This window comes from Saccharibacillus sp. O23, from assembly GCF_002205895.1.
Lineage (GTDB): Bacteria > Bacillota > Bacilli > Paenibacillales > Paenibacillaceae > Saccharibacillus.
Genome location: NZ_NJDE01000008.1, coordinates 1 through 57,222 on the forward strand (window position 1 = coordinate 1; position 57,222 = coordinate 57,222).

55 protein-coding genes (1 of these 55 only partly in view) are annotated in these 57,222 nt (G+C 57.7%); 10 read left to right on the forward strand and 45 right to left on the reverse strand.

Annotated elements, in window-relative coordinates; genetic code table 11:
* From CDO73_RS10405 to CDO73_RS10440, 8 genes are all read right to left on the reverse strand, one after another.
* Positions 1-746: response regulator (locus tag CDO73_RS10405; RefSeq protein ID WP_143536112.1), on the reverse strand; the 746-nt coding region annotated here is incomplete at its 3' end.
* Positions 747-1,051: 305 nt separating this feature from the next.
* Positions 1,052-1,792 (reverse strand): hypothetical protein, encoded by a 741-nt coding sequence (locus CDO73_RS10410; protein ID WP_088488476.1) that lies wholly within the window; start codon positions 1,790-1,792, stop codon positions 1,052-1,054.
* 37 nt (positions 1,793-1,829) lie between these two features.
* Positions 1,830-2,438 carry a hypothetical protein gene (locus CDO73_RS10415; protein WP_088488477.1) on the reverse strand — a complete coding sequence of 203 codons (609 nt, stop codon included), beginning with the start codon at positions 2,436-2,438 and terminating at the stop codon, positions 1,830-1,832.
* Positions 2,439-2,470: 32 nt separating this feature from the next.
* Complete coding sequence (locus tag CDO73_RS10420; protein ID WP_179218662.1) at positions 2,471-3,103, reverse strand: class I SAM-dependent methyltransferase; 633 nt, start codon at positions 3,101-3,103, stop codon at positions 2,471-2,473.
* The gene (locus CDO73_RS10425; protein ID WP_088488479.1) at positions 3,096-4,007 is read right to left on the reverse strand and encodes a class I SAM-dependent methyltransferase; all 912 of its coding nucleotides are present in this window, start codon (positions 4,005-4,007) and stop codon (positions 3,096-3,098) included. Before CDO73_RS10425 ends, CDO73_RS10420 begins: the two co-directional genes overlap by 8 nt.
* Before the next feature lie 44 nt (positions 4,008-4,051).
* Positions 4,052-4,456: a hypothetical protein gene (locus CDO73_RS10430; RefSeq protein ID WP_088488480.1), complete on the reverse strand. Its 405-nt coding sequence runs from the start codon at positions 4,454-4,456 to the stop codon at positions 4,052-4,054.
* A gap of 93 nt (positions 4,457-4,549) precedes the next feature.
* Positions 4,550-5,161 (reverse strand): AAA family ATPase, encoded by a 612-nt coding sequence (locus CDO73_RS10435; protein WP_088488481.1) that lies wholly within the window; start codon positions 5,159-5,161, stop codon positions 4,550-4,552.
* 21 nt (positions 5,162-5,182) lie between these two features.
* Positions 5,183-5,767, reverse strand: coding sequence for a hypothetical protein (locus tag CDO73_RS10440; RefSeq protein WP_088488482.1), 585 nt, complete (start codon positions 5,765-5,767; stop codon positions 5,183-5,185).
* A 111-nt stretch (positions 5,768-5,878) separates the two neighbouring features.
* Here CDO73_RS10440 and CDO73_RS10445 point away from each other — a divergent pair, with 111 nt between their 5' ends.
* Positions 5,879-6,697, forward strand: coding sequence for a class I SAM-dependent methyltransferase (locus CDO73_RS10445; RefSeq protein WP_088488483.1), 819 nt, complete (start codon positions 5,879-5,881; stop codon positions 6,695-6,697).
* A 265-nt stretch (positions 6,698-6,962) separates the two neighbouring features.
* Here the strand turns inward: CDO73_RS10445 and CDO73_RS10450 are convergent, their stop codons facing one another.
* Together CDO73_RS10450 and CDO73_RS10455 are read right to left on the reverse strand one after the other, a co-directional pair.
* Positions 6,963-8,738, reverse strand: a complete 1,776-nt coding sequence (locus CDO73_RS10450) for an oleate hydratase (RefSeq protein ID WP_088488484.1) — start codon at positions 8,736-8,738, stop codon at positions 6,963-6,965.
* Between the two features lie 171 nt (positions 8,739-8,909).
* Positions 8,910-9,482, reverse strand: a complete 573-nt coding sequence (locus CDO73_RS10455) for a TetR/AcrR family transcriptional regulator (protein WP_088488485.1) — start codon at positions 9,480-9,482, stop codon at positions 8,910-8,912.
* A gap of 138 nt (positions 9,483-9,620) precedes the next feature.
* Between CDO73_RS10455 and CDO73_RS27345 the strand changes: the two genes are divergently transcribed.
* Positions 9,621-9,920, forward strand: a complete 300-nt coding sequence (locus CDO73_RS27345) for an ABC transporter permease (RefSeq protein ID WP_088488486.1) — start codon at positions 9,621-9,623, stop codon at positions 9,918-9,920.
* A 174-nt stretch (positions 9,921-10,094) separates the two neighbouring features.
* Entirely contained in the window at positions 10,095-11,345 is a 1,251-nt protein-coding gene (locus tag CDO73_RS10465) for a cation:proton antiporter (protein WP_088488487.1), read from the forward strand.
* Positions 11,346-11,380: 35 nt separating this feature from the next.
* Here the strand turns inward: CDO73_RS10465 and CDO73_RS10470 are convergent, their stop codons facing one another.
* On the reverse strand, positions 11,381-12,121 hold the full coding sequence (locus CDO73_RS10470) for a sulfite exporter TauE/SafE family protein (protein ID WP_088488488.1): 741 nt from the start codon (positions 12,119-12,121) through the stop codon (positions 11,381-11,383).
* A 68-nt stretch (positions 12,122-12,189) separates the two neighbouring features.
* Between CDO73_RS10470 and CDO73_RS10475 the strand changes: the two genes are divergently transcribed.
* Entirely contained in the window at positions 12,190-12,489 is a 300-nt protein-coding gene (locus tag CDO73_RS10475; RefSeq protein WP_088488489.1) for a hypothetical protein, read from the forward strand.
* A gap of 493 nt (positions 12,490-12,982) precedes the next feature.
* Here CDO73_RS10475 and CDO73_RS10480 read toward each other — a convergent pair whose 3' ends face one another.
* The 10 genes from CDO73_RS10480 to CDO73_RS10525 form a co-directional block, all read right to left on the reverse strand.
* Positions 12,983-14,137 (reverse strand): DUF4340 domain-containing protein, encoded by a 1,155-nt coding sequence (locus tag CDO73_RS10480; RefSeq protein ID WP_088488490.1) that lies wholly within the window; start codon positions 14,135-14,137, stop codon positions 12,983-12,985.
* A complete protein-coding gene (locus tag CDO73_RS10485) occupies positions 14,134-15,537 on the reverse strand; it encodes a GldG family protein (protein ID WP_088488491.1) in 1,404 nt (467 codons plus the stop codon). Before CDO73_RS10485 ends, CDO73_RS10480 begins: the two co-directional genes overlap by 4 nt.
* A 4-nt stretch (positions 15,538-15,541) precedes the next feature.
* On the reverse strand, positions 15,542-16,255 hold the full coding sequence (locus tag CDO73_RS10490) for an ABC transporter permease subunit (protein WP_088488492.1): 714 nt from the start codon (positions 16,253-16,255) through the stop codon (positions 15,542-15,544).
* A complete protein-coding gene (locus CDO73_RS10495) occupies positions 16,252-17,601 on the reverse strand; it encodes an ATP-binding cassette domain-containing protein (protein ID WP_088488493.1) in 1,350 nt (449 codons plus the stop codon). Before CDO73_RS10495 ends, CDO73_RS10490 begins: the two co-directional genes overlap by 4 nt.
* 493 nt (positions 17,602-18,094) lie before the next feature.
* Positions 18,095-18,694 carry a restriction endonuclease gene (locus CDO73_RS10500; protein ID WP_088488494.1) on the reverse strand — a complete coding sequence of 200 codons (600 nt, stop codon included), beginning with the start codon at positions 18,692-18,694 and terminating at the stop codon, positions 18,095-18,097.
* Between the two features lie 69 nt (positions 18,695-18,763).
* The gene (locus tag CDO73_RS10505; protein WP_088488495.1) at positions 18,764-19,426 is read right to left on the reverse strand and encodes a TetR family transcriptional regulator; all 663 of its coding nucleotides are present in this window, start codon (positions 19,424-19,426) and stop codon (positions 18,764-18,766) included.
* A gap of 116 nt (positions 19,427-19,542) precedes the next feature.
* Positions 19,543-20,700, reverse strand: coding sequence for a YhgE/Pip domain-containing protein (locus CDO73_RS10510; protein WP_088488496.1), 1,158 nt, complete (start codon positions 20,698-20,700; stop codon positions 19,543-19,545).
* A gap of 230 nt (positions 20,701-20,930) precedes the next feature.
* Complete coding sequence (locus tag CDO73_RS10515) at positions 20,931-21,386, reverse strand: hypothetical protein (RefSeq protein WP_088488497.1); 456 nt, start codon at positions 21,384-21,386, stop codon at positions 20,931-20,933.
* Between the two features lie 3 nt (positions 21,387-21,389).
* Positions 21,390-21,785, reverse strand: a complete 396-nt coding sequence (locus CDO73_RS10520; protein WP_088488498.1) for a cupin domain-containing protein — start codon at positions 21,783-21,785, stop codon at positions 21,390-21,392.
* 20 nt (positions 21,786-21,805) lie between these two features.
* Positions 21,806-22,684, reverse strand: coding sequence for an S-layer homology domain-containing protein (locus CDO73_RS10525; RefSeq protein ID WP_088488499.1), 879 nt, complete (start codon positions 22,682-22,684; stop codon positions 21,806-21,808).
* Positions 22,685-22,825: 141 nt separating this feature from the next.
* On the opposite strand from CDO73_RS10525, the gene ytxJ reads away from it, so the two are divergent.
* Both ytxJ and CDO73_RS10535 read left to right on the forward strand, forming a co-directional pair.
* Positions 22,826-23,185, forward strand: a complete 360-nt coding sequence (ytxJ, locus tag CDO73_RS10530) for a bacillithiol system redox-active protein YtxJ (RefSeq protein WP_088488500.1) — start codon at positions 22,826-22,828, stop codon at positions 23,183-23,185.
* A gap of 70 nt (positions 23,186-23,255) precedes the next feature.
* Positions 23,256-23,714 carry an MGMT family protein gene (locus CDO73_RS10535; RefSeq protein ID WP_306437525.1) on the forward strand — a complete coding sequence of 153 codons (459 nt, stop codon included), beginning with the start codon at positions 23,256-23,258 and terminating at the stop codon, positions 23,712-23,714.
* A 624-nt stretch (positions 23,715-24,338) separates the two neighbouring features.
* Here the strand turns inward: CDO73_RS10535 and CDO73_RS10540 are convergent.
* Genes CDO73_RS10540 through CDO73_RS10550 form a run of 3 tightly spaced genes read right to left on the reverse strand, consistent with a single transcriptional unit; the run spans position 24,339 to position 26,724 of the window.
* Positions 24,339-24,881, reverse strand: a complete 543-nt coding sequence (locus CDO73_RS10540; RefSeq protein WP_143536113.1) for a hypothetical protein — start codon at positions 24,879-24,881, stop codon at positions 24,339-24,341.
* 44 nt (positions 24,882-24,925) lie between these two features.
* Complete coding sequence (locus tag CDO73_RS10545; protein WP_088488503.1) at positions 24,926-25,675, reverse strand: hypothetical protein; 750 nt, start codon at positions 25,673-25,675, stop codon at positions 24,926-24,928.
* 20 nt (positions 25,676-25,695) lie between these two features.
* Positions 25,696-26,724, reverse strand: a complete 1,029-nt coding sequence (locus CDO73_RS10550) for a leucine-rich repeat domain-containing protein (protein ID WP_088488504.1) — start codon at positions 26,722-26,724, stop codon at positions 25,696-25,698.
* Between the two features lie 97 nt (positions 26,725-26,821).
* Here CDO73_RS10550 and CDO73_RS10555 point away from each other — a divergent pair, with 97 nt between their 5' ends.
* Positions 26,822-27,382, forward strand: coding sequence for a DUF5412 family protein (locus CDO73_RS10555; RefSeq protein WP_088488505.1), 561 nt, complete (start codon positions 26,822-26,824; stop codon positions 27,380-27,382).
* Between the two features lie 15 nt (positions 27,383-27,397).
* On the opposite strand, the gene CDO73_RS10560 is transcribed toward CDO73_RS10555, so the two are convergent.
* Positions 27,398-28,525, reverse strand: a complete 1,128-nt coding sequence (locus CDO73_RS10560) for a leucine-rich repeat domain-containing protein (RefSeq protein WP_143536114.1) — start codon at positions 28,523-28,525, stop codon at positions 27,398-27,400.
* A 246-nt stretch (positions 28,526-28,771) separates the two neighbouring features.
* Between CDO73_RS10560 and CDO73_RS10565 the strand changes: the two genes are divergently transcribed.
* Positions 28,772-29,524, forward strand: a complete 753-nt coding sequence (locus tag CDO73_RS10565) for a DeoR/GlpR family DNA-binding transcription regulator (RefSeq protein WP_088488507.1) — start codon at positions 28,772-28,774, stop codon at positions 29,522-29,524.
* A 201-nt stretch (positions 29,525-29,725) separates the two neighbouring features.
* Here CDO73_RS10565 and fba read toward each other — a convergent pair whose 3' ends face one another.
* The 5 genes from fba to iolA all read right to left on the reverse strand — a co-directional run bounded on the left by fba (position 29,726) and on the right by iolA (position 36,132).
* The gene (fba, locus tag CDO73_RS10570; protein ID WP_088488508.1) at positions 29,726-30,616 is read right to left on the reverse strand and encodes a class II fructose-1,6-bisphosphate aldolase; all 891 of its coding nucleotides are present in this window, start codon (positions 30,614-30,616) and stop codon (positions 29,726-29,728) included.
* Between the two features lie 52 nt (positions 30,617-30,668).
* Entirely contained in the window at positions 30,669-32,582 is a 1,914-nt protein-coding gene (gene iolD / locus CDO73_RS10575; protein WP_088488509.1) for a 3D-(3,5/4)-trihydroxycyclohexane-1,2-dione acylhydrolase (decyclizing), read from the reverse strand.
* Positions 32,583-32,654: 72 nt separating this feature from the next.
* Positions 32,655-33,638 carry a 5-dehydro-2-deoxygluconokinase gene (gene iolC / locus CDO73_RS10580; RefSeq protein WP_088488510.1) on the reverse strand — a complete coding sequence of 328 codons (984 nt, stop codon included), beginning with the start codon at positions 33,636-33,638 and terminating at the stop codon, positions 32,655-32,657.
* Positions 33,639-33,698: 60 nt separating this feature from the next.
* Entirely contained in the window at positions 33,699-34,517 is an 819-nt protein-coding gene (gene iolB, locus CDO73_RS10585) for a 5-deoxy-glucuronate isomerase (RefSeq protein WP_088488511.1), read from the reverse strand.
* A gap of 142 nt (positions 34,518-34,659) precedes the next feature.
* Entirely contained in the window at positions 34,660-36,132 is a 1,473-nt protein-coding gene (gene iolA, locus CDO73_RS10590) for a methylmalonate-semialdehyde dehydrogenase (RefSeq protein ID WP_088488512.1), read from the reverse strand.
* A 279-nt stretch (positions 36,133-36,411) separates the two neighbouring features.
* On the opposite strand from iolA, the gene CDO73_RS10595 reads away from it, so the two are divergent.
* Positions 36,412-37,161, forward strand: coding sequence for a DeoR/GlpR family DNA-binding transcription regulator (locus CDO73_RS10595; RefSeq protein ID WP_088488513.1), 750 nt, complete (start codon positions 36,412-36,414; stop codon positions 37,159-37,161).
* A gap of 165 nt (positions 37,162-37,326) precedes the next feature.
* Here the strand turns inward: CDO73_RS10595 and iolG are convergent, their stop codons facing one another.
* The 3 genes from iolG to CDO73_RS10610 form a co-directional block, all read right to left on the reverse strand.
* Positions 37,327-38,361 carry a bifunctional inositol 2-dehydrogenase/D-chiro-inositol 1-dehydrogenase gene (gene iolG, locus CDO73_RS10600; protein ID WP_088488514.1) on the reverse strand — a complete coding sequence of 345 codons (1,035 nt, stop codon included), beginning with the start codon at positions 38,359-38,361 and terminating at the stop codon, positions 37,327-37,329.
* A gap of 38 nt (positions 38,362-38,399) precedes the next feature.
* Positions 38,400-39,305 carry a myo-inosose-2 dehydratase gene (gene iolE / locus CDO73_RS10605; RefSeq protein WP_088488515.1) on the reverse strand — a complete coding sequence of 302 codons (906 nt, stop codon included), beginning with the start codon at positions 39,303-39,305 and terminating at the stop codon, positions 38,400-38,402.
* A gap of 177 nt (positions 39,306-39,482) precedes the next feature.
* Positions 39,483-40,733 carry an MFS transporter gene (locus tag CDO73_RS10610; protein ID WP_143536115.1) on the reverse strand — a complete coding sequence of 417 codons (1,251 nt, stop codon included), beginning with the start codon at positions 40,731-40,733 and terminating at the stop codon, positions 39,483-39,485.
* 322 nt (positions 40,734-41,055) lie between these two features.
* Here CDO73_RS10610 and CDO73_RS10615 point away from each other — a divergent pair, with 322 nt between their 5' ends.
* The gene (locus CDO73_RS10615) at positions 41,056-43,542 is read left to right on the forward strand and encodes a S8 family serine peptidase (protein WP_088488517.1); all 2,487 of its coding nucleotides are present in this window, start codon (positions 41,056-41,058) and stop codon (positions 43,540-43,542) included.
* 612 nt (positions 43,543-44,154) lie between these two features.
* Here the strand turns inward: CDO73_RS10615 and CDO73_RS10620 are convergent.
* The 12 genes from CDO73_RS10620 to CDO73_RS10680 form a co-directional block, all read right to left on the reverse strand.
* Positions 44,155-44,946, reverse strand: a complete 792-nt coding sequence (locus CDO73_RS10620) for a formate/nitrite transporter family protein (RefSeq protein WP_088488518.1) — start codon at positions 44,944-44,946, stop codon at positions 44,155-44,157.
* Between the two features lie 163 nt (positions 44,947-45,109).
* Positions 45,110-45,697, reverse strand: a complete 588-nt coding sequence (locus tag CDO73_RS10625; protein WP_088488519.1) for an imm11 family protein — start codon at positions 45,695-45,697, stop codon at positions 45,110-45,112.
* A 161-nt stretch (positions 45,698-45,858) separates the two neighbouring features.
* On the reverse strand, positions 45,859-47,139 hold the full coding sequence (locus tag CDO73_RS10630) for an MFS transporter (RefSeq protein ID WP_179218663.1): 1,281 nt from the start codon (positions 47,137-47,139) through the stop codon (positions 45,859-45,861).
* A gap of 374 nt (positions 47,140-47,513) precedes the next feature.
* Positions 47,514-48,299: a type 1 glutamine amidotransferase gene (locus tag CDO73_RS10635; RefSeq protein WP_088488521.1), complete on the reverse strand. Its 786-nt coding sequence runs from the start codon at positions 48,297-48,299 to the stop codon at positions 47,514-47,516.
* 174 nt (positions 48,300-48,473) lie between these two features.
* On the reverse strand, positions 48,474-48,917 hold the full coding sequence (locus CDO73_RS10640; RefSeq protein WP_088488522.1) for a DUF6376 family protein: 444 nt from the start codon (positions 48,915-48,917) through the stop codon (positions 48,474-48,476).
* Between the two features lie 165 nt (positions 48,918-49,082).
* Entirely contained in the window at positions 49,083-50,051 is a 969-nt protein-coding gene (locus CDO73_RS10645) for an AraC family transcriptional regulator (RefSeq protein ID WP_088488523.1), read from the reverse strand.
* A gap of 98 nt (positions 50,052-50,149) precedes the next feature.
* Positions 50,150-50,797 (reverse strand): hypothetical protein, encoded by a 648-nt coding sequence (locus CDO73_RS10650; protein WP_088488524.1) that lies wholly within the window; start codon positions 50,795-50,797, stop codon positions 50,150-50,152.
* A gap of 697 nt (positions 50,798-51,494) precedes the next feature.
* Positions 51,495-52,280 carry a carbohydrate ABC transporter permease gene (locus CDO73_RS10655; protein ID WP_256972665.1) on the reverse strand — a complete coding sequence of 262 codons (786 nt, stop codon included), beginning with the start codon at positions 52,278-52,280 and terminating at the stop codon, positions 51,495-51,497.
* Between the two features lie 132 nt (positions 52,281-52,412).
* Positions 52,413-53,294 carry a carbohydrate ABC transporter permease gene (locus tag CDO73_RS10660; protein ID WP_088488526.1) on the reverse strand — a complete coding sequence of 294 codons (882 nt, stop codon included), beginning with the start codon at positions 53,292-53,294 and terminating at the stop codon, positions 52,413-52,415.
* A gap of 184 nt (positions 53,295-53,478) precedes the next feature.
* Positions 53,479-54,837: an ABC transporter substrate-binding protein gene (locus CDO73_RS10665; protein WP_088488527.1), complete on the reverse strand. Its 1,359-nt coding sequence runs from the start codon at positions 54,835-54,837 to the stop codon at positions 53,479-53,481.
* A gap of 184 nt (positions 54,838-55,021) precedes the next feature.
* Complete coding sequence (locus CDO73_RS27190) at positions 55,022-56,050, reverse strand: response regulator (RefSeq protein WP_256972649.1); 1,029 nt, start codon at positions 56,048-56,050, stop codon at positions 55,022-55,024.
* A protein-coding gene (locus tag CDO73_RS10680) for a cache domain-containing sensor histidine kinase (RefSeq protein WP_256972650.1) crosses the window boundary here: on the reverse strand, positions 56,022-57,222 show its 3' portion. It continues 707 nt past the right edge of the window; only the last 1,201 of its 1,908 coding nucleotides appear in the window; its start codon lies beyond the right edge, outside the window; its stop codon occupies positions 56,022-56,024. Before CDO73_RS10680 ends, CDO73_RS27190 begins: the two co-directional genes overlap by 29 nt.

A 57,222-nucleotide genomic window follows, 5' to 3' on the forward strand; every position in this document is an offset into this window, starting at 1 on the left:
GCGCGCGGGCCGGCTTGGAGGCCGACAAGCGGGGCTGCGCGGCCGGCCGCGGCGCCGGAGGTCGCGAGCGGCAGCCCGTAAGCGCGCGCCGAGCCGAGGGCGGCCGCGCCCGGGGCGTCGGGCGCGAGCGCCCGCTTCAGCCGCTCGATCAGCGGCTGCGGGTCGTCGCCGGCGCGTGCCTCGCCGCCGGAGCCGCCGGCCGGATGCAATCGGCCGATCAGCACGAACTCGTCGTGCGGGAACAGCTCCGCCAGCACTTCGGGCGGAGCGGTATCGTCGGCGTCGTAGCCCGACGCCAGCTTCTCCAGCAGCGCTTCGGCGTCGGGCGCTTCGCCGCTGCCTTCGCCCGTATAGCGGATGCCCGGGATCCGCTTGGCCGTATTCTGGAGCACGCGCAGCAGCTCCTGCGTCTCCAATTTGGGTTTGAGAATATAATCGGCGACGCCGCTCTGGAACGTCGAGCGCACGTAATCGAATTCGCCGTAGCTGCTGAGCACGACGACTTCGATCGCCGGATACCGCTTTTTGATCAAGCGGGTAAATTCTTCGCCTTCCATGATCGGCATGACGATGTCGGTCAGCACGATATGGGGCCGAAGACGTTCGATCGCTTCAAGCCCTTCGCGTCCGTTCGAGGCTTCGCCCACGATCCGAAAACCGTAGCTTTCCCAGTCGAGATAATGTTTGATTCCCTGACGGACAAGGACCTCGTCGTCCACGATCAGTATCTTGCATAGAGTCTCCATGCTCGGTCCCCCTTTATGTCTGCTTGGTAACGTTTCCATCATCGTATCACAAAAATTCTGTCAACCTCCAGCCTCACAAAATCTCGAAACGATTCGAGAAACGAGCGAAAACGGTTCGAATCGCGCTAAAAACAGCCGTTTTCCGTTCTGATTCCGAAGCTCCTTATTCTCTGCCGCCGCGCCCCGAGCGGGTTCTCGCTTGCCTGCGCAAAAAACGAATGCCGAAACGAAAAAAAAGCTCTTCGGGAACGTCCCGAAGAGCCTGGCGAACGAACAAACGAACGGTTCGGCACTTTTTCCAGTTTCTACCAGCCGCGCGAACGCTCCGTCATCCCCATCTTTTGCGTCATTTTCATCTGGATATACGGTTTGACGAAACTCGAAGCGAGCACGAAATACGACAGCATCAGCAGCAGCGCGTACACCCAGAACTCTCCGTCCTTGCCGTACAACGCGCGCAGCCGATCGATCGGGCCGCTGTAGACCGGACGCCCCGCCGCTTCGTTATAAGAGAACCAATAGTCGTAATAAATGCTGGCCAATGCGTTGACGTAAGCCGACACGACGGTCATCACGAATCCGAGCAGCGGAATGAACGACAAGATCGAGCTGGCCGTTCCGATGACGAGACTCACCAGCAGCATCGCGAAGAAGGTCGGGAAGAAATAACGCAGACCGGTCCGGATCACTTGGCCGAGACGCAGCCTGCCGCTGCGCCCAAGCGTGGGCAAGAAACGCAGGCCCGCCGACAACAAGGCGATGATCAAACCGAAGATCGCGAAAAATCCGATCAGACGCAGCACGTTCGTCCCGATCTCGAGGATCCGGTCTTCCGAAATCGATTCCCAACCTCCCGCCATGACGGCAAATCCGTAACTCATCAATTCGATCAAATAACGCAGCTGCCCGAACATCAGAATCGTCGCGACTGCCCAAGGCAGCACGTACAGCAGGAGATGATATTTCAAGTAATCCCAATATCCCGGCACGGCCGGATAGACGTCTCTGCTTCTGTCGGTATCGTAAGAGTTGTAGCGGTTGTCCATTTCTTAGTCTTCCCCTCTGTGCTTAATACAAACTCGCTTAATATAAACTCGACAGCGTCTTATGCAACCCCGAATCCGGATCTTCCTTTATTCGCTGCTCGAACGTTTCTTTCCATTTTTCCGAAAAATCTTTGGTGTCGTAAGCGCCCGCGCCCGAAAGCCCCTGAGCCAGATTCGCCAGCCGCGAAAGATCCTGCTTCAAGCTGCGAAGATCGACTAGGGCCTGCTCCCTCGAAGCTTGCAGCGCGGCATCGCCTTCCTGCCAGCCCGCCGTCAGCGTATTGCCGAGATAATTGTTGATATTCATTAACGTGCGCGCCATGCCCGTATAATCCGCGTCCGAATCGCTGACCGCCCCGCCTAATCCAAGCAGACGCCCGCTCGCTTCGGCCAATCGGGATTGCACCGTACCGACCGCGTACAGACTCTCGGCCGCGCCCGCTCCGCCCTCGATCACGTTGATCGCGCCCTGCGTCTGCGAATCGGCGCTCTGCACCGTTTTCATCGCTTCGTCGAGCGTGCGGCTCTCCGCGAAGCGATCCAGCCGATGCGCGTTGTACAGGTTGAGACTCAAACCCAAGCTTGCGACCAAAGCCGCCGACAGCAGCCCGATGCGTAATCGGCTCCAGATCGTTTTGTTTTTCATGCGTTTGCTTGCTCCCCCCTTCTCGCTTCCTTCTAATGTCTTTTCATGACCGCTTCCCATAACCGTTTCGTTTTCCCGTATCGACCGCTTTGTTCTTCCCGGAGCGTCAACGTCTCCCACTCCGTCGCCGGGAAAAACCGTTCGATCTCTTCCGCGTCGAAAAAGCGCCGCAAAATCCCTTCGTCTTCGTACAAACGGCGATCTCCTTCGACCGGCACGGCATCCGGTTTATCCGCCAGCTCGCCGATCGCGTTCAACCGGCAGAGCAGCAGCCCGTTCGAGCGCAGCGCGCGGCGGATATCGCGGATCACCGCGAACGTAATATTTTCCGGGAAATAATGCAGGCTCAGATCGGCGACGACCGCTTGCAGTTCTCCGTCCGTCCACGGCAGCCCTTGCGTCATATCGAGCCGAAGCGCTTCGATTCCCTGTTCTTCCTTACGCAGACGTTCCACCGCCCGCTCCGACAAGTCGCAAGCGGACACCTCGAACCCGGCGGCATGCAGCGTCCGCGCATTATGTCCCAGCCCGCAGCCCAGATCGACGATTCGGCCCCGTTCCGGCCGGAGCAGCCGCAGATAAGGCATCAGCCAACCGTCGTGATCGGAGCGGTAAGCCGAATCGGCGTAAGCGGCGTTCCAATATTGCTCGACCGATTTATTCATCGCCGCGAGGCCTCGTCCCGTAAGTGATAAACGAACAGGACGCATCGACGATAAAAGCGGTCTCTCGATGCTCGCGCAGATAGTCGGCCATCTTGCGTTCGCATTCGAACACGATCTCCGCTTCGCGTTCGTCCAGCCCGCGCTCGATCAGATGGCGAACGACTTCTTCTCGGCGATCTTCGGTCATGCTGGCTACGGTCCCGTAAGCGGCCAGATACGATTCCAGATTCCGTCGATGAACCTGCGGATCGCCGTGCGGATTCACGATCGTCATATGATCGTTGACCCGCGCGTCGATCTGTTCCAATCCGGCCCGCTGCATGTAGAGCGGCATCTTGATGCCGATACAGAAGTCTTTGCCGCCGCGCGCATGATCGAGCCGCCGCAGCTTCTGCGCCGCGCCCAGCACGTTCAGCTCCGCCAAGTCCAGACCGTCGAAATGGATCGCCGCGTTCGCGACGTCCCGGCTGAGTTCGATGCAGACCACACGGCCGCCCGGCACGACGGAACGTTTCATTTTGTCCAGAATGCGCTTGGCCTGCGGAATATGCTGAAGCACGCATTGGCAGACGGCCAGATCGTATTGTTCTTCCGGTATGTATTCGTCGAGATCGGCGACGATAAAGTTCGTGTCCCACGGCGAATCGGCGAACAGCGAACGCGCTTCTTCGATCAGTTTGTCGCCTTTGTCGATCCCCGTGTACGTGCTGCCCGGCGGCAGCGCCGGCAGCAGCAGCCCGCCCATATAGCCGAGTCCGCAGCCGAAATCGACCACGCGGACCGGCTTGTCGATCTTCCATACCCGCTGCACCAGAAACTCTAGATAATCGTCGTTCCAGATCGACCCTCTCGAAGCTTTCAAATATTCGATCTGATTGTTCCACGCATACGTTTGTTCCGCCATACGTTCCGCCTTTTTCGATTTTATTTGATCGGATGCCGCCGCGTTCAATCGCCGATTCGCTCTGCGTTTTCCGCCAGATCGATCACGTCCAGCACTTCGACTTCCCCCAAGCGGCGCGGCCCTTCCATAAAAAAGCCTCTGACCCCCGGACGAATCCGCTTCGCATGGACGCTTCGGCGCATCTCGGGGAACAATACCCACATTCGCGCCGTGCCTTCGGTCGGAACCGGCGCCGTACCGTCCATCAGAATCTCGCCTTTCCCGTCTTCGAACTCGGGATGGATACCGTAAAGCTGCATCCCTTCCTCGCCGTCTTCCGCATACGCGAAATCGCAGCGGTACCCTTGCCGCGGCGGCAGCCGGCGTCCGCCTTCGGCTTGATCATAGAGCAGGTAACGGACGCGAAAATCGGCCCGATGGCCGCGAATCTGCTCGTAAGGTGTCCACATCGCCTGTTCTCCTCTCAATAGAACGGTTCGCGGCGCAGATGCGCTTTCTCCAACCGATGCTTTTCTGCGCGATTCGATCCATGATTTCCCGATTCATGACTGCCGCTTCGCTCCTTCTCGATCCGACTCCGCGCGCATCGCTTTCAACACCGTCTCCACCCGTTCTTCCACGCTGTGCAGGCCTTCGATCCGCAGGATCGGACAAGTCAGTTCGCTCATCCACTGCTCGTGCAGCTTCAAGCTGCGCACCTCTTCGCCCGCATGATCGTAGAGCGCGGCCCATTCCAGAAAAGCCTGCGATTGCTCGTACATCGATCCCCCGGGCAGCACGTCTTCGCCGTAGCGCTTCTCTTCTCGGGCGCGCAGACGGGCCAGCCTTTCTTCGGCCGGCACATGAAGAAAGACGACGAAATCGAACCGCGGCCTGAAGCTGTCGCCCCAACCGCAGATCGCGCCGCTGAGCAGCCAGCGCTCGTGCCCATCCAGATCGTTCGCAAGCTCTCGTACCCGATCTTCCGGCGGACGGGCTTCGTCGAATTTGCGCGCCCAGAAATAATCGTCGCTGTCCAATACTTCATGCGGTAGCCGTTGTCCCAGCGCTCGGCCGAGCGTCGTCGTTCCCGAACCGGACGCTCCGAAAATATGCAGCCGACGATAAGGGATCTCGATATTTCCGTCGTTTGCCGGCGATTCGTTATCGTTCATCTCGATGCCTCCGTTTCTGTCTTATTCGGCGAATTCTTCGCGGCTGTTTTTTCTCCGCCGGATCGCGATTCTAAGCAGCAGAAGCAGGATTGCCGCGATCGCGGCCCAGCCGATGAACAGCAGGTACGTATTCGGATGAAACAGATGCCCGTTCATCTTCATCGAACCGACGCTCGGCCATACGGCGTCCGTATCGGTTCGTCCGGACTCGCCTCGGGCAGCGAAAAAAGCCGCTACCTGTTCGCCGCGCGCTTCGTAACGCAGCTTCTGCAATTCGAATCCGGCCGCTTGATGAGCCAAAAGGCCGAGCAGCAGCGTCCAGAGCAGCACCGGACGGGCGCGCCGAAGCAGCGGCGTCGCGTACAGCTGGCCGAGCAGCACGATTCCCAGCCCGACCAGCGGAATGACGAGCAGGATCGCCGGATTGCCGTTGCCGGACGAGCGGCCCGGTTCGACGTTCATAAGCGATCCAAACGCGAACACGGCTCCGATCGCGAGCAGATTCGCCGCGATCGCGATCGGATGCTTGAGCCGGCTGCCGAGAGCGGCCGCGATGATCCCGATCACGAAGAAAACGGCGGTCGAGGCCAGAATGAATATCCACATGGATTCGATCTCCTCCTTATCAAAAGATTCCCTATCGATGCCGAATTTCCTTTTTCGACGGAACGATGAGATGATAGGAAACAACATATAGTACCGAAAGGAGAATCCTCTATGCTGGACTCTATTCGCAAGAATAACGTCGATCGCTTCGCCGGATTCGGCGAACTGTACGATCGAAACCGCCCGGCCGCACCGGAAGAAGCGATTCGCATCTTGGAGACTTATCTGCAAGGAACGCCCGATACCGTCGCCGACGTAGGCTGCGGCACGGGACTATCGACCTTTCTATGGCTGAACCGCGCCCGACGCGTCTACGGCATCGAGCCGAGTCCGGATATGCGCGGCATAGCCGAAGCCAAATGGGAAGCGGCAGGACGTCCCGGCTCGCTGACGTTCCGCGAAGGCTACTCGGACCGTCTGGATTTCGAGGACGATTCGGTCGACCTGATCACCTGCTCCCAATCTTTTCACTGGATGAACCCGCAGCCGACGTTGGACGAATTCGCCCGCGTGCTGCGCGCCGGCGGCGTCTTCGCCGCTTACGATTGCGATTGGCCGCCCGTGCTGAATGCGGAGTTGGAAGCCGCTTATATGGAACTGTACGAACTTGCCGAGCGCCGCGCGAACGAATTGTCGACCGAAGACGAACGGGCGCACAAATGGCCGAAAGAGCAGCATTTGCGCCGGATCGAAGAATCGGGACATTTCCGATACGCGCGGGAGATCGTATTCCATAACCGCGAGATCTGCGACGCTGCGCGGTATACGGGCATCGCGCTCAGTCAAGGCGGCACGCAAGCCGCGATCCGGCTCGGCGCGGAAGACGTTCAAGCGGCAGCCGAACAATTCGGCCGCACGGTCGAAACCTTTTTTGCGGGGAAAGAACAGCCGATCCTGTTCGGGTACCGGATGCGGCTGGGGTTAAAGTGAGAAGAAACGCCTTTATTCGGCCGGCTCTTCGGCAGACGGAACGATCGTTTCGACTTCATTTTATGCCTCCTCGATTTATCTATAAAATAAAGCTTCTAATATGGAATAAACGTCGTAAACGACGCAAAGTTGGGATCAAAAAAAGCAGAAACGCATTTCGGGAACCGACGCCGCTCAAGCGCCTGTTTTCCGAATGCCGTTCTGCTTCTTTTTTGTGTATTCCTATTTTTCGCTTAAACGTTTATCCTGCAGCCGATCGGCGAAATCACACGATCCCGTATTTCGTCAATAATTCTCCGACTACCGTACCCGATGCTTTCTTGAACGCGCCCTGCTCGATCAGCTTCAGCAGCAGCGGCTGCTTGAGTTCGGTCAGCTTCTTGCCGTCCATCATCTTCGAGGTCGAATCGAGCAGCGTGCGGATATCGTATTCGGACGCGAACACTTCCGGCACGCCGCGGTCCACGTTCAAGAGCGTATAAACGGCTTCCATCGCGGTGCGGACCGAATATTCCGTCGTGAACACGGTATCGCGCGCCGTATCGGCGAACTGTCCGATAAAAGCGAAGTTCACGCATTGTTCCGGCACGACTTTCGGACGGTCGCCCGCCGTACGCGGCATAAAGAACGCCGTGATATAAGGCATCATGCATGGAATACAGTTGGCCGAGTTCGCCGCGAGTTCCGGAATGTCTTCGACCGGCACGCCCATATGGTACAGCCATTCCGCCGTGATCTCCTCGCCGGTGCAGTCCTGCATCGGTTTCTTGATATAATCGCCCGGCACGTCGGTGAACAACGCGTAGAACCAGACCACCAACTGGTCTTTCGGCTGATTCTTGAAATGCGGCTGACGGTTCAGCGTCCAGCTCAGCATCCAGCTCGAATCTTTGACGCTGACGATCCCGCCCGTGACCACTTTGCCGCTGAACGGATCGCGTTGACAGATTTTCTCGATATACGGAGGAATCCGGTCGTCCAGCGTGGTGATCGTCGCCGATTCCCATTTGGTCGCGTCGATGTTCATGCAGAATTTCTCCGGCCGTCCGAACGACGGGTCCTGCGCCGCAATATTCCGCCACAGTTCCCAACATCCGCCGCCGCCCGGCCGCGTATCGAGTACGGGCGCATGATGGTGGTCGCCCAGCGTCGCGTTCTCCGTGCAGCTGCCGTTGGTCACGAAGACCAGATCGTCTTCCGTCAGGTCGATACTTTCCGGCTGTCCGCCGCGTACGCATTCGATCTTCGCCGCGACTTTCCGGTCGCCGCGCTGCTCGAACACGACGTTCGTGACCCGCGTGTCGTACACGAAATGCACGTCATGCGCTTCAAGATACTTCATCATTGGCTGCACGAGCGATTCGAACTGATTGTATTTGGTGAACTTGAGCGCGGAGAAGTCCGGCAGCCCGCCGATATGGTGGATAAACCGCTGAATATACAGCTTCATCTCCAGCGCGCTGTGCCAATCTTCGAAAGCGAACATCGTCCGCCAGTACAACCAGAAGTTCGAATCGAAGAATTCCTGCGTGAACACGTCGGTAATCTTCCGGTCGTACAGATCTTCGTCGCGCGTCAGGAACAGCTTCACGATCTCCATCGACGCTTTTTCGCTAAGGCCGAATTTGCCGTCCGTATGCGCGTCTTCGCCTCGGTTCATCGTGGCGCGCATCAGCGAGTAGTTGGGGTCTTTTTTGTTCAGCCAATAGAATTCGTCCAGCACCGACGCGTTTTCGACTTCGAGCGACGGAATCGAATGGAACAGGTCCCAGAGGCATTCGAAATGGTCTTCCATCTCGCGGCCGCCGCGAATGACGAATCCTTTGTTTTCTTCTTCGCTGCCGTCCAGCGCTCCGCCCGCGATATTCAGTTCTTCGAGAATATGGATGCGCTGCCCTTTCATCTGTCCGTCCCGAATCAGGAAACAAGCCGCCGCCAGAGAAGCTAAGCCTGCTCCGACCAGATAAGCGGATTTGCCGTCTACGCCTTCGGGCTTCATCGGTCTTGCGAACGCTTCGTAATTGCCGCTGCTGTAATACATGGACATTCCCTCCGTGTTCGTGATTTGGATGACATCGAGGTTCTGAACCCAGCATAGGCTCTTACGAAAAAGGAGAACATAGACAATCGGCAGAGCTTGGCGAAAATTTGGACAGAAGACGGAGATTGTCTAAACGGCGTCGGCACACTCCCACGAATCCGCCGCCGACTTTCAGCGCATCGGATGACGCACGGCTTCGAACCGCTGCAAAGCTCCGGCAAAATCCCCTTGAATCAAGATGCTCAGCCGCTCCACGATCTGCTCCGGCCGTTCGCGCATCCCGTTCTTGATCCAGTCCAGAACCAGGCCCACGAAAGCAAACTTGTAAAAATGGGCGATAAACGCTTTGTCGTCTTCGCGCACGTTGAGACCGGCCGCTTTCTCTTCGATCACGCCGAGCAGCAGCTCCTGCGTCTCCTGATGCAGATAACGCTCCAGATGTTCGCGGTTTACGGAATGATACGTATTCAGCACGAAACTCCGATTCTCCGACACGTATTCGAAAATGCGCAGAAACCCTTGCTGCCATGTTCCCGAAGTCTTGTTGCCGTCCAGCGCCCGCGCCGCTTCATGCGTATAGATCCAATCGATCAAATCGTAGATGTCTTTGAAATGGTAATAAAACGTTTGCCGGTTCACTTCGCATTCTTCGGCGATATCGATCACGGTGATCTTGTCGAGCGTTTTTTGCGACAGCAGCTTTTTGAGCGACGCGGCCAGCGCGCGTTTGGTGATTTGCGTCATGATTCTCGGCTCCTTTGCCTCAAACAACCGACGGTTGTCGAAAAACAACGGACGGTTGCGCCTATTTTATTCCATTCGCACGGGAATCCGGTTAATCTGAGGGCGTCGACAAATCAAACGGAAAGAAGGTCTTCCCCCATGTTAACCTCCACGGAGATCGGGATCAAAATCGCCGAAGAACGGCTGGAAGAATTCGGACTGACCGAAGCGGCGGCGCGCCGGGTCTCGAACGGCATCTCCCTGCTGTTCATTATGCCGGCGGCGGTCAGGGTCTTCGCCGAGCATCAGCCCGTCACCTCGATCGTCGAGACGCTGCGCGCGCTGCTGGCGGGACAGCCTGCCGGATCGGAGATCTGGACGACGCTCGCTTGGTGCTTGGGCTTGCTCGCGCCGGCTTACGGCTTGGCGATGCGGACGCATAAACGGCAGGGCAGCTAAAAAGACTCGACGCGGTCCCTGAGTTTTCCCGACCGTTCGATTGACCGTTCGGCCGCTTAGCCCCTATGCTTACCGAGGCAAACCGCCCGAAAACACAATCGGAACCGCCGACAATCCGTCTGCGTACGGAAAATCGGGTAATGGTTGCTGAAGAAATCGCATAGGAGGCATGACATGGTCCATCATTTCAACGAGATTTTCATTCAGATTCTGATCCTGCTCGCGATCGCGCTGGCCGTCATCGGTGTCGCCCAGAAACTGAACCGCCCGTATTCGATCGCGTTGGTGCTGGTCGGCCTGCTGCTGGGAATGATCCATATTCCCGTACTCGAAGCCGCCGAGACCTATATCACGCAGAGCAACGTCTTTCAGGCGATCGTGATCTCGCTGTTCCTGCCGATCCTGCTCGGCGACGCGACGCTCAAGCTGCCTTTCTCTCATCTGCGCGAGCAGACGAAGCCGGTGATCGCATTAGCGTTCGGCGGTACGCTGCTGTCTTTCGCGTTAATCGCGCTCGGTTCGTATTATCTGCTCGGCCTGCCGCTCGTCGTGGCCTGCACGTTCGCGGCGCTCATGAGCGCGACCGACCCGATCAGCGTCATCTCGATCTTCAAATCGCTCGGCGTGCCGAAGAAGCTCACTACCGTTATCGAAGGCGAATCGCTGCTCAACGACGGCATCGCCGTCGTGCTGTTCCAGATCTCGTCCATCTACCTGCTGTCTTATCTGGAAATGGGCTGGGCGGGAGCCGGCAGCGGCCTGCTGCTGTTCCTGCAATTTGCCGTCGGCGGCACGCTCGTCGGGCTGATTCTCGGATTCGTCTTCTCGCGGATCATCGTCTACTACGACAATTATCCGTTCGAGACCGCGCTGTCGGCAGTGCTGTTCTTCGGCTGCTACTTCATCGCGGAACATCTGGCCGTATCCGGCGTGATCGCGGTCGTCGTAGGCGGACTCGTCTTCGGCAGCTACGGCCGCAGAGTCGGCATGTCCGAGACGACCCATACGAATATCGACACGTTCTGGGACACGATCGCCCTCATCGCCAACTCGCTCATTTTCCTGATGATCGGTCTGGAGATCCGCAATATCGATCTCAGCGGACGTTGGCCGATGATGCTGCTCGCGATTCTGATCGTGCTGATCGCCCGCTCGGTCGCCGTCTATCTGAGCTTGTCTCCGATCAAAGATTTCGACAGCCGCTTCAAACATATCCTGAATTGGGGAGGCTTGAAAGGCAGCTTGTCGATCGCGCTGGCGCTCAGCCTGCCGATCGAATTCGAAGGACGCGACGACATTCTGGCGCTGGCGTTCAGCGTCGTGCTGTTCTCCTTGCTGTTCCAAGGATTATCGATCGAGAAGCTGATTCTGAAGCTCGGCGTGGCGAAAAAAGAAAAGAAAACGGCGGCCGCGAAATCCGAATAACCGCCTCTTTCTTTGCGAAGCGCTTCAAGTCGGCATCACACCCAGCCGAGGCTGCTGAGCGCGGTCCAGATCCCGGAGACCAGGATCAGCCAGAGCGATACGCGCTTGAACAGCCGCTCGTCGAAGCGGCTGACCGCCCGCGCGCCGAGCCATGCGCCCAGCAGCATGGCGGGCGCGCTCCACAGCAGCCGGCCGCCCAGCTCGCCGGTCAACAATCCGCCTGCGGCGAACGACGCGACGCTGACCGCGTTCAACACCACCCCGTTCAGCGCCAGATTCGCGCGGAACGCCTGCATGCTCATCCCCTGATTGGAGAGGATGAGCGCCAGCGGCGGGCCGCTGACCGAGATGCTGCCGTTCAGCAGTCCGCTCAGCGATCCCGCCGTGACAAACGCGAGGCGTTTGCCGCGGATCGGGAGCGAGCGGCCGAGCAGCATCAGCGCGGCGAACAGCGCGATCAAGATCCCCGTGGCCGTCTTGAGCGTCGAGCCGTCGACGACGAGCAGCAGATACGTCCCGAACGGCGCGGTGACGATGCCGGCCAAGATCAGCAGCCAGATCTGGCGGATCTCGATATGCCGCCGATTCGGAACGGCTACCGTCAGGCAGACGAACAAGCTGAAGATCACGATCATGGGAACCGCTTGATGCAGCGGCAGGAACAAGCTCAGAAGCGGCAGCGCGATCAACGCGAAGCCGAAGCTGGTCAGACTTTGCACGAAACTCGCGGCCAGAATGATCGCTATGGAAGCTGCCAACAGACCGAACTCGTTCATCGCTTCATCCCTCTTTTCTCTGCTATCATCATAGCGTAAGGAAACGAGACGAAAAAGGAGGAACCGCCGTGCGCAGGAATTTCAAACGCGAACGCCTGCAAGCGCTGGCGATCGCGCAGCGTTACGAACGCGAAGCCAACGAGCGGGAACGCCGCGAACGGCCCGCGAATCCGTTTCGTCTGGAGCTGTGCTCCCTGACCGGATCGCCGGGCGAATGGTTCGCCGGATACAACGTCTATACGCACGAAGGCGCTCTGCTCGAAGGGCCGCTGCCGATGGTCATCGACGAAGCCGACGGCACGATCGCGTCGTTGGAGGAACATATCGGGAAACGCTTCGCCGGCGCGGCTCGAGGCGAGGATGCTTGATCGGCGGCTTGATCGGCGGAAAAGCGACCTGCTCCCTCGCCGCTTTCGACCGCAAAGCGTTGCCCGATGCGAAAATGCTGCATATCTCCATCATTTTTACGCGATAAGGCGTGCAAACGGCGGAATTGTTGCATATCTCCATCATTTTCGATAAAGCAAGCTTCAATCCGCCACGAATCCGCAAAAATGATGGATATTCGCAACATTTTGTAGACTCGGTGCCGATATCGGCTAGAAAAGATGGATTTTTGCAGCATTTTTCTCGGACGTGCTTCTATTTAGTGTGGAACATTTGTGCAACCCTATCCGGGCAGCACGGGTAACACGGATAGTGCAGGTAGCGCAGGTATCACAGGCAACGTGGGCAGCGCAGATAGCGCAGTCAACAGCAAAAAAGCCTCCGGTTCGCGCGGCATACGCACGAACCGGAGGCTCTGTTTTTTTAGCTCGACGGCTCAAACGACGCGTGCAGCCGAGCAGCCCGAACGGACGCCTATTCCCCGCCCGTTCCCTTCTCCGCGTCTGCCGATGTTCCGGCATCCGCCGAAGTGCCGGCGGCAGAACCGCTTTCCGAATTTGCGGCTCCGTTTTTGTCGATCTCCGAATCCGCGGCTCCGCTTTTGCTGCTTTCCGCACTGTCAGCTCCGCCACTATCGGAAGCCGTCCCGCTCTCAGTGCCGGCCGCTGCTCCGCCGACCGCCGCGCCCGTTTCTTCGGACTCGTCCGCCGATGCCGACGAGATCTTCGGCGTTTCGGCCGCTTTGAGATCTTCGGGCTTCACGGCAAACGCCCATTCGCCGCCCTGCGGAACGACCCAGACCAGCGTATCGACGTCGGGATCTTTTTTGCCGATATACGTCCGCGTTTTTTCTTGGCCGTTTTCGGTCGAGACCAGCTTCAACGAGAAGTCTTCTTTGGCCGAAGCCAACGTCGAAGCTTTGACCGGCAGGCGGTCGCTGACGACGTATTTGAGCGAGCCGGACACGGTGGTCGCGTCCGCGCCTTCGATCGATTTGCCGTCCAGCGTCCAAGCCGGCGAAGCGGCGTCGGACGACGTGTTTTTCAGCGTCCAACCGGCGGCGCCGCGTTTGTACGTCAGTTCTTGGAGATTCGCGTCATCCCATTCGAACGGCGACGTATCGACCAGCTCGGTGATGCTCGGCAGCAGCGAGGTCGCCGTATCGGAATCGAGCTGGACGACCGCGCCGCCGTCCAGCCGCGCGTAATCCGAGGTGCCGGTCGGCAGCGCGTCGCCGATCGCCAGCGTGACGACCGTGCCGTTTTCTTCGGTCACGGTGACGCCTTTTTGCGAGACGTCTAGACCGTAACGGGACGCGTCTTCCGGCGCTTCTTCCACCACGCCGCCCTGCTCGGCCGAAGTGAGCGTGGACAGCCACGAATCGACCGAATACGGATTGACCGGATATTTGTCCGGTTCGACGAAGCTCCATTCGTCGCCTTTTTTCACCAATTGATACGTCAGTTGTCCGTTGGCGATCCGGATGCCGGCGATCTTGGACTTATCCAACTCGACGAGTTTGGCCGCCGGCTTTTCTTCCGAAGCTCGGAAAAAATTTTGCGAATATGCATAACCGAGACCGCCGAGGAACACGAGGACCAGAATCAAAGTCGGGATGTATTTTCTCATACGCGTCTCCGTCTCCACCAGAGCAGCACGCCGGCCAGTACGAAGACCAGCGGGAATACGATCATCGTGCCGATCAGGATGTAGCGAGCCTGCGGAGCGGTCAGATAGGCCGTCTCGTACTGCTGCTGCTCGCGCGCCCGGATCGTCAGGTCGCTCTGATTCCCGCTCAGATAATTGATGCTGTTCAGCGCGAAATCTTTATTGCCCTGCTCCGCGATCTGATCGTCGCTCAAGAAGTAGGACGTGCCGAGCAGCACGACTTTCGGTTTGCCTTCCGCGTCGTCCACCGCGTAGCCCAGATGGAGCGGTCCGGCAAGGTCGGCCGTTTTGTCGTATTCGCTTTTGGATTGCAGCAGCCCGGCGAGATCCGTCTCTCCGTAACTTTCCGACGAAGTGGTCAGCAGCGGCGAGACCGTAAGCCCGGTCGGCGCTTTCTCCGCCGCGTTCAGCGCCACGGACAGATAAGTCATCGGATAGATCTTGCTCGCTTGAAGTTTCTCGGTGATCGCATGCGATTCGTAGCTCGGGACGACCGTCAGCGGATCGTAGAGCTGCGTATTCGTGCGGTCGACCGCGATCGCGTGTTCGTCGACGACGCCGTATTTCTGCATCAGCGCATCGATGTTTTTCCAGCTTTTTTTCATGTCCGGATTAAAACCGAGCGAGAGGAACAGCTTGCCTTTGCCGTCGAGATACGTCTCGATCAGCTTCAATTCTTTGTCGCTGAGGTCGTTCTCCGGCGCGACGATCATCAGCAGGTCCGCATCGTCCGGAATCTTGCCCGCTTGATACAATTGAAGTTCTTCGACTTCCGTATTGTCGGCTTTGAGTCCGGCGGTCAACTGCGACAGGCGCGACAGCGGGAACTCGTTATGTCCGGCGAGCACGTAAGCTTTGTGCTTCTCCGTCGAGACCAAAGCGTTCAGCGCGCTCGTCAGTTTCGATTCGCCGAGGAACGTGTACGAACTGCTGTCGCCCGAGCCGAACATTTCATGGAACGTGATCGTCTGCGACTTGTCGCCGTACGTCAGCACGATCGAACTCGAAGACAGATTGTATTGACGCGCGAGTTCCGGCTGTTGGACCAGACTGTAGGTATGCACGTCGAGTTTGCTGCTTTTTTTCGCATATTCTTGCACGAGGTCCGTTACTTCGCGGGTGATCAGTTCGCCGTCGCTGTCTTGGTTCTTGAACACGTCGACTTTGATCTTGGCCGGCAGCTTGCCGAGCACGGTATTCGTCTGATCCGACAGCGTATACTGCTTGTTCGCCGTGAGGTCGACTTGGAATTCCGAAGCTTTGTTCAGAAAAAGGGTCAGCAGCACGAACAGGCCGATCGAAGCCAGCGCGATCACCAGCGTGTTCGTGTGATGCAGCAGTCGTTTGGTTTGTTTGTTCATCGGTCTACCTCCACCGTTTCCGTTCGATCACTTGAATGCTGAGCACCACGAACAGCACCGCCAGCGATACGTAGAAGATCACGTCGGGACCGTTGATCACGCCTTTGGTCAAGTTCGTGATGCGGTCGGGCAGCGAGAAAGGCTCGACCCAAGCGGCCAATTTCTCGTTTTGCGACGTCATGGAACCGGCCAGCCAGAACAGCAGAAGGAGCACGAAGCCCGCTACCGCGGACACCATCTGATGCTGGGACAGCGCGGACGCGAACAGCCCGATCGCCATCATCGCCGCGCCCATCAGGAACACGCCGAGTATCGACAGCCAGAGCGTCAGCATGTTCAGATTGCCGAACAGCGACATGACGGCCGGATAGACCAGATTGCACAGCAGCAGCATGACCATCACGCCGAGCGCGGCCAGATATTTGCCCAGCACGACTTCCGTCACGCTCGCCGGAGAGGTCAACAGCAGTTCGTCCGTCCCCTGCCGGAATTCTTCCGAGATCAGCCGCATGGTCAAGATCGGAACCACGATCAGCAGCATGAACAGCATATCGCTCAAGATCAACCGATAATCGATAATGCTCGGCTGGTAAGTCACGAAGTCCATATAGAACATGAAGCTCGACATCAGCACGTAGATCGCGAACGCGAAATACGAAGTCGGGGTCAAAAAGTACAGGCGCAGCTCTTTGCCGCAGATCGCCATAATGCGGTTCATGCGCGCTCACCTCCGGATTCGGTCGGGGAAACGGCTAGGTCGCCGACGTTTGCGGCCGACGCTTTTTCGCCTTCCGTCAGCTTGATGAAGACGTCTTCCAGCGTCAGATTTTCTTTGTGCAGTTCCAAGATCGGCAGGTCCGCTTCGGCAAGCAGCCGGAACAGTTCCACGCGGAAATCTTCTTGGCCGGATGCCGTCAATACCGCGCGAACGCCGGCGATCGGCTGCGGAATCGAAGACGCAGAGAAGTCCGGCTCGATCGCCTGCGCGGGTTCTTCCGAGAGATCCACGACCTGAACCGCTTCGACCGACGTCTCCGTTTCTTTTTCGGATAAGGCGTCCGCCGAGCCGGACTGCGCGGCAAGCTCGGAAATTTCGGCAGCGGCGGGCGAGTCGATCACGACCGGCTGCACAGCCGATTCGGACGGCGGCTCGGATGTCTCGACGGTCGGAGCGGCTGCGAGCGCTTCGTCGGCGCTGCCTGCTTCAAGCTTGGCGGACGTTTCGTCCGAAGTCTCTTCGCTCGACGTCGGCACGTCCCGTTCCGCGCTTTCTTTTGCCGTATCCGACTCCTGCTTGATCTCCGCGACGATGCCGCGTTCTGCCGCCCATTCGCCCAATACGCGCTCGACGCGTTCGCGTTCGCCGCGCACTTCGACCGATACGACGAAACGGTTCTCCATCCGCGCGCCGATCTCGTTCGGCGCTCCGTCCATGACCAGCTCTCCGCGATTGATGATCAGCACGCGATCGCATAAAGCGCCGACTTCCTGCAAAATATGCGTACTGAGCAGCACCGTATGGTTTTCGCCCAATTCGCGGATCAAGCTGCGGATCTCGATGATCTGGCTCGGGTCGAGACCGGAGGTCGGTTCGTCGAGCACGAGCAGATCGGGCTTGTGAATGATCGCCTGCGCCAGACCGAGCCGCTGCTTATAACCTTTGGACAGATGGCGGATCGACTGCCGTTCGCGCCCGCCGAGTCCGAGCCGCGAGACCATCTCGGCCACGCGCAGCTTCTGCTCCCTCGCCGGAACGTCCCGCAGCTTCGCGACGAACTTCAAATACGCCTCCACCGTCAGATCCGGGTAAAGAGGCGGCGTTTCCGGCAGATACCCGATCTTCGACCTGGCTCGGCGCGCTTCGTCGTGCACGGATAAGCCGTCGACCGTAATCGTTCCTTCCGTGGGATACAGATAACCGGTGATCATGCGCATCGTCGTCGTTTTGCCCGCGCCGTTCGGCCCGAGAAATCCGACGATCTCGCCGCGCTGCATCGAGAAATCGATATGCCGCACGCCGCGTCCGCCGTCGTACCTTTTGCTCACTTGTTTCACTTCGAGCACGATGCTTCATCCCTTCTTCGTTTTCGTTTATGTAGACATAAGGGTGCAGAACCCGCGTCCGGACAGGAAAACGCTTCGCATACCGGCAGGCCTCCGCTTCTTCGCGTTCCGCCGCCGCTCGGCATTGCGCGACCGACCCGCTCGAACACTCCAAGCGCAGCGGCAGTCTGGAGAAGCGCTAATATGCAGAAGTCTTTCTCCCCCGCGAACGGGCGTCCAAACTGCTATAACTATAGGCTCGCAAACCTAAAGAGGGCTTAAACGTAGTTTAATCGCGGCTTAAAAAAATGTGTCTAAAATGTGAACGAACGTAAACGAAAGAATAGCAAAAAGGTCCCTGAGAAGCGTTTCTCCCGGCGGCGGGAAAAAGCGCTTCGCGGAACCTGTTAGGGATCAAACTGATTTTCGGTACTTTCGACGGCGTTGCCGGACTTTGCGCAGCTTACCGACCGGACAACGCAGCGGCGGCCGCGCAGGCCGCGCTTTTTCGTCTCTATCGCGGAACGTCGAGAACGTTCGGCGCTTCTTCCGGCTCGCGTTCGATCAATTCCATCGCTTCTTCGGGCTTCTTGGATTTGAACGCGTCGATGATCGTCTCCAGATCTTCTCGATCGAGCAGCACGACGCCGTTGTAAGCCGCCAGCTTCCGGCAGGCTCCGGTATAACGTCCCGAGGTCAGCACGATCGCGCGCTGCGCGCCGTAGACGCGCATGGAACCGTACACTTCCTGCACGGCGGACAACCCGACCGGATTGCCGACGGCGTAACGTTTGGCTTGAAGCACCGTTCTCGCGCCGTACCGGTCTTCGAATACCAGATCCGCTCCGAAGTCGCCGCTCGTATTCGTCTTATGCACGTCTTCGTAACCGAGCTCCTCGAACAAGCGCTGCAAATACCGTTCGAAATCGGCCCCGTCCAGCATGCCGTCGATATCTTTGATCGTGATTCGGCGCGGGTCGAGCTGACGGCGAATCCGTCTGCGGCGCAGGACCGCCAGCCGCCATAGAATCAACGCCAGCAGCGCCGCGCCGAGGATAATCCACAGGAGCGGGCCGTCCGCGACGAAACCGAGCTGCGAAATCCAATCGTTCATGTCGTGATCGCCGTTCCTTCCCGGGCCGGTCGCCCTTTCGCTTTGCAATCGCGCGTTCGGCCGCAGGCGCTACTCGCGCTTCGGCATGCCGCAGACGGGCATAAGGCCCGGCAGGATCGGTTCGCCCGCGAAACGCGGTTCGCCGGCGTATCCGATCCCGCCCATGATGAACGCCAGCACGTCGCCGAGCTGCGTATCGTCGTCGGGAAACGATTCGGTCATCGCCGAAGCCAGTCCGCTGCGTTCGTCGCCGAACAATATGCTGCCGATCATCTGCACCAACGTCATGTCGAGCGAACGGAAACGGAAATGCCCTTCTGCGCGTCCCGCTTCGAGAAACTGCCGCATCAGCATCCAGCCGGGCATGATTCGCTCGCGGACCTGCTGCGTGCGCGGCGTCTCGCGGGTCAGCTCCTGATGGATCACCCGCGAGATCTCCGGATCGGATCTGCGAAAATAGACGATCTCCCTTACCAGCGCGCATACGCCTTCGACCGGTTCCGGCCGGCGCTCCGCCAGAATCGCGCTCGCTTGCGCGATCGGGATGAAGGCATCCAGCATCGCTTCGAACACATGCTCTTTGCCGCCGTAATAATAAGAAACGAGCGACAAATTCGCCTCCGCTTCGGCGCAAATCTCCCGAACCGTCGTCGCGTCGAATCCTTTGCGCGCGGTCAGCTTTTTGGCCGCGTTCAAGATTCTTTTTTTCACGTGTTCTTCTTCCCTGCCCATGCCGATACCCTCTTCCGCTTGTCATCGTTCGCGCGGACGCCCGACAAAAAAGCCGCCGCTTACGCGGCGGCTCCATGCAGAGCGTCTCCAAGTACGCTTATACGTGTATCATACCATCAAGCTTCCGCAGCCGCCACAACCGGAGACACCGGAGCTTTGTCCCGGCGCAGCGCGGTGGAGATTACGATCAAGGCGAGCGCGGCGAGGAAGATCAGCGTCAGCGCAAGCGCCGACTGCCCGACGCCCGTTCCGCCGAACAACGTATCCATCAGACCTTCGACCGCATAAGTCGCCGGGAAAATCCGGCCGATCGCTTGATAGAAGTCCGGCAGCAGCTCGCGCGGCATCATCGCGCCGGACGAGACGAGCTGAACCGACAGAACCAGAATGTTGAACAGCATGCCCGCCATGTCGAACAGGAACAGGAACATCTGCGCCACGAACATGAAGGTGAGCAGGAACAGCGCTTGGAATGCCCACAGCGCGATGAAACCGTGAGCCATCTGACCGCCGAACGCCGCGACCAGCGACGTGCCGACGAGCGAGACGACGACCGACGAAGCGGCGGTCACGATCAGACGAACCGCCATGCGAGGCCAACGGCCGAAGCGCGCGCCCATCGCTTTGGACGAGATCTGGAAGTTCTGTCCCATGATCATCGCGCCGACATAAGAAGCCAGCACCATCATCATCGGTACCATCTGATTGTTCATGCCCTGCACCGTATTCACCGACTGCACGTCGGATACGACGCGCTGGGACAACGCGGACGCCGCATTCTGCGCCGCAGCTTCCGGAAGCTTCGCCTGCGAAGCCAGAACGCCGGCCATGCCGTTCGTCACGGCCTGCTTATTGACCGAAGAAGTGATGCCGTCCGCGATCGAGGTCATCATGTTCTTGATCATGACCGGATTCGATTCGTTGACGAAATAATGAATCGAAGCCGTATCCTGCGATTTCGCTTTCGAAGAGAAATCCGACGGGATCTGCACGATCATCTGCACTTTGCGCTGTTGAAGCATATCCTGCGCGTCGGCCAGACTCATGTCCGTCTTCACGCCCACCGGCAGATTCTGCTTCAATTGATCGACGATCGTTCCGCCGAGCGCCTGATCCTCGTTCACGATCGCGATATTCAGCCGGTCCACCCGATCGGTCATGCCCGAATATCCCGTCATCCAGACGACGGTGAAGATCAGTTGGAAGACGATAGCCGTCAGAATGCCGACTTTCGTGGTAGGCAGTTTGAGAAATGCTTTGAATGCTTGAGCCATGGTTCTCTCCTTTTTCCGGCTAAGATACCGGTTAAATTTCGTTCAAACCTTCATTTAAAACAATTGTTTTAAACTCTGCTTCGAAATTATATATGAAAATCCAGACAATGGTCAAGCGTTATTTTCAATTTTAAACAAACCGCTTAGAAACGCTCTATTACAAGGTTTATGCATATAAAAAAGCCCGACAGATTGGATCTGCGGGCTTCTTCTTTGAAATGAAATGTATCTTACATTAACTGTGAAGAATAATCTTCCAGTTCGAAAAACCACTTCAAAAAATCGTTGAAACTTGCCCAGCGAGGGCGTTCTTCTCCGGTCAGCAGTCGTCGCAGCGGCTCGCCGAGCGAAACGTCGGCGACTTCGCCGGTCTCCCGATTATAGAAAAATCCGCCTTCCCCTTCGAAAGCATCGAGCGGAAGATAAGCTTCCGGCAGGCCCAACCCTTCGTGCGCCGCGCGGATCGAACGGGCATAATCCGTATTCAGCGCGAACCAGCCGATCTGATAGATCTCCCGATTGCGGCTCAGAAACGTAGGCATATCTTCGACATGGCGATGGAAACGGCCGAACGCGGAGTCCGGATCGATATCGAGTTCCGCGAGCGCGCGCTCGTAAGTTTCCGGCACGTCGTCGTGCCACCAACCTTTTGCCCGGCAAAATTGTTCGATTTCGGGTGCAAGCACCTTCTATTCCTCCTTCGTCGAAACTTCGGCCGCCTCGGATTCGGCATTCGGGGTCTGCGGCAAACGCAGGTTCAAACGCTCGCTTTCCGCCACGATCACGGTCATGCCGACTTTGCTGCCGGAAGCGTGCGATTCGCCGCTTTCCCAGAACGCGGCTTGGCCCGCTCGGATCGGCACGCGGCGTCCGTCCGCTCCGCTGACCCAGCCTTCGCCCGATACGACCATAAACAATTGTTCGATCGTCGCGTCATGCCGCCCTACCGTTCCTCCGGCTTCGATATGCATGCAGACCAGATGCGTATCGCCGGAGCTGCCGAGCAGTCCGGTAACGGTTAAGCCTTTGCTGTCGAAACGGTCGATCTTTTTGCCTTGATGAGGTCCGAACTCGTAAATATGCAAATGTAAGGCTCCTTCGCGATTTATTGGGCTTTGACCGTAATATCGTAGACGATCGGCACGTAAGCGACCGCGGTCGCCGGGTAAGCCGTTCCGCTTTTCGGCGGATCGGTCGCTTCGTAGAGAATCACCGCCTGCGTGTCCGTCACGAATTCGACTTTGCGGATCTTCAGGCCGTAACCCGCGCCGGGCAGATTCGTGCGGGTCAACGTGACTTTGTTAAACTGCGGATCGACGTTCTCGACTTTGTACGTCACGGTCGCACTGCCGGAAGAAGCATAACTTTTGTTGACCATCCGCTCGGCGTAATAGATCATTTGCGCCGCTTCCATGCGGGTGATCGGATCGGTCGGCCGGAACTTTCTGCCCGCGTCGAGCGAAGCGATCTTGGTGATCAGCAGATATTCGACGGCGACGCGGTTTTTCGTCTCGATCTGTTTGGCGTCCGCGATCGACGTATATTTGCTGACTTTGGCGTAATTGCCTTTCTGGAGCAGCCCCAGATAGAGCAGCTTGGCGAACTGTTGGCGCGTCGGATTGCCCCCCGCATTCCACGTGCCGTCGATCACCACGCCGCGTTCCAACGCCGTCTTGAGCGCCGGGACGTACCAAGCGCTCTGCGGCACGGAAGCGAACCACGCCGGCGCGTCGACCTTTTTCTTCGCGGCATCCAGTCCTACCGCATCCACGATCAGTTGAATCGCCTGCGCGTTCGTGAGCTTCTGATCGGGCGCGAACTTGTCCGCGCTGACGCCTTGAATCAGTCCTTTGTCCTGAAGCGACCGCACGATGGCCGCCTGAGCTTCGTCTTTGATGTCCGAGAACGCGTAGACCGGTCCTGCCCCCAACAGCATCCCGGCCGCCACCGCCGCCAACACGCAGGCGCGCGCATGATTTCGCATGATGATTCCCCCTCCGGAATTCTTGTTCGTTCTCTTCCGTTATCATACCATCGGCCTGCGTCGATTCGTACTTTTCGGGGCAAAAAGGTATAATGGGATCGGCAAAAACGACATCGAATCCCGCCCGAGAGGAGCTTTATCATGAAACCGAACTACAACGAAATCACTTCGCTCGAACAATGGGAGAATCTGCTGGAACGGTCGAACGAATCGGCGGTTCTGCTGCTCAAACACAGCACGGCCTGCCCGATCAGCGGAGCGGCTTTCAAAGAATTCAATGTATACACCCGCAAACCCAAACGTCCGTTGGCCTGCGCGCTGGTAAAGGTCATCGAATCCCGCCCGGTCTCGAACGAGATCGAAGCGAAGCTGGGCGTCAAACACGAATCGCCGCAGATCCTGCTGGTGCGAAACGGAGAAGTATTATGGCATGCTTCGCATTGGGACATCACGTACGAACGGATGGAGCAGGAAGTCAACGCGCGCATCGCGCGGGCTTGACCGCGCGGATTAGAGGGAGTTCGGTCTGCCGAAGGCGGCGGATACGGAGGGATAACGAAGAGAAAGGAACATGGGCATGAACGAGAAAGAACGGCTGCGCGCCGAATTCGACGCCGAGTTTCTGAAAGAGTTGGAGGCGGCCGAAGCCGAAGAACGGCAAGCGGCGGGCAGGATCGCGGACGAAGAATATTCGACCGCCGAGCAGGAATGGCAGGCGCTCGCGCCGTTCACCCGCGCCGTCGTCGAGACGATCCGCGCCATTCCGCGCGGCAAAGTCATGAGTTACGGACAAGTGGCCGCAGCGGCCGGAAGCCCTCGCGGCGCGCGGCAGGTCGTGCGCATCCTGCATACCCTAAGCCGCAAATACGCGCTGCCGTGGCACCGGGTCGTCAATATCCGCGGCGAGATCGCGCTGGACGAACACGGAGGCGGCGGCGAACAGCAGGAACGGCTCGAAGCCGAAGGCGTCGAGTTCGGTCTGGGCGGCAAGATCGATCTGTCGCGTTATCGGCATGACGGCGATTCGTAGAGGATGAGGGCGGGCGGAAGAGGGCGGCTAAACACGCCGAGGCCGGCGGAGGGCGTATCTTCAAACTTGCTGAAAGACATTTTCAGCCCTAAACGTTTGCACCGACTGGCAAGCTTGCAGGAAATGTTGACAGTTCGTCAACAAATTAGATCTATATCGACCATTTGAAAAGAAATGTTGACGTTTGGTCAGCAAATTCTGAAATATAGAGCGAAATGTGGAGAAAAACGTTAAAAATGCTGACTTTTCGTCAACATTTGCTCGCAAATCCGGTTTTCAAGCTATAAATGTTGACGTTTCGTCAGCATTTGGAAAATGGAGGTTCAGTCTCTTTGACGGGCTTGGCAAGCCTTCGAGGTTTGAAGACACGCTCTAGTGAGTTGCCCGCATTGGATCTAAGGTTTGAGTCCTTCGGAAAAACGCACGGTTCAAGCGAGTTTCCCGTCGGAGACTTCGTACACGGGTTAGGTACGAAATCTCGGGAGCGAAACCTAACCTCTCAAGCGGTCAGCGTGCGAGGTGATGCAGAGGCAAGTCGATATAGATTCTGAGCGATCGGGAGCGGCTGAATCAGGCCGTGCAGGCTGCTCCTGACACTATGTCATCCTCTCGCCAGCCCGGCCTTCAGCCCGGCGGCAGAACGATCGGCCGGTAAGCCAGCGCCCGGTCGACGATCTCTTCCGGCTCCAGATCGTCCCAGAAGATCAGGTCCGAGACGTCGGGCATGTCGACCTGCGCTTCCAGCAGCTCCAGATAGAATGATTGGACCGCGGCCAGCCGATCGCCCGACTCGGCGGCATCGGACAGCCTGTTCGTTTGCCCGCCTTCGACGATCCACTCCTGATCGTCAAGCGCCCGGTCCGGCTCCTGAATCCGCCGAACGATCTCGATCAGTTCTTCGCGGGCGATATCCGCGATCCGGCGCGCTCTCGGCTGCGCCGCTCCGAGCGCAAACTCGATCCGCGACATCGAACCCGCGCGGCTCCGGAAATCATCCTCGCCGTATGCGCGCGCGTGCCGCGCGTTAAAAACTTCGATCGCCGCGGCAGCTTCCGCTTCCTTGCCGCTCTCCAATAGCTCCTCGATCTCGCCGACGCTTCGCTCGATCTCTTCCAGCTCCTCGGCCCCTACCGGGCGAGGGAGCAATTCTCCCCGCAAATTCATCATGATGCTCCTCCTATCGGACTGTCCGCTTCCAGCCGCAGACCTGCTCACCTTCCTATCGCGAACACTCTCTCGAACTGTCCGTCCCCGTTCAGCTCCCGCATCACCGTCTCCAACGTCTCCGCGCTTTCTCCGTGATCGAAGAAATACGCCAAGAAACCTTCGGTCCGGTTCAATGCTTCGAACGCGCCTTCGGCCCGCAAACGCCGCAGCGCCCGAAAAGCGATCGGTTGCAGCACCTCGTCGAAGACTCTGACGTCGAACAGACACGACCTTGCGTGCCGCAATCCGCCGTACCGTTCTTCGTACCATTCGGCATTGGCCCGACTCAGGTACAGCCTCATCTCCAGCAGATCGCCAAACGCTTCGCCGAACAAAGCCGGATAGACGCCGAACGCGTTGCTGCCCTGCCAGCGCGGCGACAGCAGCTTTTCCTCTTTCGCGGCCTGCCGATCCGAATCTCGTTCTTCTTCGTCCGACCGCTCTTCCAGATTGAGGATCGGATAGATCTTGCCGCTGCCCGAGTCGATATGGTAACCGAAAGCGTACACGCCCCGATTGTAACCGGAAGCTTCGAATCCCCGCAGATAGATCTTCGTTTCTTCGACCAACAGGTCTTCCAACACGTCCGGATCGACGCGCATCGCCGAATCGCCGACCTTGTCGGGTTCGTTCGTCCGCAGCGTGCCTTTTTCCGGCGACCAGCCGATGTAACAGACTCCGCCGTATTCGGCAGCCATGTCTTCCCGAGTCCTCAGATACTGCCCGTACAACAGATCCCGCATCGAAAACATCATTATCCACACTCCTTTCCCAACTAGAAAAACCCATCCCGCTTAAACGTAATATTCCGCGCATGGCGCAGCTTTTTGAGTACAGCAGGCTTTCCTTCGATCCGATGATTCGTCAAGCTGAGATATTTCAACCGGCGCAGATTTCCTAGTTCGTCCGGCAGCTCCATCAATCCGCTGTATTCGATATGTAATGACTCCAGATTCTCCAACATTCCGATCTCCGGAGGCAGCGTCTTGAGCAGCAGTTCTTCTTTGGACGGCGCTTGCCATTCCGGTTCGCTATGCGGTTCGGGATGACAGGCGTTGACGAGTTGAAAAGAGCGCAGTTTGCCGGCTCTGCCGATCGCAGACGGAATTTCGCTCAGATTGCCGGCATACACCGTCAATTCTTCGAGATTAGGCAGACCGAACAACGTGTCCGGCAGCTCGCGAAGATGGGCATCGAACAATTCCACGTTTCGCAGCGACGGAATTTCGACCAGCCGCTCCGCCAACTCCGCCGTCCCCGTCCCTTGAAGCTCCAGCCGATCCGACTCGTGATATTTCGCCAGTTCGAACAACTCTTCCGGTGCAGGCGGTTCTTTGATATCGACCAGCATAACGCCGCGCAGCGATTCTTTCAGCATCTCTGCTTCCTCCGGCGTTACCCGCAGTTCCCGATAACTCTCGTGCGTGACCGTCCGCAGCCAATCTTCGCCGTCCGCCTGTTGAAAACAAAGATCTTCCGGCATCCCTTGCCCGATCCAGCTTTGCAGGTTATCCGAGTATCGTTTGAGAATCTCCGCCGTCTCCGGGCAGCAGCGCCAGACGTAGATCGGCAGATCGAACTCGTAGCTGCGAGCGGCTGCGTGAATCCGTCGTACCGCCCACTTTTCCCGAACCAAATAAGGCTTCAATTCCTCGACGATCCGCAGCGGAAAATACGGCATGATCTCATATTCGTCCCCTTCCGGAAAACGATTGTCCATTAGCGAGAAGGTCTCGCAGACTTTGGTCGCATAATCGATCAGACGGTAATAAGCTTCCCCCGAAGGGTTGTTGTAGATATGCATACAGACTCCTTTTCGTATAAAAACGGGATAGACGGAATTGCGATTCCCAACTTCATCGTGACTTGCGGCGTCTAAATCGAGTAAAGGAGGAAGAAAGATGACCCCGCTGCTCCATATACTCGATTTTCTCGCCTTAGTGATCACGATGATTCTGCTGATCGCGTTTATCGTAAAATGGATTGCTCATTTGACCAAACAAAAAGCATTCCCGCGCAAAACGCTTTTCTCGACGTTGATCGGATTGGCGCTGTTTTCGGGAATATTCGTTTATTTGGACTATTTCTTCACTTTCGACAGGATCGACCGCAGCGCGATGCAGATCGGGCCCGAGGTACCGTCTCCCGAAGGCCGTTATACCGCGCATGCCTACTATGAACCTTACGGCGGAGCCGCCGGAGGCGTCAACGTATGGATCGAGATCGAAAATCATGCCTCAAGCACGGTTAAAACCGTTTATTACGCGGACGCCAACCCTCGGATTTCCCTGACATGGGTAGACGAACAGACCCTTGCGATCGAAAATGCGGGCGGGCCCGCGGCTTCCGATCGGAACGCGACGTTGAACGTCGATACCGAAATCTATCACGATACCGGCTTGGCATGTCAAAGCTTGCTGATGAAAAACGATTACGAACAATGCTACCGGCACGAAAAATAACGCACGTTCAGCCGCTCACTCGAAATAATGCCGGGAGAACGGTCCGCTGTATCTTCCGCTGTCGCGCGCCGTATCGACGGATTCCAGCTTTTTCAACCGCTTCAGCACTTCCGGTTCTTCGTTTTCCAGCAGATTGTCCGACAGGTCCAGCACGCGCAGATTGCGGAGTCCGACCAGTTCTTCGGGCAGCGTGCGGAGCCCCGTATAAGTGATTCTTAGCGAACGCAGCCGTTTCATCCGCCCGAGCTCGGGAGGCAGCGACGTCAGCGACAGCCGTTCTTTGGGCAGCAGCTTCCAATCTTTCGGATTGGCCGTCGATTTATGGCTGTTCACCCCTCCTTCCGGCAGCAGCGGCACATTGGACAGCTCCAGCGACCGCAGATTGCCGAGCTTTGCGATCTCTGCCGGAATCGGCCCGAGATCGCGCGTGCTCAGCGTCAGATGCCTCAAGCTTTCCACTTCAAACAGCTGCGGCGGCAGTGTTCCGATCTCTTCGTCATGCACCTCCAGCATCCGCAGCCACGGCAGCTTGTCGATGCGTCGCAATGCTTTCGCCGCTCCCGGACCCATCAATTCCAGCCGATCGTAGCGATGGTGAAGAGTCAGCTCCAGCATCCGGATCGGGTCGCGAATCGGGTAAGAGTCAATGAGGAAAAGGCCCGGAATTTCCCGATAGAGCCACTCCGCTTCCTCCGGCGAAACGCGCATATAGGCGATGTCTTCGTGCGAAGTGCCGCCCATCATCCATTCCCCTTGAGCGTCGTAGAAGTTCAGGTCCTCCGGCAGCCCGCTGCCCGGCGTCCAGCGGTGAATCCAGCCGAAAAGGTGATCGGTCGTTTTTTTCAGAAACTCTCCGGTCTCCGGGCAGCAGCGGTAATGCCAATACAGATCGTCGTACGATTCATCCACGTAAACGCCGTACTCGTCATGGTGTCCGATTTCACAATGATAGACTTCCTCACGCACGAAATAAGGCTTGATCTCTTCCATCACCGCCCACTCCGGAATCGGCGGATCGTCCGGCTGCTGCACGCGCGGAATTCGCGGCCCTGTAAGCGAGAAGGTCTCGGCCCTAGCCATCATATAATCGATCAGTCTGTAATAGGCTTCGCCTCGCGGATCGTTGTAGATCAGCATATGCATGCCGTTTCCTCCTTGCGCCGCGCTTCTCTGTTCATTATCGCAGAAAACGAAGCCGGCCGACAAAATCCTTCCTTTCGGATAAACGCGTATAGTTGCTCAACAGTTTGCTAACGTTGGACCGAGTATTTTTGCCGATAGACCGACTTTTTGCGCAATTCCCTTTTGTATTTCTATTTTTACGTATAAAATAAGGAAGATCAAAGTTTATCAACATCTTACAAATTCCCGGCTTAGGAGAACCTATACATGATCAAATCGCAGCGGATCAATCAAATCAAAGAATACGTTTTCGAACACGAGTCCGTTTCTCTGGAAGAACTGGTGGCGCAGTTCGGCGTGTCGATGAATACCATCCGGCGGGACGTCAAAGACCTCGTGGATTCCGGCATGCTGCGCAAAGTCTACGGCGGCGTATCGGTCAACCACTCGACGCTGGTCGTGTTCGACGAACGCAAAGACCGCAATCTTACCAAAAAGCAGGAAATCGGACGTTTGGCCGCGCAGTTCGTGGAAGACGGAGACGTGATCTTCGTCGATTCCGGCACCACGACGCTGGAACTGCTTCCTTTTATCAGCCAGAAGCAGCTTACGGTAGTCACCAACAACTTCGATTTTATTCATCAAGCCAAACCGTACGCGGGATTGACCATCTTCTCTACCGGAGGCATGTTCGAACGCAAAACGGATTCTTTCGTCGGTTTCCAGAGTATCGAACTGCTGAAAAAATACAATATCAATAAGGCGTTCGTCGCTTCGACCGGCATCTCGCTGACCAACGGCGTAACCAACTCTTCCCCGCTGGAGACCGATCTCAAAAGCACCGTCGTGGAGAAAAGCCTGAACGTGTTCCTCATGATCGACGACAGCAAATTCGACAAATACGCGCTGACCACCTACTGCTCGTTAAGCGATATCGATTACCTGATCACGAACGAAGTGCCGAACGAGTCTTATCTGCACTATGCGCGCGAGAATAATATTCGGATCGTGACGGCTTAAAAGAAATCGTTCCGAAAGCCGCTCGGCGTTTCGCGCTTCCTGCTTTGTCGGAAATCGCGGATCCATACGAAACCGAGCCTATTCAAAAAGACCTCGCCCTCCACGAAAAAGTGGATGACGAGGTCTTTTGGTTCTGGCGGATATCCGTCAAGAAGTACGTCGGCTTGCCGGAAATTCGTGCTTGGCGAAGTCAAACGGCCGTTACCGCGCTTGCGCGTCCAGACTTTCCGCTACGACGGCCGCGCGGCCGCTCGATCCGAATTCCCGCATCTTCGCGACTACCGCCGCCTTGATCGCGTCGCGGCTCGGCGTCAGAATCTTGCGCGGTTCGGTCGTCTCCGCATCTTCGGCCAACGTGCGGCGAAGCTGCTCGGTCCAGACGGTCACGCATTCCGTATTGATATTGATCTTCGCGTGTCCCAATTCGATCGCCCGGCGCAGTTGGTCGGTCGGAATGCCCGAAGCGCCGTGCAGAACGAGCGGGATGCCGACCGACCGCGAGATCGCTTCCATCTCCGCGAAGCCGAGTTTCGGCTCGCCGAGATATTTGCCGTGCACGGAACCGAGCGCCGCGGCCAGCGCGTCGATGCCCGTCTCTTCGACGATCCGGACGCATTCGCCGAGATCCGCGTAGTTGATGCCGCCGATCAAGCCGTCTTCCATTCCTCCGACCGTGCCGACCTCCGCTTCGACGGACACGCCGTGCGGAGCCGCGTAGTCGACCACGGTCTTCGTGTCGCGAATATTGACGTCGATCGGATCATGCGAACCGTCGTACATGACGGACGTGAACCCGGCGTCGATCGCCCTCAGGCAGCTCTCCACTTTCTTGCCGTGATCCAGATGGAGCGCGACCGGCACGGTCATTCCTTTTTCTTCGACCAGCGTACGCACCAGAGCCGAGACGAGGCGGTAACCTCCGAGATAATCGATCAGGCGATCCGACGCGGCCACGATGACCGGAGACTCTTCTTCCTGCGCGGCATCGAGAATCGCATGAACCCAGCACAGACCGTTGATATTGAATTGCCCGACCGCGTATCGTTCCCGCTTCGCCCGTTCCAGCATGTCTTTCATGGACGCCAACGTCATGCTCCGCACCTCCGTTTTCGCTTCGGGTATTCGGTTCTCGATCCCCGACTTTCTAATACTGCTTGGCCGTCCGCAGCTTCTCGGTACGGCGCCGATGCGCTTCGCGCACGCCTTCGTTCTCCGAGACTTCGGCCACCCCGACGTTCCACCAGCTGTCGTAGCCGTGGGACATGGTCTTCGGCAGCACTTTCATCTCGATCAAGGTCGATACGCGCTGCTGCTTGGCATCTTCGATCGCCGCCCGGATCTCTTCGACCGTGTTGGCGCGATAGACTTTCGCTCCGTATCCTTCGGCGATCTTGGCATAATCGATATTCATGATCGTTCCTTCGTGATCGCGGAATTCGCAGTGGAAACTGCCGCCGCCGTTCTCCATCTGCAAGTTGTTGATGCAGCCGAAGCCGGAATTGTCGAACAGCATGATATTGATCTTGTTGCCGGTCTGAAGCGCCGTCACCAGTTCCGAATGCATCATGAGGAAGCTGCCGTCGCCGACCAGACTGTAGACTTCCCGCTCCGGATTCGCCAGACGAATGCCGAGCGCGCCGGCCACCTCGTAACCCATGCAGGAATAACCGTATTCCAGATGGTAAGTATTCGGGACTTCCGCGTTCCAGAGCCGCTGCAGATCGCCCGGCAGCGAACCGGCGGAAGAGACCATGACCGAGTCTTTGTCGATCGCTTCGTTGACCGCGATCACGGCCGCCGTCTGGGTCAATTCGGTGCCCAGCGCATCGGCATAGCCGTTCAGCGTTTCCTGCGTGAACTGGCCTTCGACCTCCGGCTCGAAGCCGGAACGCGCGAACTTCGCTTCGCCCAGACGCGCGCGTTCCGCGTCCCAATCGGTTTTCAGTTCGGCGATGCGGGAACCGAATTCGCTTCGGTAGCCGCCGAGCCGCCCGTGCAGCGCGGCCAGGGCCGATTTGGCGTCGGCCACTACGGACAGGCCTTCCAGTTTGTACGTCTGCATCCGGCTGACGTTGATATTCAAGAACTGCGCGCGTTCGAAGTCGAACGCGGTCTTCGACGCGGTCGTAAAATCGGTATACCGCGTGCCGATCCCGATGATCAGATCGGCTTCGCGCACGGCGGCGTTGGCGGCCGAAGTGCCGAGCACGCCCGTGCCGCCTAGATGATTGGCGAACGTGTACTCGACCGTGGACTTGCCGGCGTGGGTCTCGACCAGCGGAATATCGCAGGCTTCCGAGAGCGCGATCAGTTCTTCGCGGGCGCCGGAATATTTGGCGCCGCCTCCGACCAGCAGCACCGGCTTGCGGCTGGCGCGAATCCGTTCTTCGGCGGCGTCCAGCTCGCGCGCGCTCGGCTGCAAGCGGTCCATGTAATGAACGCGCTTACGGAAAAATCCGGCATCGTAATCGAACGCTTCGCCTTCGGTATCTTGGCAGAGGCAGATCGTGACCGGGCCGCTGCGGGCCGGATCGGTCAGCACTTCGAACGCCCGCAGCAGGCTGCTCATGAGCTGCTCGGGGCGGGTAATGCGGTCCCAATAGCGGGACACCGGCTTCAGCGCGTCGTTGGTCGTCACGGCGAAGCTGTACTCCTGCTCGAACTGTTGGAGCACCGGATCGGGCTGACGCGACGCGAACGTATCTGCCGGAAGCAGCAGCACCGGCAGATTGTTCGCCAGCGCCGTCGCGGCCGCCGTTACCAGATTGGCCGATCCCGGACCGGAAGACGCGGTGACCGCGAAGATCTTGCGGCGCAGATTTTCTTTGGCGTAAGCGATCGCGGCATGCGCCATCCCCTGCTCGTTCTTGCCCGGGAACACTTTGAGATGTCCGGGTTCCTGCTCGAGCGCCTGCCCGATGCCGAGCACGTTGCCGTGGCCGAATACCGCGAAGACGCCTTCGACGAACGGCGTCTCGACGCCGTCGACCGAAATGTACTGCTGGTTCAGGAACTTGATCAGCGCCTGAGCCGTCGTCAATCGAATCGTGTTCCCCATATGACCTTCCACCTTTGTTTGAAATCAAGCGAACCCCGGTCTGCCGGATTTCGCCCGTCGTCTTGTCTCGGGTCAGGCATTCACGGATTGGCTGTCGATCAGCGCTTCGATCTCTTCCGCGCGCGGCATGGCGTCGGAAGAGCTGTGCCGGCTGACCACGATCGAAGCCGAAGCGCTTCCGTATTTGAGCGCGGTCTCCAATCCTTTGCCGTTGATATAAGCGTACAGGAACGCGGAAGCGTAAGAATCTCCCGCGCCGAACGTTTTGAGTACCTGCGTCTTGTAGGCATAAGCGCGGAACGTCTCGCCTTCGCGGGTATACGCGTAAGAGCCTTCGACGCCGTGCTTGATCACGATGATGCTCGGCGAATGACGGAACAATTCTTCGGTCGTCCGGTCGTTGGAACTGCCTTCGGCATTCTCCAGAATGTCGTATTCGTCGCGCGTGCCGATCACGATGTCGGACTGCTTCGCGACGAGCGAATAATAGACGGCCGTTTCTTCCGGCGACGTCCACGTATACGGGCGATAATCCAGTTCGAACGCGATCTTGACGCCGTTCCGCTTCGCGGACTGCACCGCTTTGAGCACCGCTTCGCGCGAAGGGCTCTGCGCCAGCGCCGTGCCGGATACGAGCAGGATTCCGGCTTGCTTGATATAATCTTCGTCCACTTCTTCCGGTCGGAGATACAAGTCGGCGACTTGATCGCGATACATCAGAATGCTGCACTCTTCCGGGCTTTTGATCTCGGTAAAAGCCAGCCCCGTCTTATGTCCTTCCCGATCGATCACGGTGCGGGACATATCGACGCCGGATTTCTCCATATAATCGCGGATAAAACGGCCGTGCTGGTCGTCGGCCAGTTTGCCGATAAATCCGGTCTTCAGTCCCAGCCTGGCGGACCCGATCGCGATATTGGCCGGAGAACCTCCGACATATTTCGAGAACGTCATCGTTTCTTCCATCGGTCGGTTGTATTCCGTCGCGTTCAGGTCGATACAGGCTCTGCCGATCGCGATCACGTCGAACTCCCGACGGTTTGCTGCGCTGCTCATCTTCTCACGGCCCCTTTGGCTTGAAGGTTAAGCGCGCGTTCGCCGCGCGCCGCAAAGCGATTACGGACGGTTCAGAATCCATTCGTGATCCGGGTCGTTATGGAATTTCCAGATCCGTTTCGGTCCGGCCATGACGTTCAGATAATACGAAGCGTAACCGTCCGGCACGCCGACCGGATGATAACCGACCGGCACGATCACGACGTCGCCGTGTTCGACCGCCATCGTCTCGTCCAAGCTTCGGTCGTCCGTGTAGACGCGCTGGAACACGAAGCCCTGCCGCGGGTCTATTTCATGGTAATACGTTTCTTCGAGCATCGATTCGTCCGGCAGGTTGTCTTGATCGTGCTTATGCGGCGGATAACTGGAGAAGTTGCCGCTTTCCGTATACACTTCGACGACCAGCAGGCTGCTCGCGGAAGGATCGGAATCCGGCAGGATATTATGAACGGTCCGGCGATTCTGATATTTCCCGCGCTGTTCCGGCTCGATTTCTGCGGCCGCCAACACCTTGGTCGGCAGCGGTTCCAGAGACGGCGCGTAGCAGAGAGCGGCGCGCGCGCCGGTCACGCCCGCGACCGAGAACGCTTTGCCTCCGGAGACGAATACGCTGTCCGTCGGCTTGCGCTCGAACACGCTGTCGCGGGTTCCGATATTTTCGAAAACATGCTCGTCTTGGGTGACGGTAATGCGTCCGGTCAACGCTACGATGCAGCATTCGTCGCCGTCCAGTTTTTCTTCGTACACGCTCCCCGGCTCCAGCTCGATCAGCCGGAACGCCACGTATTTCAGCCGGGAATCCCGCTTCAATACTTCTTGAACGACGGTCACGCCGCCGAGCTGTTTGTTCAGCGGTTTGCGCTGCAAATGGCTTGCCACATCTATTCCTCCTCTATCGTTCTCTCTGGTCCTTAGTACCTTGTCAACAATAAAGGTAGGAATACGCTCCCCTGAATCGCACTTGAAGCGTGTGCGTTTCAGTGAAACGTAAACCTCTGATTAAGAGTTGAAAGGGTACTCATCAATCGAATTTCGGTTCCGTATAACGCGCCGTCACGACTTTTTTGCGGGTATAGAAATCGACGCTGTCTTTGCCGTTCGCGTGCAGCGTGCCGTAGAACGAAGATTTCCAACCCGAGAACGGGAAGAACGCCATCGGCGCGGGAACGCCCAGATTGATGCCGAGCATCCCGGCATCGATATTTTCGCGGAAATAACGAACGGCGTGCGCGTTGCCGGTGAACAGGCAGGCTCCGTTGGCGAATTCCGATTTGTTGGCGATCGCGATCGCTTCTTTCAAGTTCTTGACGCGGATCACGGACAGCACCGGCGCGAAGATCTCGTCTTTCCAGATCGTCATCTCCGGCGTCACGCCTTCGAAGATCGTCGGGCCGATAAAGTAGCCGTCTTCCGACATGCGTTCGCGGCCGTCGGTCAGCAGCGTCGCGCCTTCTTCAAGTCCTTTTTCGATATAAGACAGCGTGCGCTGCTTGTTCTCTTCGCGGATGACCGGACCGAGGAATACGCCGTCGTCCAGACCGTTGCCCATCTTCACGCCCAGCGTCTTCTCTTTGAGTCGGGCGATAAATTCGTCCGCGATGCCTTCTTCGACCGTTACGACCGCGCAGGCCATGCAGCGTTCGCCCGCCGAACCGAAAGCCGCGGAGACGACGTTGGTGATCGTGTCGTCGAGGTTGGCGTCGTTCAGCACGATCGTGTGGTTTTTCGCTCCGGTCAGCGCCTGCACTCTTTTGAGGTTCTCGCTGCCTTTCTTATAGACGTATTCGCCGACCGGCTTGGAGCCGACGAACGAGACCGCTTTGATCTCCGGATGTTCCAGAATGCCGTTGACCACGTCATGCGCGCCGTACACGATATTGAATACGCCGTCCGGCAGTCCCGCTTCGGTGAACAGCTCGGCCAGCTTCTCCGTCAGCAGCGGCGTGCGTTCCGACGGCTTCAAGATGAACGCGTTGCCCAGCGAGATCGCCATCGGGAACATCCAGCACGGCACCATCATCGGGAAGTTGAACGGCGCGATGCCGCCCACGACGCCGATCGGATACCGGTAATTGGCCGCTTCCACGTCGGTCGCGATCGAAGCGAGCGAATCGCCCATCATCAAGGAAGGCGTGCCGGCCGCGAACTCGACGTTTTCGATTCCGCGCTGCACTTCGCCGGAAGCTTCGCCGAGGCTTTTGCCGTTCTCGATCGTGATCAAGCGGGCCAATTCGTCTCTATCCCGCGTCAGCAATTGCTGATAGTTGAACAGAATCCGGGCACGCCGGGGCACCGCGACCTTTTTCCATTTCTCGAACGCCGCCTGCGCGACTTCCGCCGCATATTCGAGATCTTCGCGCGTGGACAGCGGAACCTGACAGATCAATTCTTTGGTAGCCGGGTTGTAGACGTCCTCGTATCGAGTCGTCTTGCTCTCCACCCATTTGCCGCCGATATAATTCTTCAACTTTCTCGTCGTCGCCGTTGCAGACATCTTCGCTCTCCTCTCGCAGCCGTTACGGGGCCGCTCTCGTGAACTCGGGGATTATCGGACTTTCGCTTCTTTTTTTGATCATGTTTTGATTATATGTTCATGATAGGCAACTTCAAGAAGCGCGTCAAGTCTATAAAAAGAATTAAAAGACGAATGTAAGCGTAATTATGGAGTATTTTTGATCGTTTTTGGCTAATAAACTTGATTTAATTAATTATATGTTGATTATATGTTGTCATCCTTTTATAATCTTCGTATCAACTTTACAGGAGAATGCTTATGAAAACCCGACGGCTGCAGGAGATCGAAGCGTACATCCATCTTCAGAAAAACGTAACGCTGGACGAGCTGTGCACGGCTTTCGACGTATCCAAAAATACGATCCGCCGCGATATCAACGAGATCCTGCGCAAAGGCACCATCGAGAAAGTCTACGGAGGCGTCGTCTCGGTCTCCGAATTGATTCCGTTCGAGAACCGCAACGTCAAACGTCCGGACGAGAAAGCGCAGATCGGACGGATGGCCGCTTCCCATGTCGAAGATCATGATCTCGTGTTCATCGATTCCGGAACGACCACCCGCATGATGATCGATTGGATCGACCCCGACAAGAAGCTCACGATCTTGACCAACAGTTTGGATATCATCAACAGCGCGGCCGAGATGCCCAACGTGGATCTGCTCGTCATCGGCAGCACTTACAAACGCCAGACGCGCTCGTTCGTCGGCGTCGACGATGCCCGGACGCTCGAACGGTATAACGTCAACAAAGCGTTCATGTCCGCGACCGGCGTCAGTCTCGCGCACGGTCTGACCAACTCCGATCTGCTCGAATACGAGATCAAGAAGTCAATCGCCGCCCGTTCGGAGAAGCTGTTCCTGCTCGCCGATTCCAGCAAGTTCGGACGCTCGACCCTCCTGACCTACGCGTCGCTCCAAGACGTGGACGTACTGCTCACTTCCCGCTCGCTGCCCGAAGAATACGCGCGCTTCTGCCATACGCACGCGATCTCGCTGCATCAAGCGTAATCTCGGCGACTCTCTTATGCCGCCGCATCAAAAAACGGCTCGTCCACGGATGCTCGGATCCGTCGGCGGGCCGTTCGTTGTATTCGGAAAACGAGGCGAAGCGGATTCGGCCTCCGATCGACACCTCGTCGAATCCCGCTCCGCCTTATAGCGCGCGCCTTAAACTTAAGCCCGGCTCATCGCCTGTTCTTCGTACAGCGCAGGCTGCTCGCCCAGCTCGATGTCTTCGCGCGTTCCGCTCCGCTGCGCGCGCACGCAGGCATCCGCCGTGACGGCCGCGACATACCCGTCCCAAGCGGTCGGTCCCTGCGGCTCTCGGCCTGCGGACACCGTATCGATAAAGTCCTGAATCTCCCGATCGTACGCTTCGATAAACCGGTCTTTCCAATCCATCATGACGGCGCTGCCGCGAACCGCTTCTTTGCGGAACGTCAGGCTTGCCGGTTCCGGCAGCTTGACGATGCCTTCTTCTCCGACCACTTCGCATTGAATATCGTAACCGTAGCGGCAGTTGACGAAGATCTCCGCCGTGATCAGCACGCCGCCGATCGTCTCGATCAGAACCACCTGCGGATCGGACAGATGATCGGGAGCATGAACCGTTTTGCGCGGGAAAGACACCTGAACGGACTTGTAATCGTCCCGAATCAGCCAACGCAGCACGTCGATCTCGTGAATCAGTGTGTCCGTGATCGCCATATCGGTCGTATACGCAGGCGCCGAATTCGGATTGCGGTGGGCGCAGCGGATCATGAGCGGCTCGCCGATAAAGCCCTCGTCGATCGCTTTCTTCAATTGAACGTAGCCGCTGTCGTAACGCCGCATGAATCCGACTTGCACGAGGCGTTTGCCGTGTTCGATCTCCGCTTCCATGATCCGCCGGCAGCCTTCCGCCGTCGTGGCGAGCGGTTTTTCGCAGAACACGTATTTGCCCGCTTCGATCGCGGCCAGCACGCTCTGTTCATGCGCCGGCCCCCAGCTCGCGATCAGCACCGCGTCGATATCGCCTTGTGCCAGCAGTTCGCGGTCGTCCGCGAATACCCGGGCTTCCGGCGCGTAATCGCGCGCCGCCGACTCGGCCGCTTCCCGGTTCACGTCCGTGACCGCCGTAATGAGTCCGCCCGACAGATTGCGGCTGATGCGCCGAATATGATCCCGCCCGATGGCTCCCGTACCGATAACGCCGATCTTCAATGTCATGTTCTTTGTTCCTCCCCCGTAATGGTTCCTTGTCCGAATCAATGTCCGACCGAAGTCGAAGCGAGCAGCTTGCTGTCGATATAACGGCGCGCCATCAGCGCGTATTCGAGCGGGTGAGCCACTTCCGGGTCCTGCTCCGCTTCGACGACGATCCAACCTTTGTATCCGTGTTCCCGCAGGAAAGCAAACACTTCTTCGAACGGTACGCAGCCGTCGCCCGGAACGGTAAACATGCCGATCAGGAAAGACTGCATAAACGATTTGCCGTCTTGTTTGCAGCCTTCGAGCACTTCCGCGCGCACGTCTTTGAAATGCACGTGGGCGATCCGTCCGACGTGTTTGCGCAGCAGGGTCATGCAGTCGCCGTCCGAAACGAACAGATGTCCCGTGTCGTAGAGCAGATGCACTTTGCGCGGATCGGTGCCTTCCATAAGGCGATCCACTTCCGCGGCCGTCTGAACGCCGGTTCCCATATGATGATGATAGACCAGCTTCAGCCCGTACTCCTGCGCGATCTCGCCCAATTTGTCCAATCCCGCGCACAGTTTATCCCAGTCCTCGTCCGCGAATACCGGTTTATCGGCAAACACGTTATGCGCCGACCCTTGAATGCTGCCCGTCTGTTCGGAGACCACGATCACGTCGGCCCCGACTTCCCGCAAATACTCGCATTGCTTGCGGAATGCCGGTTCGACGGCGTCGATTCCGTCGCGAATAACGAAACTGCTGAACCATTGGCCGGCGATCCGCAGATTGCGAAGCCGCAGCTCTTTGTTCAATACCTGCGCTTCCGGGAAAAATCCGCCGACCTCCGTCCCTTCGAATCCGGCTACGACGATATCGCTCAGCAGATGCGACAGCGTGTTGCCCGCCCCGATCTCCGGGATGTCGTCGTTTCGCCAGCCGATCGGCGCGATTCCCCAAGTGATCCCTTGTGTGTTCATGATATTCCCCTTCGCGATAATGTATTGATAAACTTTTGATTATTATGTGATTATATATTAAGTCTAAAAACGCTTACAGTCAACTTGTTTAGCGGCGATTTCGAGGCGGATTCGCGAAAACGCGAAAAGCCCCGCGTCTTCTTGACGGGGGCTTTGCGAATGCTTTTCCTATTCAGGTCAAACGGGCTTGCGCGCAGTCGATCGCTCGTCGATCTCGTAGGTCTTGAGATCGCGCAGCATCGGGAACAGGAACATCCAGATCACCGCGACCGCGAGAGTTCCCATCCCGCCGATCACGGTAGCCGGAACCGCGCCGAACAGTCCGGCCAGCGTTCCCGATTCGAACTCGCCGAGCTGGTTGGACGTGCCGATGAACAGCGAGTTGACCGCATTCACTCGTCCTTGCATATCCTGCGGGGTGTTGATCTGCACCAGCGTGGAACGGATCACGACGCTGACCACGTCGGACGCGCCGATCAGCAGCAGCGCGAACAACGACAACCAGAGGTTCGTCGAGACGCCGAACAGGACGGTCGCCAGCGCGAACACGACGAGCGAACCGAACAGCATTTTGCCGAGCGAATTCTGCATGGAGACGCGGGTCAAGATCACCGAGACGGCTAAGGCTCCCACGGCCGGAGCGGCGCGCAGCAGGCCGAGCCCCCAAGGGCCGGTCCGCAGCACGTCGTCGGCGAAGATCGGCAGCAGCGCCGTCGCTCCTCCGAGCAGAACCGCGAACAGATCGAGCGAGATCGTGCCGAGAATAATCTTCCTTTTAAAAACGAAACGAAGTCCGCTCAAGAAAGAATCCATGCCGACGGCGTCGCTTTTCTTGACGAACCGGACGACTTGGACGAGAAAGACGAGCACGGCCGACAGCAGCAGCGCGGCCAACGAAGCGCCGTAAGCGTACGCGGTGCCGAGCGCGACCAGCACGCCGCCGAGCGCCGGACCGACGATCATCGCGGTCTGGCCGGCGGAAGCGGACCAAGCGGCCGCGTACGGAAGCTGCTCTTTCTCTACCAGATCGGGCACGAGCGCAGCGCTTGCCGGCGCTTCGAACGTCCGGCAGGCTCCGAGAACGGCTGCGCCCAGAAGAATGTGCAGCGGGTCGAGCCAATGCTGAAGACTCCCGAGCAGGAGCAGCGCGACGACGACGGCTTCGATCAGTTGGCACAGGTACACGATGGTCCGGCGGTCGAAGCGGTCCGCGACGTGACCGGCCGGCAGCGTCAGCAGCAGCATGGGCAGGAATTGGGCCAGTCCGACGAGTCCGAGCTGGAAGGCGCTGCCGGTCAGCGCGTACATCTGCCAACCGATCACGATCGACAACATCTGAAAAGCGGTCGTCGAGAAGATTCGGGCCGTCCATAACCGCATGAACGAAGAGTTCCGGCGAACGGACGACCGGGCATGAAGATCGGTCACGAGGTATTCAGTCCTTTCCGGGCGATTGCGAACCTTTCTCCCCGAGCTCCCTAAGGTCGGTTCAAAAAGGATATCGCCGCTTGTTTTTAGTAGTCTGTAAGAATACTACTCTCGACCATAGATAAAGTCAATCGTTTTGTTATGTAAAAGACGACTTATCCGACTGCAAGCGGTTCGCTTCCTTTAAAAAAAGCATAAAATCTTCTAGTCGTTTGGCTTCGTAGGAGCTAATGTTCGTTCCTTCGTCTGCCGATATAGGAGAAAGTCAGCAAAACGGACGTTTTGCCTATTATGCTGCTTATATCAGGGGAGGTCCTTCATCATGAATAAAAAACATCTGTCTATCGCGCTGTCTTCCCTGCTCGCCCTGCCGTTATTGTCCCAAGCGGGAATGTCTCCTGTTCTTGCGGACTCGGCAGCGGCCGAAGGTTCGGAACAAGAAGTCTTGATCGTATATAAGAACGACGACGGACGCGAAGCCGCGCTCGAACAGAGCGAAGAAGTGCATCACGAATTCGAGACCGTGCCGGCCGTATCGGCTTCCGTCAATCCGGAAGAACTGCACGATCTGGTCCGCAACCCGGATATCGCGTACGTCGAACGCAACGTTGAATTTCAGGTGACCGACGACGAATCGACGCCGACGGGCGATTCGCAGGTTACCGGTACCAGCTCGACGCCGGCCGCCAACGACGTCGAGAAAGTCCGTTGGAACTACGAACAGGTCTCGCCGCAGACGATGTGGAAGCAAGGGTTCACCGGCGCGGGCGTCAAAGTAGCCGTAATCGATTCGGGCATCGCGGCGCATCCCGAACTGAAGATCGCGGGAGGCATCTCCACCGTCGGACCCGATCTGAGCTCGAATTATGCCGACGACAACGGTCACGGCACGCACGTAGCCGGCATCATTGCCGCCGACAGCGGCAGCGGCCGGGTCGCGGGCATGGCTCCGGGCGTCTCGCTCTATGCGGTCAAAGCGCTGGGCGCAGACGGCAAAGGCACGCTTCAAGACGTCGTGGAAGGGCTGGACTGGGCCATTCAGAACAAGATGGACATCATTAACTTGTCGCTCGGCGGCGATACCGATTCGCAGCTGCTGCACGACATGGTCGACAAAGCTTCTAATCAAGGCATCCTGGTCGTCGCTTCGGCAGGCAACAGCGGAAGCGCAAGCAACGTCGATCAGGATACGGTCAATTATCCGGCCCGATACGACAGCGTCATCGCCGTCGCGGCCATCGATCAGAACCTGAAACACGCGGATTTCTCTTCGGCGGGTCCCGAAGTCGATATTGCCGCTCCGGGCGTGGATATCACGTCCACTTACCTGAACGATCAGTTCGCGACGGCCAGCGGAACTTCGCAAGCGGCTCCGCACGTCACGGGCGAGCTGGCGCTGCTCAAAGAAAAGAATCCTTGGGCTTCGGCCTCCAAGCTGCGCGCGATCTTGTCGAGCTACGCCGAAGAGTTCGGCACGCCGGGCCGCGACAATCTGTACGGCGACGGCGTCGTGACCTTCAAAGAGAACGGAACCGATACGACCGCTCCGGCGGAAGTGACCGGCGCTTCGACGACCGCTTCGACTTCGGACAGCCTGACGCTGGGGTGGACGCTTCCGGCCGATCCGGACTTCAAAGAAGTGCGCATCTATAACGGTCCGGCCGTTCAACCGGTCGTTCCGACCGCAGCAAGCTATAAGTTCTCCGGTTTGACGCCGGAAACCGACTATTCTTTCCGCCTCACGACGGTCGATACGACCGGCAACGAATCGGCGGGCGTGATCGTGAACGGCCGTACGCAGGCCGTCCCGCCGACCACGGATACGACGACCCCGCCGTCCGGCGGCGGTTCGTCGACGCCGACGCCTAGCGATTCGGCGCAGACTCCGCCGGCGCAAGATCCGGCTCCGACCTCTTCGGCTCCGGCCCCTTCGGTGTCCGAGCCGGTGAACATCCCGGCGGCTCCGACGCCGGCTCCTTCGGGAGATAACGCGCAGATCCCGTCCGGCGGCGGCGGAGGGGGCGGCGGTTCCGCGGCTCCTGCTCCGTTCGGCGGCGGCGGTGGCGGTGGCGGCGGTGCAGCCGCTCCAGCGCCTAGCGCTCCGGCCGGCGGCGCTCCCGCAGCCGGAACTCCGGCGCCTAGCGTTCCGGCGGTCGTCGCGCCGAAACCGACGGCCCAAGCTCCGCAGACGCCTGCGCCTAGCGCTCCGGCCGTCTCGGCGCCGAGCGAAACGGCGGCGGCTCCGGCAGCCGAGAAGCTGCCTTTCTCCGACGTCTCCCCGTCGTATTGGGGACGCGACACGATCGCTTGGGCCTATGAACGCGGCCTGATCAAAGGCTACGCCGACGGCAAAGTCAAACCGACCGCCGCCGTATCGGAAGCCGAATTCTTGGCGATGCTGATCCGCGCGTTCGAACCGAACGTGCAGAACGCGACTTCCGGCAACTGGTCCGCCACGTATTACGCGCGCGCCAAGCAGTTGAACCTGCCGGTGCAAGGCGGCACTTCGGCCAAAGCCCGCACGCAGAACTTGACCCGCGTCCGCGTGGCCGAGATGCTCGCCGCCGCCAACGGCAAGAACTACGCGGGCAACGACGCGATCCGCTACGTACTGGGACAAGGCCTTGCCGGCGGAAGCAGCAAGACCGAGAAGACGATCGCTTCGTTCGTCGGCAGCCGGACATTGACCCGCGCCGAAGCGCTGCAATTCGTCAAGAACTTGACGGAGAAAGGCGTCGGCGAGCTGCAAGCCCGCCCGAAGACGGCCTCCGGTACCGCTTCTCTGCCTTCGATCCGTCAAGGATCTTGAGGCCTTCGAAAACAAGGTAAGAACAAAAAAAGGATACAAAAAGCACGCTCCGGTCGAGTTTTAGACCGGAGCGTGCTTCTTTTATGACTGAATGATTTTGTGTAAGGAACGGTTCTCTCTTCGCAAAATGATGCAGAAATCCATTATTTTTGCCAAAGTCAGCGTTTAAGCTCCGAATTGTTGCAATGATCCATCATTTTCATCCCTATACCGACAAAAAGAAGTATCCGTCCGAAAAATGATGGATTCTCGCAACATTTCCGCAGTCCAAGCACATTTACATTTTAAAAAGATGGATTTTTGCAACATTCCTTTTGATCGAGACGCCAGTCCGCCTACGCTCCATCTTGAGTCCATCCTTTTGCGAATCACAGAAAAAGGAGAGCACCCGACAATCACGATCGCCGATAGAATCGGTAGCTCTTCGTTGTTCGCGTCTTCATGAGCGAATCCTTTTCCGAATAGAGTTTCTCTTTCATAAACGCGCCCGGTTCCTCAACATTCGGCCGACTCTTCAGAGTTCGCTTGCACCAAAAAAGACGAAAGAACGGCTTCCGCCGCTCTCTCGTCTTTTCTTTTCTCGATTTGAATCTGCTTAAGACCTGCCTTCGATCAATGCTTGTCCTCTTCGTCGAGGAACGGCTTGTTGACCACGTAATACATGAAGCCCATCAGTCCGACGCCGCCGACCAGATTGCCGAGCGTGACCGGGATCAGGTTGTGCACGACGCCCGACATCGAGATCTCCGCCGGGTGATCGACGACGAGCGCGATCGCGAACGTACACATATTGGCGATACTGTGCTCGTAGCCCGAGATGAAGAAGCAGAATACGAACAGCATCATCGCGAACATCTTCGCGCCGTTCTCTTTCATGAACATCGGCACGAAGAACGCCATGCACACCAGCCAGTTACACAAGATCGCCCGGAAAAAGAGCTGGCTCGTCGGCGCTTCCATCTTGTGCTGAACGACGTTGAGCAGGAACCCGTTGATATCCGGCGAAGCGAACAATCCCGTCAGGAAGATGAATCCCGCGAAGAAAGCCGCTCCGAGCAGGTTGCCCGCGTAACTGAGCACCCACAGCTTGACCACTTCCGTCCATTGCAGCTTCTTGCGCAGCGCGGCATACGTGTAGTAGAACGTATTGCCGGTGAACAGATCGCCGCCGCCGTACGAGATCAGGATGATCGCCGCCCCGAACGTGAGCGCCGCCATCGGATAGGTCAGCGGGGAGTGTTCGAGATAGAAGAAACTGCCGGCGCGGAACGCGACGATGACGCCGAAGCCGATGAACATGCTCGCCAGAACCGAGCGCAGGATGTAGCGGACGACGCTTTGCTTGTAAATTTTGTGTTTTTTGAGCGCCAATAGCTCTACGTTTTTGAGTGCTTCTGTTTCCATGTCGACCTCCGCTATCGCCTAGAATTTGGATGGGAATAGACCGGGCAAAGTTCCGTAGATGCGATTGATTTATGCTTAACACGCCCGTTTCGGTTTGAATCATTTCCCTATTTTAACGGACATGCACAGCGGGGAACAGAGGTCGGGAGGATTATTTTGAATTTTATCTGTTAAAATCTTCAACTTTCATGATATGAAGTTTTAATTTATGTTTTTTGCAAATCTCGTAAAAAGCCTCGGAGACGATCGGTGTGCGGACGTTCACGTAAGCCAACTCGAAAAATTCGTGTCCGTCGATCGCTTCTTCCCGCAGCCAGATACGGGACACGACGTTGACCGGTTTGCGCGGCGGCTGGTCCACGGACGCGGCGATGACGGCTTTGCGCCCGTACTCCGACCGTTCGTAGTCGAAGACGTCCAGCCGATCCGGCCGATGCGCGATCCAATAACTCCCGTCCACAGTACGGCCGTCATGGTAGCTTACGGATGCGGGAATAAATTGTACGCCTGTGCTCCGCTGTTCGAGCAGCGACTTGAAGTCGTCCGATACCACTCTCGTCCCGGTAGTCGTCTCGAAATAATCGACTTTCAAACGACGCACCGACGACAGCAGTTCGACTTCGGCTCTCGTCTCTTCCGGCAGCAGGTCGTCGACCGCCAGATAGTTCGTTTCCAATTCAGGGACGAAGATCGTGCCGCCGCTGATGAAGCCGCTGCGCGGGTATTGGGATTCGAGGAAATAATAGTTCATTCGACGAATGCTCCTTTCTGATCCTTTTGCTGTCTTTCGTCTATTTTAACGAGGATCCGCATAGGAAAAAAGCCGCACTGCCTCGGAAGGCAACGCGGCTTGAAGAACTCCATACAAGACTGCCTCGCCCGGCAGGAATCAAATCGCTTTACGCAGCGAATCTATGCCTGCGCCCGAGCCCATTCGGCCGACGGTGCCGCCTCGCGCTCTTTAGCATACACCACGTACGTCAGCAGACTCAGCAGCGCGATGCCCGCCATCATCCACTGAACATAAGACGGCGGCAGCGTGTCGAGCATGCGCCCGGCCGTAACGGAGAACAACCCGCCTCCGATCGCGCAGCCGGCCATCAAGATACTGGTATTGCGCGCGATGTTGCGCGGCATCAGCTTCTTGGCATAGACCAGCGTCACGACGTACAGACCGGACAACGTCAGGCCGAGCAGCACGATCAACACATAACCGACAGCCGGATTGCGGTTGATCGCGAACAGGGCCAGCAGAAGAATCATCCCTGTCCAATGAATGAACAGATAACGGCGATAACCCAGTTTCTCGGCTTCGTATCCGGCCACCATGCGGCCTGCGATCATCGCGGCCCAGAACACGGTTACGCTGATCGGAGCGTTGACGGCATCGGCCATGCCGGTCTCCAGCATCAGCGAAGGCAGGTAGTTGACCAAGCCGATATCGGTCGCTCCGTACAGGAAGAAGAGCAGGACGAAAGCCGGAAGCATGAATGCGCCGGGCGCGCGGCGCACGCGTTTGTCGCGTGCCGACGGATGGCTCGTCGCGGCGGCCGCGACCACGGCTCCGACCGGACCGGACGAAGCCGCGCCCGCCGGTACGGCGTTCGGCAGTTCCGAATCGGCTTTGCGCGCCGGACGGAACAACGGCTCCGCATCGCCGAAACGCGCGAAGCGGACGAACAGCGACAAGAACGCGCAGTACGCCGCGATGCCGAATAAGGCGCAGCTCCAATGCCCGCCCGCGATCAGCACGCCGATCGCCAGCGGCAGCAGCAGGGAACCGACGCCGAACGCCACTTCGAGGCGGCTCATCGCGATCGCCGCGTTGGACTGCAAGCCTTCCAGAATAACGGCCGCGATTACCGATTCGATGATCCCGCCGAGGAAACCCGCGACCGCGAAGCCTGCAAGCAGCAGCGGCCACGGCGGCAGGAACGCGATCAGCAGATACGAAGCGGCGACGCCCCAAGCGCCGATATGCAGCATCGTTTTTTTGGACATGCGGTTCGCCAGCCACGGCTGGATCAGCATGCCGAAGATCGAAGCGCCGAATTCGATAAAGATCAGCGCGCCCGCATCCGTGTAGACGCGGTCATACAGCGGCAGCAGCACGGTCAAGATCGAAGCGACCGTGACTTTGATAAACCCCATGAGGAGGTAGAACAGGCTCCCCATCCAGACCAACTTTTTCAAACGTTGTTCAATCCTCCTTCGGATACGGCGTTCAAGCGGCTTGTTCGACGGATCGGCAGACAGATCGCGCGAGTCGCCTATCGATTTCCGCATTCGTTTGCCGAAAACGGTTTCTGTCAGCCTTGCAAAAAGACGCTTCTTCCCGGATCAAATCGTCCGCGTCAAACGGATCGCTTCATTAACTCTGAAACCCTGATTGCGAACCCCGTCTCGCTCCGACGCCGAAACGGCCGATTCGGGCTCTCCCGATCGGCCGCTTCTCATATGAAAGATTATACCGAAAATTACTGCTGCGTATAGAGCTTTTTCAAGAAAATACAGCAAGAAATTTTATATTTTCTTAGGCCAACCTGCTACGCCGACCGCTTAAGATGTCAGGTTTCGCCTCTCAGAAACCCGCTTGAACCGTGTGTGTTTCCGAAAGGCTCAAACCTTAGATTCAATGCGGTCAACTCACTGCGGGCGCCTTCGGAAGCCGCAAAGTTGTTCAGGATTCCGCGCAGCAGGGCAAAAGATTCCGAAGCGCGGGCCTGCTCGGACAAGATCTCTTCCGCGCTCTGCACGGTAGGATCGTCCCGGCGCAGATCCTGCTCCCAGACGTCGAGCATCGTCTCGATGCAGGGCGGCGACGTCTCCAGATGAAACTGCACGGCCAGCACGCGGTCGCCCCAAGCATACGCTTGATTCGCACAATACGCGGAGCTCGCCAGCCTCACCGCGCCGGGCGGCAGATCGAACGTATCGCCGTGCCATTGGAACGAGCGGAAATCATCCGGCAGATCGACCAATGCGGGATGAAAAGCGTCGGTACGGCGGATATCGTGCCAGCCGATCTCTTTGAGCGAATGGCCGTAAGCGCGGCCGCCGAGCAGCTCCGCCAACATCTGCGCGCCGAAGCAGATCCCGAAGACCTTGATTCCGCGATCGATAGCGGCGCGGACGAAAACTTTCTCCGGGCCGAGCCACGGGTATTCGTCGTCTTGGTAGGCGCTAGCCGGCGAACCGCCGACGATCAGCAGATCCGCGTCGTCAAGAAGCGCCGGATCCGGCGTTTCCCGCGTCGGATTCAGAATGGCGAGACGATGGCCTTCCTCCTCTGCCCAGCCCGTAAAAACGGCGGGATCGTCGAAATCGAAATGTTTGAGCAGAATGACGTTCATGCGCGATCGCCCTTTCTTTTTTGGTGATTATTATAGAGATTGCAAGCTGACATGGACAAGAGAATTGCGCATTTATGCAAAAAATAGACGCGGAAATCAAAAAGAAGCCTGCGCGCACGGCGCAGACTTCTTGATGTTGATCCGGACCGTCTCGATCTCCGGCACGTCTTCCTCTTATTGCCCCAACTGCTGCACCTGATCCAACAGCCCGCGAATATCCTGAACGGTCTGCAAAATCTGGGAGTTCTTCAGCAGCTCCGGCGTAAACTCCCCGGCTTCGATCCGCTGCTGGATCTCGTCGACCTGCGTGTTCAGCGTCTGGTTGTAATCGGTCAACTGCTTATGGATGCCCTGCGCGAAATCGGGCGCCTCCGTTTTGGCAAAATCCGCTGCTCTCTGCTGCACCCGGTCCAGCTCCTGCGACAGCTTCTCCTGAGCCTGCGGATCGTTCGCCGCGTCCTGCGCCATCTGCGGCAGATCCTGCGCCCACTGCGAAGCGTCGTTGATATAAGCGACCGCGTCGCTCGTGTAATTGACGGAACGGTTCACTTCCTCTACCGCCGAACATCCCGTCAGCGAAACGGCGAACAACATGAAGGCCAATACGTATCTTCTCATCTTCGATGCACGCTCCTCGTCGCTCGGACCCGTTCGATCTCTCGCTTTCTCAAGCGAACGAATCGACGTGTCCGGTTATAGGGTACATACCCCGGACGGCTTCGAACGGTTTCAAGAATCCGCATTAGAAATTGATGAGAAAGCAGCCATGATCGGTCGTGCCGCTCACGCTTCCCGAATCGGCAGATACAAATCGGCTTCGCAGTAATCGTCCCGCGTCGTCGCGATATCGATATATTCGAAATGATGAGGATGCGACTGCACGTAAGGCGATCGGATCAGCCAGTCGTCGATATAATCCCAGATCTCGTTCAGATCGTGAATATTCAAGTTCTCCGCATGAAAATCCCCGATGTATTTGAATACGGCGTATTTGCAGCCTTCGATGACCGCCGTATCCCATTTCCCTTCCATTCCGTCGAAAGAAGACACCTCGGCCGACGTCAGGTAATCCGTGGCATTCGGCAGATGTTCGGGCGTATAGAGCGTTAAGCCGATATACACGCCGGGATGCAGTTTGTTCGGAATCTTCGGATATTCGTTGTAAAAAAAGGACGCTCCGTGCACGTTCGCCGTCAAATTTTCCAGATTGTCCCGCTCGTCGATCGTGGCTTTGCATCCGGCATACAGGCTCTTCGGCTTCATGACGAACGTCGGCTCGAACACGACGCCGCGACGGATCTCTTTAAGCGCCGACGTATCGTACCGTTCGACCAGCGTGATCTCCCGGCGTCCGCGTCGGAACTGCGCCGGCGTCACGCCGAACTGTCGTTTGAACGCGCGGATATAAGATTGTTCGTGGTCGAATCCGTAAGCGAGCGCGAGATCCAGCACCGTCCTTTCGCCGACCGCGGCGAGCAGATCCCGCGCGCTGGCCGACAGCCTGCGGGCGCGGATATATTCCATGAGCGGCAGCCCCGTCGCGGCGCGGATCAGGCGATGCAGATGGAACTTCGACAGATGCACATGCTCCGCCAGCTCGTCGAGCACGATTTTCTCCGCGATTCGCCGCTCTACCTCTTGAAGCACCCGCTCGATCGTTTCGACCGCTCCGCGTTCCCCGGAGAAATCCGCTCCCCGCCGCCTGTCCGTTTCTTTGTTCGTTTGCACATGCTGCTGCGATTTTTCGTTCATTATCGTTTCCCCCGCCCGAACTGCCGACGGTCCTTTCCCGTGTCCGTTCTTTCCCCTTATCCTAACAAAAAAAGCCGGAAGCGTCAGCTTCGGCGTTTTCAATCCGCATATTTGGCCAGTGCTTCTTGTTTCAGCTTGTTGAACTGCTCCGCATTCTCGCCGACATAATCGACTTCTTCGAACCGTTTCCTGTCCATTTCACCGGGAACCGTCTTGATCTCGGCTTCGGCGCGATCCAGATCGAATTTCCCTTGGAACAATCCGGCCACGATGTACTGACCTTTGGAACCGGATCGCAGCGCCAGAAGATACCGGTGTCCGTCTTCCATCTGTTTGTATCCTTCATAAGTGACATAGTCGCCGTTTCCGTCGAAATAACCCGGCTCCGCGACTTTCAGGATACTGCCGGGTTTTATTTCGCCTTTATGCACCTGCTCTACCTTGACTTCCGTAACCTGCCAGGCATCGATCACCGTCCCGTCATTCCCTTTGCTGGTGCTTTGCGTACGATTGCCGATCCGTTTGACTTCGACCAGAACCGGCGCATCATATTCGACTTCGGAAAAACTGGAGAAAAGTTTGAGATCCGCTTCTCCGGCACTTACGATCTTGACCGTATCTCTTGTCGGCTGCGAAACCGACGTTTCTTCGTTCACGTTCGCTGCCTGCTGCGCAGATCCGCAAGCCGCAGTCGCCGCCAAACAGACTGCCGCTATGCCAACCTTGCCCGCTTTCGCCCATCTCATTCAATCACGCTCCCGACACGCTTCCTGCGCAAATTTCGTTTTCGCTTCTTCTACTCAAACGGAAACTGCCAAGAAATAGTTGCAGAAGGATAACGATCCAGAAGCGAACCCGTTCATAGCGCCGCGCGCTCAAACTGACCGATCAAGCATCCCGCGCCTGCGCTAACGGATCGAGATGACGCTTAGCGGGCCATTTGCCGCCCGCGAAATTTCTAACGGATTCAGACGACACTTAGCGCTCAAATTGGGTTCTTTTTACGCGAAAATTAGCAAATATTGCCCTCTAACGGATTCACGATCCGTTAGGATTTTTATAAACCTTGATTTGCCCTTCTAACGAATCTACGATCCGTTAGCCCATTAGCCGGCCGGGGTTTGGAGTTTGGGGTTTGTAACGTGTAACTCCGTGAAGTTACACGACCGCCTTTCCCCTACCCACAAACTTGGTGGGAAGCCTTTCCTTTGCATTTTTCAAAGGTGCAGCCGGCGGAGGGGAATTTCAGTGTAGGAGCTTAAGCCTTTCGGAGAAAGGCACTTCGGAAGCATAGGTCAGTGTCCGCCTTTGTAATCGGGAAGCCTCCTTACAGTCTAATCAAGCTTCCCGATTACAACACGCGACCTCAAGCCTTTCGAAGAAAGGCACATCGGAAGCATACGCTAACGAACTCCCCCGGAGCCCTCAGCGCCCCAAAATAATTCACCCCTTCACCGCGCTCCCCGCCACCCCCTGAATAATATACCGCTGCCCCACTAAGAACACCGCCAACATCGGCACGATCCCCGCCGTCGCCGCCGCCATCATCCCGTTGTAATCGACCGTGTTTTCCATGATAAAGTTCTGAAGTCCCAGCGGTACCGTGAACAGATTCTTGTCCAGCAGGAACACCAGCGCGTTCTCGTAATCGTTCCAATGCCACGAGAAGTCGATGATCGCCAGCGTAGCGATCGCCGGCTTGGCGAGCGGCAGCATGAGGCGGAAGAAGATGCGGAAATGCCCCGCGCCGTCGATAAACGCGGCTTCCGTGATCTCGCTCGGCACGGACATAAAGAACTGGCGCATCATGAACACGCCGAAGATCGTGAACATGCCCGGCAGGATCAATGCCCAATGCGTGTTGTAAATGCCGATCGCGTCGAACATGATGAACTTCGGCACGAACAAGACTTGAGGCGGGACCATCATCATCGACAAATAGAGCAGGAACAGCGGCTCGCGGCCTTTGAACTTGATCCGCGCGAAGCCGTAAGCGGCCAGCGACGATAGGAACACCGCGCCGACCGTGCTGATCAGCGAGATCTTGATCGAGTTGAGATAATACGTCGCGAAGCCGTCCGGTCCCGTCCAGACGCGGATATGGTGCTCCCAATGCAGCGTCGTCGGAATCCATTTGACCGGATATTGGAACACTTCGGCCGGCGTCTTGAACGACGTGCCGATCATCCAGACGAACGGCACGATCATCAAGAGAGCGAAACCGGACATGATCAGCGTGAGCAGCACTTTGCCGGGTTTCAAGACTTCGCCGAACCTCGCTCGCCGGGCCGCGTTCTCGGATGCGCCGCGCGAAGCTTCGGGCCGTTCGGTTTTTACGTTTTCCATAATCGCAGCCTCCTCTTAATAGTGGACCCAACGCTTCTGCCCGATCCATTGCAGCGCGGTGAAGATCAGGATGATCGCGAACAGCGACCACGAGATCGCCGAAGCGTAACCCATCTCGTAATAACGGAACGCGTTCTGATAGATGAACAGCGACAGTACGGTAGTGCTGTTGCCCGGTCCGCCCTGCGTGATCGCCTGAATGATGCCGAACGTCTTGATCGACATGATCAGCCCCGTCACGAGCAGCAGGAACGTGGTCGGGCTGACGAGCGGCCAGACGATCCGTCCCATGATCTGCCACGGCTTCGCGCCGTCGATCTTCGCGGCTTCGAGCAGTTCTTCGGGAATCTCCTGAAGCGCCGCCAGATAGATGATCATGTTATAGCCGAGCATGAACCAGACCCAGATGATGTCGATCGCCAGCATGGACGTATCCGTCGTCGACAGCCAGCCCGGCGGATGCGAGACGCCGATCGCCCGCAGCAGCCCGTTGATCGGTCCGTCCGACGGTTGGAACAGCAGCATCCAGACGAACGCGACGGCGACGCCGCTGGTGATGTACGGCATGAAGTAGAGCGCGCGCAGCGTTTTTTTCCAATAGACCGCTTTGTTCAGCGCCGCCGCGACCAGAAAAGCGAGCAGGATCGACACCGGCACGGACAGCAGGAACACGACCGTGTTGCGCAGCGAGACATAGAACAGTTCGTCGCCGAGCATCCGTTTGATATTGTCGAAGCCGACGAAATGCAGCTCCGGGTTCATGAACCGGTAATCCGTGAACATCAAATAAAACGAATAGATCGCCGGCAGGATAAAAAACACCAGCACCCCCAGCATGTTCGGCCCGATAAACGCGTATCCCAGCAGGCTTTGACGTTTCAGCCACGATTTGCCCATCGACTCTCAACCCCTCCGCTTGTTTTCTTTAAGCATACGGTTCGCCCGCGATGCCCGGAAGGAACAGAACCGTGCGATTGATGCCACAGAAATACTCATTTGCACGAGGAAAAAAGACAGAAAAAAGCGGCGCATGGATTTGTTCCATCGCCGCTTTCGGCTGCCGCTCTCTATCTCGCGTTCGTTATTTGTTTTTCTCCAAAAACGCGTTATGCTGCTTGACCATGTTCGCCATCGCTTCTTCCGCCGTCTGCGCGCCGAGGAAATATTTCTCGTATTCCTGCGCCCGCATATCGACCATCTCCTGCGACAGATCGCGGTTGAACGTCGGAATGCCGCTGCCGAACATGACGTATTCCAGCGAAGGCTGGTCGTACGTCGCTTCCTGACCGCCGAGCATCTGCTTGAGCGCTTCGTCGCGGTCGGCGGCGCTCGACGCCGGAATCCGTCCGCCCGGCGCCATCGGCATCATGCCTCCGTCGGCGTACCATTTGAGGAATTTCCATGCGGCTTCTTTGTTCGGCGTCTTGGCATTGACCGAGATGATATCGCCTACGCCGCCGCTCGTCGTATAGTCCGCCGCGTTCTCCATCAGGCGCGGGACCGGCGCGAACGCGATCTTGAAATCGCGCGGGAAGTCTTTCTGGTTGTTGGAACTGCGCAGCAGCCAACCGCCGATATTGAGCATCGCGGCGTCGCCGCCGAGGAACAGGTTCTCGACCGGCATCTTCGACGTCAACTGCTCGCCGAGCGGCGGCGTGGAGCCGTCTTCTTTCATCATGGCGTTCAGCGTTTCCAGCCATTTGCCGACGAGCGGATCGTCCATGTTCGAAGTGCCGTCTTCCTTCGTATAGCCGTCCGCGACCATCGCGGAATCGAGCGGATCGGAGTAGGATGCCGTATGCTGCACCAGCCCGTAACGGAAACCGGACTCTTTCAATTTGCGGGCGTATTCGCGCGCTTCGTCCCATGTCCATTCCTGAGGAATCGGCAGGCCCGCCTTCTCCAGCGCGTCGGCGTTCAGGGCGACGAACGTGGAATTTCGCGTGGTCGGAAGTCCGTAATATTTGTCGTCGATTTTCCAAGAAGCGGCTTCCGGGCCGATCATCTTGTCGATATCGTAATCTTTGAATTCCGCCAGATCCAGCGCTACCCCGGACTTGATCCGTTTGTCCAGATTGGACTTGGCGTAATTGACGAACAGATCGACGTTCTGGCCGGTCGAGAGCGCCGTATCCAGCTTCAGGTTGCCGTCGTCGTCGTTGACGTAGCGGACATATTCGACCTGAATATCGGGATTCTTGGCGTTCCAATCGTCGACCACCTGCTGCGGTCCGTTCTCCGGCGGCACGCCGCCCCACATCGTCAGCTTGACCGGACCTTCGGCCGCTGCTTCGCTGCCTCCGCTTGCGCCCGTCGCTTGTTGATTCCCGCCCATGCCGACGCAGCCTCCGAGCAGCGACGCGAGCAGCAGCCCCGATACGGCGGCTCCCCATCTTTTCTTTCTGCCGGTTCCGGCTTGTGTTTGACTTTGACCCCTCATGATTTCGACCTCCCTGAGCTTGAAGTGGTTGCGGCTTTTCCTTTTCAATGTATCAGGGAAGCGTTTTCTTGATTAGCCACATATCCACGTTTCGGACCTAAGAAATCTGTGCAGTTTACGGCCGTGCGTCCCGCTGCGCCGCATCGTTTTCTTCTATAAAAGAAGATTCGAGCGCAGCCTCCTTCTACGAAGAACTCCGTTCCCGCTGCCGGTATTGGCTCGGAGTGAGACCGGTCCACCGTTTGAAGATCTTGATAAAATAATTGTCGTTCGCGAATCCTACCCGCAGTCCGATCTCCTGCACAGGCAGTCCGGTCTCGCGCAGACGGTCCGCCGCTTTGACGATCCGCACGCCGTGCAGATAATGGATCAGCGTATGTCCGGTTTTCTTTTTAAAAAGCGCGCTGACGTAATTCTCGCCCATCATCACGTAACGCGACATGGACTTCACGGTAATGTCGCTCTCGTAATGGGCATGGATATGTTCGACGATGCGCCGTACTTCGGGATGGGCGATATCGCTCTCCGTATAGAGCCGGAACGAGCGAAGATCGGCCGGACGCTCGCTTTCGTCGGCAGGATCAGCGGCGTCCGTCGAATCGGTCCCGCTCGGCAGGCCGGAGATCTCGGAAAGACTCGCCGAAGCGAATGCCGCTTCGGATTCCGACGACGGCTCGCGCTCGGAAGTTCCGGCACGTTCCCGATGATCCGCAGGCTCCGAACGTCCGCGTTTTTCGTTTGCCGACGCTTGCTGCGCTTCCGGGGAAAAGTCCTTTTCTTCGATCCGCGAACCTTGTTCGACCGCCGAATGCCGACCCGACCCGTCCGCCGCCGAACCCGCCAGCTCCGCGCCCACTTTGCGCAGCGTATCCCGCAGCGAATTGACGCTCATCGACAGCTTCAGAATATAATTGGACGCTCCGTATTCCATCGCCTGACGCACGTATTCGAATTCGCCCATGCAGGTCAGCATCACGAACTTGCTGCGTACGCCTTCGGCGCGGGCGCGGCGCAGCAGTTCGATCCCGTCGATCCCCGGCATGACGATGTCCGACAGCACCAGATCCGGCCGCTCCCGGCGGATGATGCCCAGCGCTTCTTCCCCGTTGCCCGATTCTCCGATCACGCGAAAGCCCAATTCTTCCCACGAGATGATCTCCCGCACCGATTCCCGCACGAACACTTCATCTTCCACCAGCAGCACGGTCCACATGATCGATGCCTCCTTCTTCGTCGTATTCGGTGCCGATCGGCACGTCGTTTCCGGCCCGGTACGGCGTCGACAGCAGGAAAGGAATCCGGAATCTGACCCGCGTGCCGGGCTTCGTATCCGCGATCTCCAGCCCGCTTTCTCCCCGATACAGCAATTGCAGCCGCTCGCGCAGATTCGACAGCCCGATGCCCTGCCGTTCTCCGCTCCGTTTGGATCGGCGCGATTCTTCCATTCCGACGCCGTTGTCTTCGACTTCGAGTTCCAACGATCCGTTTTCGCGGCGAATCCGGATCGCGATCTCGCCGCGCCGGGATAGCGGAGAGACGCCGTGCCGGATCGCGTTCTCCACCAGCGGCTGAAGACTGAGCTTCGGCACGAGCGCGTATTCCAACTCTTCGTCGAACTCGCAGGTCACGCCGAACGCGTCGCGGTAGCGGATACGCTGGATATGCAGATAAGCCTGCACCAGTTCGATCTCGTCTCGGAGATGGATCAGCTCCACTTCCGAATTCAAGCTGGCTTCCAGCAGTTTGCCGAGCGAGACGCACATCTCCGTGATATCGTCGCTGCCGCTGCGGATCGAACTCCATTTCATCGTGTTGAGCGTATTGAGCAGAAAATGCGGATTCATCTGCGCCAGCAGCATATGGACGCGAACCGCTTCTTTCTGCCGTTCTTCGGCCTTGAGCTTGCGGATCAGCTCATGCGTATCGTCCAGCATCGTATTGAACGTGCGCGTCAATTCCAGCACTTCGCCCCGGCTGCGTTCTTCGGAGATGCGCACGCGCAGATTCTTGCTGGCCGCTTCGCGCATCCGGGTCTGAAGCAGCGACAGCGGCTTGAGGAACGCCGACGAGATCATGAAGGCGAACAGGATGAATATCGCGGTCAAGCCGTAAAAAGTGAGGAAATACCGGCTCTTAAGCTCCGAGATTTCCGCGAACAGCACGTTCAGCGGAATTCGGCTCACCATATACCAGTCCAACGATTCGATATAGACGTAATTGACCAGCATGCCGGATTCGCGGTCGGTCAGATACGCATGATCGCCGCCCGCGCGAATCCCTTCGATCACCCGCTGCGTCAGACGGGCGTCCTGCGGCGAAGCGGCGAGCGTCTCCCCGCTGCCCGTCATCAGAAAATAATCTTGTTCGCCCGGCATGTCTTTGAGC

Excerpts from the sequence above, each read along its gene's own strand:
- CDO73_RS10410 (WP_088488476.1), bottom strand. The coding sequence starts at position 1,792 with ATGGACAACCGCTACAACTCTTACGATACCGACAGAAGCAGAGACGTC.
- CDO73_RS10415 (WP_088488477.1), bottom strand. The coding sequence starts at position 2,438 with ATGAAAAACAAAACGATCTGGAGCCGATTACGCATCGGGCTGCTGTCG.
- CDO73_RS10420 (WP_179218662.1), bottom strand. The coding sequence starts at position 3,103 with ATGAATAAATCGGTCGAGCAATATTGGAACGCCGCTTACGCCGATTCG.
- CDO73_RS10425 (WP_088488479.1), bottom strand. The coding sequence starts at position 4,007 with ATGGCGGAACAAACGTATGCGTGGAACAATCAGATCGAATATTTGAAA.
- CDO73_RS10430 (WP_088488480.1), bottom strand. The coding sequence starts at position 4,456 with ATGTGGACACCTTACGAGCAGATTCGCGGCCATCGGGCCGATTTTCGC.
- CDO73_RS10435 (WP_088488481.1), bottom strand. The coding sequence starts at position 5,161 with ATGAACGATAACGAATCGCCGGCAAACGACGGAAATATCGAGATCCCT.
- CDO73_RS10440 (WP_088488482.1), bottom strand. The coding sequence starts at position 5,767 with ATGTGGATATTCATTCTGGCCTCGACCGCCGTTTTCTTCGTGATCGGG.
- CDO73_RS10445 (WP_088488483.1), top strand. The coding sequence starts at position 5,879 with ATGCTGGACTCTATTCGCAAGAATAACGTCGATCGCTTCGCCGGATTC.
- CDO73_RS10450 (WP_088488484.1), bottom strand. The coding sequence starts at position 8,738 with ATGTATTACAGCAGCGGCAATTACGAAGCGTTCGCAAGACCGATGAAG.
- CDO73_RS10455 (WP_088488485.1), bottom strand. The coding sequence starts at position 9,482 with ATGACGCAAATCACCAAACGCGCGCTGGCCGCGTCGCTCAAAAAGCTG.
- CDO73_RS27345 (WP_088488486.1), top strand. The coding sequence starts at position 9,621 with ATGTTAACCTCCACGGAGATCGGGATCAAAATCGCCGAAGAACGGCTG.
- CDO73_RS10465 (WP_088488487.1), top strand. The coding sequence starts at position 10,095 with ATGGTCCATCATTTCAACGAGATTTTCATTCAGATTCTGATCCTGCTC.
- CDO73_RS10470 (WP_088488488.1), bottom strand. The coding sequence starts at position 12,121 with ATGAACGAGTTCGGTCTGTTGGCAGCTTCCATAGCGATCATTCTGGCC.
- CDO73_RS10480 (WP_088488490.1), bottom strand. The coding sequence starts at position 14,137 with ATGAGAAAATACATCCCGACTTTGATTCTGGTCCTCGTGTTCCTCGGC.
- CDO73_RS10485 (WP_088488491.1), bottom strand. The coding sequence starts at position 15,537 with ATGAACAAACAAACCAAACGACTGCTGCATCACACGAACACGCTGGTG.
- CDO73_RS10490 (WP_088488492.1), bottom strand. The coding sequence starts at position 16,255 with ATGAACCGCATTATGGCGATCTGCGGCAAAGAGCTGCGCCTGTACTTT.
- CDO73_RS10500 (WP_088488494.1), bottom strand. The coding sequence starts at position 18,694 with ATGAACGATTGGATTTCGCAGCTCGGTTTCGTCGCGGACGGCCCGCTC.
- CDO73_RS10505 (WP_088488495.1), bottom strand. The coding sequence starts at position 19,426 with ATGGGCAGGGAAGAAGAACACGTGAAAAAAAGAATCTTGAACGCGGCC.
- CDO73_RS10510 (WP_088488496.1), bottom strand. The coding sequence starts at position 20,700 with ATGGCTCAAGCATTCAAAGCATTTCTCAAACTGCCTACCACGAAAGTC.
- CDO73_RS10525 (WP_088488499.1), bottom strand. The coding sequence starts at position 22,684 with ATGCGAAATCATGCGCGCGCCTGCGTGTTGGCGGCGGTGGCGGCCGGG.
- ytxJ (WP_088488500.1), top strand. The coding sequence starts at position 22,826 with ATGAAACCGAACTACAACGAAATCACTTCGCTCGAACAATGGGAGAAT.
- CDO73_RS10535 (WP_306437525.1), top strand. The coding sequence starts at position 23,256 with ATGGGCATGAACGAGAAAGAACGGCTGCGCGCCGAATTCGACGCCGAG.
- CDO73_RS10540 (WP_143536113.1), bottom strand. The coding sequence starts at position 24,881 with ATGATGAATTTGCGGGGAGAATTGCTCCCTCGCCCGGTAGGGGCCGAG.
- CDO73_RS10545 (WP_088488503.1), bottom strand. The coding sequence starts at position 25,675 with ATGATGTTTTCGATGCGGGATCTGTTGTACGGGCAGTATCTGAGGACT.
- CDO73_RS10550 (WP_088488504.1), bottom strand. The coding sequence starts at position 26,724 with ATGCATATCTACAACAACCCTTCGGGGGAAGCTTATTACCGTCTGATC.
- CDO73_RS10555 (WP_088488505.1), top strand. The coding sequence starts at position 26,822 with ATGACCCCGCTGCTCCATATACTCGATTTTCTCGCCTTAGTGATCACG.
- CDO73_RS10560 (WP_143536114.1), bottom strand. The coding sequence starts at position 28,525 with ATGCATATGCTGATCTACAACGATCCGCGAGGCGAAGCCTATTACAGA.
- CDO73_RS10565 (WP_088488507.1), top strand. The coding sequence starts at position 28,772 with ATGATCAAATCGCAGCGGATCAATCAAATCAAAGAATACGTTTTCGAA.
- fba (WP_088488508.1), bottom strand. The coding sequence starts at position 30,616 with ATGACGTTGGCGTCCATGAAAGACATGCTGGAACGGGCGAAGCGGGAA.
- iolD (WP_088488509.1), bottom strand. The coding sequence starts at position 32,582 with ATGGGGAACACGATTCGATTGACGACGGCTCAGGCGCTGATCAAGTTC.
- iolC (WP_088488510.1), bottom strand. The coding sequence starts at position 33,638 with ATGAGCAGCGCAGCAAACCGTCGGGAGTTCGACGTGATCGCGATCGGC.
- iolA (WP_088488512.1), bottom strand. The coding sequence starts at position 36,132 with ATGTCTGCAACGGCGACGACGAGAAAGTTGAAGAATTATATCGGCGGC.
- CDO73_RS10595 (WP_088488513.1), top strand. The coding sequence starts at position 36,412 with ATGAAAACCCGACGGCTGCAGGAGATCGAAGCGTACATCCATCTTCAG.
- iolG (WP_088488514.1), bottom strand. The coding sequence starts at position 38,361 with ATGACATTGAAGATCGGCGTTATCGGTACGGGAGCCATCGGGCGGGAT.
- iolE (WP_088488515.1), bottom strand. The coding sequence starts at position 39,305 with ATGAACACACAAGGGATCACTTGGGGAATCGCGCCGATCGGCTGGCGA.
- CDO73_RS10615 (WP_088488517.1), top strand. The coding sequence starts at position 41,056 with ATGAATAAAAAACATCTGTCTATCGCGCTGTCTTCCCTGCTCGCCCTG.
- CDO73_RS10620 (WP_088488518.1), bottom strand. The coding sequence starts at position 44,946 with ATGGAAACAGAAGCACTCAAAAACGTAGAGCTATTGGCGCTCAAAAAA.
- CDO73_RS10625 (WP_088488519.1), bottom strand. The coding sequence starts at position 45,697 with ATGAACTATTATTTCCTCGAATCCCAATACCCGCGCAGCGGCTTCATC.
- CDO73_RS10635 (WP_088488521.1), bottom strand. The coding sequence starts at position 48,299 with ATGAACGTCATTCTGCTCAAACATTTCGATTTCGACGATCCCGCCGTT.
- CDO73_RS10640 (WP_088488522.1), bottom strand. The coding sequence starts at position 48,917 with ATGAGAAGATACGTATTGGCCTTCATGTTGTTCGCCGTTTCGCTGACG.
- CDO73_RS10645 (WP_088488523.1), bottom strand. The coding sequence starts at position 50,051 with ATGAACGAAAAATCGCAGCAGCATGTGCAAACGAACAAAGAAACGGAC.
- CDO73_RS10650 (WP_088488524.1), bottom strand. The coding sequence starts at position 50,797 with ATGAGATGGGCGAAAGCGGGCAAGGTTGGCATAGCGGCAGTCTGTTTG.
- CDO73_RS10655 (WP_256972665.1), bottom strand. The coding sequence starts at position 52,280 with ATGTCCGGTTTCGCTCTCTTGATGATCGTGCCGTTCGTCTGGATGATC.
- CDO73_RS10660 (WP_088488526.1), bottom strand. The coding sequence starts at position 53,294 with ATGGGCAAATCGTGGCTGAAACGTCAAAGCCTGCTGGGATACGCGTTT.
- CDO73_RS10665 (WP_088488527.1), bottom strand. The coding sequence starts at position 54,837 with ATGAGGGGTCAAAGTCAAACACAAGCCGGAACCGGCAGAAAGAAAAGA.
- CDO73_RS27190 (WP_256972649.1), bottom strand. The coding sequence starts at position 56,050 with ATGTGGACCGTGCTGCTGGTGGAAGATGAAGTGTTCGTGCGGGAATCG.